Below are 57671 nucleotides of genomic sequence, written 5' to 3'. Positions count from 1 at the left end.
TGTTCGTCGCCGTCGGGACCGTTCTGAGCTCCAAGGACTTCATCGAGCAGCGAGGAAAGTCGCAATTCCCGGCGCAATGGGAGGACGTGCGCGCCCGGGTCCTCGCGGCGGTCGGCGAAGGCAACTTCGTCAATCATCGCGACCGGGCGAGCGACTACGTCCGCGAGTACATGCGCCATCTTCTGCCGCATTCGCCCTATGGCGAGCAGAACGCCAGCGCCCTGCAGAAATCAATCGTCAACGCGATGACGCTCGACCACAACCAGACCGCCACGCAGTTCGTGCGGAACTACATCCTCGAGGACAGTCCGATCGGCATCAAGGAGCTGCGCGAGTCGATCCAGACATACCGTAACATCAGCGAAACCATTCGAAAGATGCGCCTCAGGCTCGAAGCCCTGAGGGCGCTCCGGGGCGTCCTCGGCACCCTTGAAGAGGCGCTCGAGACCAAGTTCAGGGAGGAGTGGATCGCAAAACGCGCGACTTGGCTCGCGGCGCGCGCGACAAACCTGGACTTCAAGACCAAGCGGCGTAGCGAGATGGCGCGCCGGGACGCCGCAGCAAAAGAACTCGAATTCATCGACGACGACGTCAAGGCCGTCGACAACGAGATCGAACGGCTCACGGCCGCGATCGCCGAGCACGATGCCAAGACCGGCAGAAAGTCCCTGCAGCAGACCGCCGATGTGGCCGGGCAGGCGGCGCACCGCGCCTCGGCGGACTTCAAGGCTCGCATGGAGAACATCCGTCGCCTGGAGCCGCTAAGGGCGATGTGCGCGGACGGTTTCGAGGACTTCGTTCCTGCGCTTGAGCGTCTTGTGACGGCCACCGCCGGGGCGGACATCGAGGGCGTCTCCGACGAGGTCACCGCGGCCGAGAAGTCCTTCGCGGCAAGCGGCGCCAAATGGCTGCCGAAGATCGACGAAGCGCGTCAAACGATCATCGCGGAGCTTTCCGGGCTCCGAGGCCGCCGCGACGAGGTGCTCGAACGGATCCGACAGCACGCCGCCGGAGGGGCGCGCGCCTATCTCGGCGACGACACTGAACTTCTTTGCCGCAGGCTGCGGCAGAGGGGAATGGTGCCGCGCGTGCTCTGCGACATCATCGACGTCGCCGAACCCGAGTGGATAGGAGCCGCCGAGGCGCTCCTAGGCCGCGACCGGGAAGCCGTGTTCGTGGACAGAGCGGATATCAGCGCCGCCACGTCAATCTTCAAGGAAGGTCGCCGCGAGTTTCGCCATGCATCGCTAGTGAGCCTAAACAAGCTCGAGCAGTTCAGGGCCAAGCCGGAGCGCGGCACTTTTCCCTCCATCTTCCGGAGCCAGGATCCGGACGCGATGGCCTTCATCATGCGCCGCTACGGCAATGTCCGTCTCGCGGACACGCTCGACCAGTTCAACAGGCCCGGCCGGGCTATCATGAAGGACGGCCTCTACGACGACGGACTCGTCCGGAGCCATCGCTGGATCGAATCCTCGCAGCATAAGATCGGAAAGGCGGCCCAGGCGAACGCCCTGCGCTCCCTGCAGGATCAGGCCGAGGAACTGGGTCGGATTCTGACCGACAAGGGAAAGGAGGCCCATGCCGCGGAGCAGGCTTTTGCCGCTCTGAAGAACATCTGCGAGGAACGTAATGACCTCGCGGCTTGCGCGGCCGCTTTCGCGGCCGCGCAGACTGAGATCGCTGAAGCTCAGGCCAGGCTCGATGCTCTCGACGGCGCGGGGGACGGGGGGCTTCGCGACAAAAAGAGGGCGCAGCAGAAGCTGAAGGAGAAGAGGCTGGAGGAGAGAAAGACGCAGCAGAAGGCGTTTGGCGAGCACGACGGCGAGGTCAGGTCGGCGGAGAGGAGGCTCGGAGAGGGCGAGAACGTGCCCGGCTCCGAACTCAACCTCAGGGTCGCGCGGTCGATATACCGCAAGTTCTTCTCACTCTACTCCACCGCGAAAGGCAGGGCCGTCTACCGCGACCGCCTCGATGCCGCAGCCCAAAAGGGCTCCGCGGAGAAACACCGGGCCATCGCCGAGAAGGCCTTGAAGGATGCGGACGCGTCCGACAACGAGCGCGCCCGGATCGAGCGACGGGTCCGCGAGCTTCTTTACGATTACTTTGACCAGTTCGGGATGAGTTCGCAGGTCGGCGCGGAAAGCGAGCCGCTGCGGGAGGTGAAGCCGTGGATGGAGCAGCTCATCTCGGATATCGAATCCAACGAGCTGCGCCAGTACGAACGGCAGGCGCGGGAAGCGGCGGAGAAGGCGTCCACCCTGCTGCGCGGCGAGTTCATCAACGCGCTCACGGCCCGGATCGGAAAGATGGAGCGGGAGCTGCAATCGTTGAACCGTAGCCTCTACGCACATCCCTTCCATAACGAGCGATACTCATTCCACCGCACCCAGATGGTGGAATTCCAGCCCATCCTGAAGATCATCGAGATCGCCAAAACCTCTCCGGAGGCGCTCGATATGCTGTTCCGGGGCGACGTGCCCGATGACTTCCCGCACAAGGATACGATCGTCGCACTCGAGGCGCTGCTCGAGGACCCCGACAAGGATTTCACCCAGTTCGAGGACTACCGCAACTTCTACACCTTCGAGATCCACATGGAGGATGTGGCCACCGGCCGCTCGACCCGCTGGGAGCAGCGGCGCGGCACCGGGTCTGGCGCCGAACAGCAGGTGCCTATCTACGTTGCCATCGGCGCTTCGCTGGCCGCCGTCTACGGCAGCGCGGAGCGTCGTGCCGGCAAGCCCGCCGGTTTTGCCTTGGCCATGTTCGATGAGGCCTTCTCCAAGATGGACGGCAATAACCAGCGGCAGATGATGAGCTTTTACAAAAACCTCGGCCTGCAGTTCGTGATTGCCGCGCCGTTCGAGAAGCGCGTCGCCGTGCTCGAGCACATGGACACCATCGTGGAGGTGGACCGGATCGGCGAGCAGTCCAGGGCTACCGTGGTGGAACTCAAAGAGAAGGCCAAGCGCGAACTCATGGCCATCGATCCGGACCTGATGTCCGAAGATGAGCTCGCCACCCGTCTGGCCGCCGAGTAGCCATGGCTCGGCGTTTCACGGATGCGCTCGGCCTGCTGAACGACCTGCTCAACCGCTTCGAGGCGGGGGCCGCAAGCCCGATCGCCCACCCGGACTACCCCGCCTTCCCATCAGTCGTCGCGGCGGACGCCTTCCTGAAACAGATCAGGGAAGCCGAAAGTGCCGGCGCGGTCTCCATCCGCTGGGGGCGCGGCGCCAGCCGAGACCAAGTGGCGCACGTGCGGTTGGTCTCGGCGGAGATCTTATACCGATATCTCGGCCGCACCCCGGCCTCACGCATCGCGGAGCATGCCGCCGTCCGGCTTGTAGCCGGAGTGGCGCTGCACGAGTCCTTGAAGAACAGCGGCTCTCAAATCGCAGAGGTGTGGGCGCGGGGTAAGACGTGGCACGGATTCGGTTCGTCCGACGTCGACACGCTGCGCCACGCATTCGTTCTCGCCCAGGCGATCCTCGACAACAAGCATCTGGACGTCGACTACAAAACTTTCTCGCGACGTACGGTGGGGCACAGCAAGATACTCGAGCGCATCGAGGGGGCCGTGGTCCGGCTTTTGAGCGGCATGATGGACTTTCCGCCTGGCGCCCGCCCCCGCGAGGCACTGCGAGCGATCGGGCTGGAGCGCTTCGCGCCGCCCCTGCTGATCGCGGGCAAGATCGACCTCGACGGAGCCGATCTTTCCAGGATATCTCCGCATTATCTCGGAATCACTCCCAAGGAGGCTGATCGCGTCCGGTTCCGGGAGCGGCCAGCCTACGTTCTGACGATCGAAAACTTCGCAAGCTTCAATCGGCACATCGCCGAGGCGGACCCAGGTCGATTAGGAACGACCATGTATGTCGGCGGGTACCCCTCGCTTGCCACCCAGCAGGCGCTGCGGACAATCGCAGGATTGGTATCCGAACAGACGCCGATCTTTCATTGGTCGGACATCGATCCGGACGGCACCTGGATCTTCCACACCATCGAGCGCGCCGTCGATCGACCGATCCGTCCCCACCTCATGAGCGTCGAAGTTGCCGAGCGTTTGGGACAAGTGCCGTTCAAAAAATCGGCACCCGCTCGATGTCCAGCGGACTCCGGTATCGCAGCTCTGGCAGCGTACCTGGCGAAAGATGGAGCCAAGACGCTCGAGCAGGAAGAACTCGATCCAGTCCTGCCAGAGTTTCATTAGAAAGTGCGCGGATGCTCGTGGTTGCGACCTTGGCTGTCTCGCTCAAGACGCCGTTTGTTTCAAGCGCGACAACAACACCGCCTGCAACTACGTGCTGCGGGAAAACCGACATCGTTTCTTCATAAAAACGCTCAATCGGCATTGGCATGCCGGTTGCTTGAAGATGTGACGAAACCACCTGTGACTATGATGCTCCTTCAGCATCCGGTCGAAGTATTCAGATGAAACTTGCCCGCTTGATCGATGGCAGAGGTCCCCTGATGCGCTTTCCAAACCGTGCGCCTGCCTCGCGAACTCTGCGATCTCCAGGTCGCGCTCCGGTTTGCCGGGCAGAAGCCGATTGTCTTCTAAGGGGCTCGCAACGAATGGTGGTTCTCAACGAGAACGCCAGCGTAAAGGCGTCCTCTGGGCGGTCGTTGGACATCGCTTTAGCCCATGGCTCAGGGTGGGGCATCTGCGACATGCGGAGCCTGCATTCTTGAAGCTAGGTGCCGGCCTTGCATCGGTGCTTGCAGATGGTCAATGAGCTAATGCAGAACGATTCGGATCTTGAGAAAATACTCAGGCAACAGGACGAGCTCAAGGTCAAGCTGCTTCGCGCCCAATCGGTTGTCGCCGAATGTAAGGCAGGATTGGCGGATCTGGAGCGGAGGCTTGAGTCTCGAGCGGTCTCATCGTCCATCGATGAACGCCAGCGCAACTCTGCGGCAAACAATTCAATACGTAACGCACGACCGCCCAAATCGCGAAGCGTCGATGATCCTGTTGACCCGGATGCAGCCGTGGCGTTTCCGCCTCGATCATGGGACCGTTGAAAGCTGCCGCCGCGCACGTTGACGGCGACAGGTTTGGTCACGGACCTGGCGAAGATCTGCCGCAAGGCCGGGATCAGCCAGGCGACCTATTTCAACTGGAAGAAGCTGCGGACGCCCAGCAAAAAGTGGAGACTTGGCGCAGATAGTACAATGAAGAACGGCCCCATGGGGCAATCGGAAATCGACCACCGATTTTGCTGCACACCCACGTCGGCGCCACCAGCCCGCCAACGTGATCAGAGGCGCAAAACTCTAGTTCCGGGTGGTCCAAAGTTCGGTCTCGCTGCAAGAGGCGCAAAACTCTAGTTCTGAGTGGTCCAAACTTCGGTCTCGCTGCAAAAACCCCGAGACTCTAACTGCGGCTGGATGAAAAGCAATGGCAGGTCACTCCTTCGTCAAGCTAATCGCTGTCGCTCAGGGATGCTGCTCATGTACCCTTGAAGCACGACTCAACTTTCAGGAAAAGTGGGGACTACGCTAGGCCAATGCCACGGCTCTTCATGTATTCGCCACTATCGAAAACATGGACAACAAACGCTCTAAAACGCAGTGCTTGGACCATCTCGCGCCAGCTCTCGTGGGGTCATCGCATCCCGGCTTGGTTCGGTCCGCGCCAAGATGTCGAAGTCCAGGGGAACGTTATGGACCCTCTGGAACTGGTGGACGAGTTGGAGCCGACGCCTTGCGCTTCACGCTGACCGCCATGTCCGGAGCTGCACGCGATCTCAAGCTCTCGCGGCAGCGCAAACCGCGGAGATAAACTGCGATGAGTGCGGCGCAACTGCGCGCTGAGGCTTTCTATCGTTGCGGCTTCGTCTGTGGCCGACGTACCAATCTACGGCATCGCGGGTAATCTGCCGGGCAAGGTCACCGCTTGTTTGGCCAGAGGTTGAACCGTCGAGAAGGAGAAATAACACGGCATCGGCGCGCACTCCGACTCCCCCGCAATCCCGGTTATCGCGCGTCCTCTTTCCTTGCTCACTGCGCCAGTTGATCTCCATTCCCCTCTCACTCGCCAGCATCGCTCTGGCTTATGGCAACAAAGCGCTCTCGTACAATATCGACCCGGCCTTCAGGTCCCTTGATATTGCCGTCGAGGAAATGGTCAAAATCCTCATGACCTAAGAGCGCTTTGAACTTCTCTGCAATGTAGCAGCGAACATCATCGTCTGCGTTTTGGATTTCAACCGCCAACAAATACTAGCCGCTCGCGCAGTTCATCTCCCAAAGATTGCGCGACCGTTTGCAACATTTGAAGCAATCGGTCTTTAACGGTGGTCATTTTCTGAGAAGCCTTTCCGATAGACGCTCGGCCGCGAACCCAGCCTCCCTTTGATTTCCAAGCCTGACACCATCGATAGGGCCAGATATTCATACAGACGATCGTCTTTTTGAATGGCCTGGGGCACGCTTTTGTACAACGGTTCTACCGCCTGCCCCATGTCTTTGCCTTTTGCATACGGCCAGACATAAATGTACTCTCCTGCGCTGATAAGATTTTTAAGCGGGGCGGCGGCAAAGGCGGTGGGGATGCCCCGGGTCATCGCACCCGGTTTAGCCGGAAAAACGAACTTCAATCCGTGCACCACAAAATTATGAAGATTGCGGCGGTTAGGCTTTGCGTGGCCGGATTCCCGATCTTTGACCGCAAGTCCCGACGAAAGGCTCCGGTTGATCGAGGCATTGACCTCTGTCTTGCTGATACCAAGGGCTGATTCCAGGCTGCGTACGGAGTAAGGGTCATCGTGATACGCAGCCTCCCCAGGATGCGCATCGCCCTCATTTTTGGCCTGCTGAAGGCTCACGAGCTTCAGCAATACAACAAGGTCTTGACTTTTCGTACAAATTCGCTCCGTCCTTTGTCCTAGGACTAAGGACAATAGACCATATGGCGTGCCTTTCAGGGATACCTGCTTGGTGGCCGACGAGGGGAGGTCTGCCGCCGCTCCTGGTAGCATCTTCGATTTGCAGTCACTTCAAACTGTTGCTGCCTCAGGTCTGCCCTTGCCGGTCAGCCGAATTCATGCGCCCAACCGGCCCGCCAGCGTTTCTAACGAATCCATAACCGCTCCCTTGAGCGAGGCGGTGGCGCCCGTGTGGATTTCTAGCAATACATCGAGCGCGGTTTGCGTGCCGTGCGCGGCGATCCTAGAGACGGCTCCGGAGGCTCCGTTGTAGGAACATCGGGCGACCACTCTCTCGAGAAATGGAAGTGGCAGAAGATGCTGTCTTTCACGCAACTCGTCAGTGCATGCCCCGTGTGCTGCCGTGTCAGAATCTAGAAGATCAATATCGTTCGAACCAAGCACCTGCTTCAATCTTCGCTCGATCGCCGACAAGGCGGCCTCGGATCCGAATCGCGCAAATCCCTCGGCCAAGTTTAGCCCCTCGATCGGTTCATAGTCTTCCATGGCCGCCCAGTCCTGGTTCCCGGTGCGAATGCGATCCGGAGCCGGCTGTAGCCTCGTCAGCTTCTCGAAAGATTCTCCGAGTACGGACTAACCCACTGAAGTGATCCTGGACGGGAGACTGGCATGGACTCGCACAATTTCGAGATATCCAACACAGGACCCCCGCCATCGGTACAGCACGCCGTCAGACGATCAGCAGCCGAACCAGCCGGTAGAAGACGCCTTTGAGCAGCGATTGGATGCGGCGCGCGGGAACGGTTCCGCTGGCCTTGCCCGACGCCTCGGCCGCAAACCGCCGCCGAATGTGTCGCGCGGATTTTGATTACATTCACGAGATGATGAGCGGCGTCAGTGCTCGACAAAAACTGTCACGGCGACTGCTGAGAAGTATCTTCAAATGCTTTACAAGGTGGCGCGTTTCCCCGGCGAGCGCGACCAGTCGCTCGAAGCCAGTGATGACAATGCACGAAATCGGCTCTCTAACACCGTGTTCAAGGAGAACAAACACGTAGGTATGGCTTTGCGGGCGCTTCAAGAACAGCGAGGAGGTTCATCAGCAGTCAAGGTCAGGCGCGTGCGGGCTGCGGCTTCGGCGAGGTGTCGGGTGCACACCCGTGGCTCCCACTGAGGCGATCTGGCAGCGGCTAAGTGACGAGGCCCAATCGGAGCGCCGCGGATCGCCTTCGACAGCTCCTAGCGTCAGCGGCGGTGAACAGTCGATTTCCTTAACCCCGCGAGCGCTCGACCTCGATCTTGCCGCCGTGAAAGCCGATCGCCCCGCGTTCGTCCAACGACGTGTCGCTACAAATGTTGCGGTGCGCCCTCCTGGCTGAACGGCAGCTTCGGTGGTCAGGTGACCGTGGGCGCTCCTGTCACTTCTTGTAGTGCGGCTCTTCGATCAAACGTCGATCCGACGCAGCGTCCGGATTCACGCGCAGTTGTTGATGCCGAAAATCGGGGCCGGTTGGGCACTCTCTCAGTGTGAGAACGCTGAGAAGCTGTTTGGATTTTGGACTAACGCACAACGCTTCGTCTTGTTCGCGCATAGGCAAGGTGCTGCTGCGCAATCGTAAGGTTCAGGCCTCTGCTGCGTCTTATAAATGTCATCTTGCGCGGGCCAGTGACGCGCGCGACGGCTCGATCGAGCCAGCGCTCAATACCAGAAAAGGCACGCGCCAAACGTGGGCGTGACAAAGCACGAGCAGGTCAATGACAAAGCGTTTTCGCAGCTGGGCCCTATTATCCATACTCGCCTCCATGGTTGTCTGCCCCGCCGCAAAAGCGCAAGACCGCCGGACTATCGCCGAACCTGTTGCACCTCAGACGGTCTGCGATCGCCCTGTGCCTTCCGGCAAGAACGATACAGTTAGCCTACAGGACGCCATTCAACATTGCCCCGATGGCGCTGCAGTTTATCTTGGGCGCGGCGAGTTTCACTCAGGTCCACTCGAGATGAAATCGGGCGTGACCTTATGGGTCGGACGCGGTGCGACACTGATCGCCATCCCCGAACCTGCTGCTTACGACAAGGGCCTCGGACAATGTGGTCGCATTGCAGAAAAGGGCGACGGTTGCCGGCCATTCATCAGCTTTTCTAAAACGCGCGGCGGCGGCATCTACGGAGAGGGCATCATCGATGGTCAGGGCGGCGCAATGATCGGCGGCGGCGCGGAAACCTGGTGGCAGCTAGCCCGCCGCGCCCAAGCCCAGGGCGGCAATCAGAACGCCCCACGCTTGATCCAGGTCGATCATGCGCTGGACATCACGTTCTCTGGTGTCACCTTGCGCAACGCTGCCAATTTTCATGTCGCGATGAACCGGGTTGAAGGTGCCACGTTTTGGGGCCTCACGATCGATTCGCCGGCGGATGCCCGCAACACCGATGGCATCGATCTTGGCGCCAGTCAGGATGTGACCATCACCCACAGCGTGATCCGTACCGGTGACGACAACGTCGCAATCAAGGCCGGCGACAATGGCTCAAGCAGCCATATCTCGATCATTGATAATTATTTCGGCTGGGGGCATGGCATGTCGATCGGCAGCGAGGTGAATTCCGGGGCCAGAGACATATTGGTGCGTAATCTGACGCTGGATGGTACGACGTCGGGCCTGCGCATCAAGAGCGATGTTAGTCGAGGCGGTCTGGTCGAGGGCGTGACTTATGAGTACGTGTGCCTGCGGGGCAACCGGTGGCCGCTGGCCTTCGATACAAAATATGATCCGCGCGCTCAAGGCACGAGGATTCCGGTCTATCGGCAAATCGTTCTCCGTCATGTGCATGGCGACACTGGTGTGCTGCTGATGCGCGGCGTAGACGAGCGGCATGCCCTGGACGTGACACTCGAAGATGTCCGATTCGCCAATTCCGCGACTTGGCAACTTGAACATGCGAAGGTCACCGCAAATCACTCTGACGTATGGCCCCCGCTGCCCGGACGAGCTACACAACCGCTGCTGCGCGGATCGGAGGTATGTTCCAGGGCATTCCGCGACGGCAATCAGTAAGCACTACACCCGGCACCGAACTCAGATGGTGAGTTCCGCATCTGGGGCCAAGATTACTGTACGCGGTCGGCCTCATGTCCCGAGTTGGTTGCAATTTGGCGAGGGTTTTGCAAGGCCGAAAATGCCAAGGTGACGAGCAGGTTCTGATTTGGCGTTGACAATCTCGTGTCGATGCGCGGCGACTATCCCGCTGAGAAACGAAGTGTGAGATCACATGCGAATTTTCATTTCCGCCGCTGCACTTCTGGCGGGATGTTTCTGCATCTCGGCAGCGTACGCTCAGGCACTATCGGTGTCGCATGCCGGAACTGCAGACTATCACTCCTTGCAGCAAGCCATCGACGCGTTGCCGGCGGAAGGCGGAAATATCCGGATCGCGCCGGGCGTCTATCGCGAGAAGGTCAAAATCTCCAAATCCGGTATTCATATCGAAGGGACTGGCAGGAAGCCGGAGGATACGGTCATTGTGTATGGCGACGGCGCGATCAATGTAGGAGGAACCGCCCGTTCGGCGACGCTGGATGCCGCCGGCGATGACTTCCGGCTCGAGAATCTGACCATCCAGAACGACTACGCCCTCGATCCGGCCAATCCACCCTCGCAGGCGGTAGCGCTGTCCGTTACCGGAGATAGGGACGTCATTACGCGCGTCCGTCTGCTCGGCGCCCAGGACACGCTGTTTGCGGGCAAGGGACCAAACGGCAGAATGTCACGACAATACTTCTCGAACTGCTACATCGAAGGGCATGTCGATTTCATATTTGGCAACGCCAAGGCCTGGTTCCGGCAATGTGAGTTGCACGGCATCGCCAATCAAGCGGTCATCTACACCGCTCAGAGCAAGGCAGTGCCGGATGAGGACAGTGGCTATGTGTTTGATCATTGCAGGCTGAGTGCCGACCCTGCTGCGCGCTCTATCGCACTTGGCCGCCCCTGGCGCCCCTACGCCACCGTGGTCTTCCTGTCGGCGAAGATAGATGCCCCCGTCACCGCGGAAGGGTGGCGCGAATGGACGCCCGGCAAGACGAATACGTTGAGGACAAGCTATTATGCTGAATACAGATCCTTCGGCGTCGGGGCTAACCCCTCAGGCCGCGAGCCTCATTCCCATCAGCTGACAGAGGGCGAAGCTGCGAGATGGTCGCTGAGCGTGTTCTTCGGGGGTGTCACAGATTGGCTGCCAACGACTCAGGATGAAACAAAGAGCAACGTTCACGGTGAAGGGGTTCGACGGCGATCCTCGGGTGAATGACGGGAGGAGAGCCTGATTGTGATGGAGAGTCTTGTACAGCAACCCAACTGCCGCCGGAGTCACACCGACAGAAGGGGCAGGCGCGACGATCTCATCGGTTCGCGGTCCGCCCACAGCGCCCGCTCCAGCTCGCAGATCATCTTGTCCGTTTTCGGCGGATCAGTGTCGGCAAGCTCTACGGACCGTCACGTCGGCACCGTCGTCATCGCTTGGGAACGGCTGATTTTCTTGCTCAGCGCCTGCGCAGATCTCTGGAGAACGAAGTGGCTGATGCTTCGGGGCTATCTTCGTTCGGCCAGTGATGGTCAGGCCCCTCGTAGCTCAGCCAGCAGCGGTCTCCTCGATCAGCCGACACGCGGTGCAAGTACGGTGGAATCCGGCGTTCTTCCATGCCGGCTCCGAAGCCGTACAAACGCGCGTATCGGCTCTCCGATTTCGACAATTTGCCCGTATCCATGCGGCCCTCGATAGCAGCCGACGATCATCCGCCTCATCGCGAGATCGGCCATCGTCGCTTTCGGGAAACACCCGCTGGAACGAGTCGAGCAGCGCCGGTTTCTAGATCGGCGCCGCTCCGCTTGCTGCGCATCACGTGAAGGCTCTCGGGCACAAACCGGCGCACCAGAGGGAAACTGTAGCAGGAATTAACAGCTTCCTGCAGCAAAGCTGGCTTCACAGGGTGAGGCCGAGATCATTGAGCACCTTGTCTCTTAGAGCGCCCTTGATCTCACGGGCGATCTCTTTGCGAACTGCGGCACCCAACACTCGCTTGGCATCTTCGACGAGGCCAGCTTCAGCCCCGGTCAGGCCTTGATCGGCGAGCTGTTGCTCCATTCGGCTGTCGAACTCCTTTCCCATTGCACCAATGAGCTGGTCCTGCGTCTTGGCATGCTCTTCAGGTGCGATGCGGCGAATCACATCGTCCCAAGGCTGCCAATCCATTGCCAAATAGTCGGCAAATTCCGCCGCCTCCCTGTTCCGCACGGATGTCTCTGCGCTGTCAACGTCAGAGTCGGTAACGCCGGAAACTTCAAAGAAGCGCATGTCCGGCGCGACGTGTTGTAGTCCCAGCCGCTCGCGCAGTTTGTTCTGATAGGCAAGAAAGACTTCAACGGCGTCGATGTCTTCTACGTTGTCGACCGAGGCGAGCGAGTGAGCCTTATCGCGCGCGATCGCCTCGAGCGCGTCCATGCGGAACATGACGCGCCCCAATTCGACGAGATCGGCAAGCCGTGCCTTGTTGTCATAGAGGCCGTTCTCGACTTCCGCGATGAGGCGCGCGGTCTGCATTCCGTTCCAGGTTAATGTTCTGCGGTCCTCGCAGCTCTGGTTGGCATCCCATGCCAGTTGAAAGTACTGGGCACGCAATTGCGGGTTTTTTGCCGCCTGACGCAGATCATTGGCCACCGATTGCCGGAACCCTTCATTGCCAGAGCTGACGGACTCGAACAGCTTGGCGAGGAAAAGCCCGTATTCCCGAGCGCCCGGCTCTTCTGCAAAGTTCTGCCAAGCGGCAAGCACCTCCCGATCGACCTCCTGTGGATTGCCCTTCAGCCATTCTGCAACTGTTTCAGCGAGAGCGTCCGCCTGCTCATCGTCTGTCCCGGACGATTCACTTTCGTCGTCGTGCGAAAGGTGGACAGTCGGGCCGACATAATCCTCCGCGCTTAGGATTGTACTCAGGTTCGCCAGGACCTGCTCAGACAGCGGATTTTCAGTCAGAACTAGGGTGCCATCATCGCCCAAGGCCGTCAGCAGGTCCTCGGGCAGACTCGTCAAACGGTTTTGGCTTACGTCGAGAAACCGGAGCGAAGCTGGGAGAGCCGGCGGCAGATCCGTCAGTTGATTTTGGCTTACGTCGAGATATTCGAGCATAGCAGGGAGCGGCGCCGGTAGAGCCGGACGATCTTCCGGCAACCCTCTCTGAGCTGGAGGTCGCTGATAACAGGTTGACCAGTCTGCCGGCAAACCTTCCGGCCGGACTGCAGATCCTGAACGCAAACGACAACCGGCTAACCAGCTTACCGGACGCTCTCCCGAGCGGGCTCACCGCGCTTGCGGTCAGTGGCAATCAGCTGACCGACATCCCCGAGTCCCTCCCCTCGTGGCTCATTGAACTCAATGTCAGCGGCAATCAATTGACCAACCTCCCCGACCCTCTTCCGAGCACGCTCCAATCACTCAATGTCAGCGGTAACCGGCTGACCAACCTGCCTGAAGGTGTTCTAGAAGCTCGTGTACCGCATAATAGCCTCTACTACCCGCATCTGGAGAGCCTCGACTTCTGGGATAACCCGCTGCCGGACGATGTTCTCGCTCTGGCGGCTGAAGCGCCACCGCAGCTTGCGCAGCAATCCCTGCATGAGGCTGCCGCACACTGGCTCGCAGACGACCCGGCCGCGCTGGGCGAATGGCAGCACTTTGCGGATGAGCCCGGCGCCCAAGACTACGCACAGTTCCTGGAGAGGCTGCGAGCCACTGTGAACTACGGCAATGACGGGTTTCGGCAGGCAGTGGCTGATGATCTGCGGCAGGCGGCCGCCAATCCGACATTGCGCGAGCAGTGCTTTGCGCAGGCTTCCGAGGCCAACGCGAGCTGCGAGGATCGTGTCACCTTGCACTGGAATGGTATGCAGACCGCGCGCCTCAACGCTGACGTCGAGGACGGGGTATATGACGATCGGCTTGGCGATCTGATCCAGCGCGGCCGTGTCGCCTTCCGCTTGGAGGCGTTGGACGAGATCGCGCGCGACAGGGTCAACTCGCTCGCCAACGGCAACCCGAACGTAGACGACATCGAAGTCTACCTGGCCTATCAACATCGGCTGCGCGAGCCACTGGAGCTCAGTCATGTCGCCCCTGACATGCGCTTCCTGGCGGTCTCTCACGTAAGCGAGGATGATGCGACGGAGGCGCTCAACCTGGTCCGGGGGCGGGAAGCAAGCCAGTTCACCGACTACATGGCAAGCCGCTGGCAACCCTGGGAGACGGTGCTGAGGCGCATCGCTCCGGGCGAATATGAAGCGATGCGAGACCGGCTCGTCGAAGCCATGGGCGAGGAGTTTCAAACCCGCTTGGATCAGCGACTGGCCGAGCGTGGTCTTCTAGGCGATCCGGATGCCGAGCGGTTTCTCGGCGCCCAAGTCCGAAAGGAGATCGCTGGCGAGATCAAAGGCGAGGTCATGCACCGTGTGCTCGCAGAGCGCGGCCTGAAACTATGAGGCTCCCAAACCGCCGCAGAGATATTTATCATTGCTCTGCGGGCGATACGTAAAGATCGATCGTGAAGCCTCACCCATCGCTGCCAAGGTGCTTTTGCACCTTGGCAAGTGCGCTGCCGTCGATCAGGGCCTTTCGGTCTTGCCGAGCGACGAAAGTTCCCGCGCGCGAGGCGACGCGCATTTGCGTCGCGTCGAAAGCCGCTTCGGGACGAGAGCTCAGTCGGTCGAAAAGTTGTTCAGGAGACCAAGGCGCGCAGCGGTGAAATTATTGGTTGCGCAGGCGCTGGCTCAGCCAACCAACTCGGTTTGACGAGGTAGCTGACTGTTCGGCAGGTTTATTTGACTTCGGGGGCTTCCCGCGAGCTCCATCGTGGCAAGCAAGTTTTTCTAGTTCAAGCATGCACCGCGTTGGCAGCTTACGATGGCAAGCCGTCGTGCCGGTGAGGTCGTGCGCGCGCTCGAGCGCGGCGATCCCGAGACTGCACGAGAAACCTTTTGGTCCCTCAGTCAAAGACGAAGCCCGATTGAAGTGAGCGAATCCAAGTCTGCCGGATCTTCATTGCCAACTCGGCTTGCGAGGCCCGTAAGCAAGCTGCGTGCTGGATAAACTTTTAAACCTATCCGATCCCGAGAGGCGCTCACCGTTACTGCTGCGAACTCAGGACGGCCTGCACATCTTCCCGAAAAAGAATGTTTGGGTCGTTGACGCCTGAACGCGCTGGTGGCCACTGGGCGAGAATCTCGTCTTCAAGGGCGGAACGTCCCTTTCCAAGGCTTACGGCGCAGTTCGCCGGTTCCCGGACGACCTGGATCTCACATACGGCATTCGAGCAACAGCTCCGAACCTGGCGAAACACAATCGATGACAATTCGGTCCCTCAGAACTGCAGTGAACTCCAAGGCACGAGAACGCCTCCCGGTCTGCGTCGGGGAAAAGACGTTGTGCGTCATCAATGAACGCCTACAACAGGACAAGCTCACTATCAAAAATGATGCCAAGGACGACAAGATGCTCGTCACGTATGATCCATTGAGACTGGTAGCAGCTATGTGAGTCCCGCCGTGATGCTTGAATTCGGCGATCCACCGGCGACCAATTTCGTCGGCTCGAACACGAGACCGGCGAAGAGGTGCGGCAAAATTGGAACGACCCCGTCCGTCGTCAGGCGGGCGCCGATGCGACGCCGGTCTCGCGCGCAGCAATATCCTGATCTCGTCAGCTTTTTGAAAGGTTGCGGCTACAACAATCGAGAATCTGAACGAGCTGCTATCTCGCCGTAATCCAGGTCGTATGGATTGCTGCAGAGTCGATACAAACATGAGGAGAGCAGGATGGATCCGGTTGACCCATTCTTCGATTCAGGAGCCTGGATGCGGGAGTACGCCGCGCTGCAGGGGCGGGCGGGGCAGCGATCGGGCGAGTCAAGCGAGCAAGGCGACTTTGAGCAGCGGATGGAGGATTTGCATCTCGGTCCGTCTGATCAAAGCAAGTCACCTTCGCCTGATCGGCCTCCCGCAGGAGGTGGTCGAGCAGTCCGGCGGGACGATTTCGGCGGTTCGATGCGGGCGCCGCCGCACTCCGCTTTTAGGAAGGGTGCGCTCGGCGACACGCGCCGGAGCGTAGACATTCTCAGCTTTCAGCTTCCCGCTTCGACGCAAGTGCCGCAGTCTGGTTTGCGAGATGATCTGTTCAGCAGCGCACGCTACAGCTTTCCGGACCCAGAGTCTGCCGCGTCGGCCAAGAGCGGAAAAAGCCTCGGATTATGGTCACGCTTCAAGTCGGGAATCGGCAAGGCGCTTGGCCGGAGTGGCAGCGAAAAGTCGTCGCGCGAGGCGGGGCAATCTGACCTCTTTTCGACGAATTTACGAATTGATTATGCGAGGCAGCCGGGCCGGACGCGCGGGGTCTCTGCGGCCGATGAGGAGCTCATTAAAGATTTCCGAAACAAGGCGGCGGGTAAACTCACCGACGGCACGATCAAGAATGCAGCAACCGATTTGCGCCATTTGAGCGCGCGCTTGAGCACGGCCGGCAGGCCCTCAATTGCGGATCGAATTAGCCGCGAATTGGATAACGCGCAGCAGGACAATCCCGAGGTGGAAAACCACCAGCTGGAAGCTGAGCTCGATGAGGACGTCGACACCTATGCAAAGGACCGCGTCACGCGCATCAAGGCGGCCTTGAAGAAGCTCCGTGAGGTCGGTGCCGGAAACGCCCTGGCGCCTGATCTCCGCCGACTGGCTCCTCACGGAGCGGACGCAACCCTCATCGGCATGTGGGTGGCGGCGGAAAAGGCGACACACAGGATCGAGCCGGCGACAATCGACAGGCAAGCTCGCCGCATGTCTAAGCTGAGTGAGTGGCTGCAGACCCATGACAGGCCACCAATGGCCGGCCGACTTTCCGCCCCCGCGTTTGTCCGGGATCTCGAGGAGTACAGGCTCGAAACCAACGATAAGAAGATCAACGCTGATCTGGTCAAACTTGGCCGATACCAGCAGATCCTGGAGGCGAACAGGGCGCTTGGATTGAGGCCTCCTGAGGATCCGGGCCAGACTTCTCGGGAAGCTGCTCGACAGCCGCATGCAGTGCAGGATCCTCCCGCAACGCCAGGTAGCCCGAGCGCGGGAACCTGGGATTGGCGTCGCGAGCAGGTCCCCGGGCCCAACATATTGATGCCACCGCCGCCCAGCCATTGGCAGGCCGGTTCGTCGCAGCAGCTTCCCGCAACCCCGGCGACGCCGAGCGCCGGAGCCTGGAACTGGCTTGGCGAGCAGATCCACGGACCCAGCTCACCAGAGCCAGCGCCGCACTGGGCCGCGCATGCGCATCCGCCACTCGAGCTTCCTGCTACACCGGCCACCCTCGGCCAGGGAGCCTGGGCCTGGCTTGGGCAACAGATGCAAGACCCCGCATCGCCGTCGTCCGTGAGGCCTCGATCGTCAAACATCTACGGCGGTCTGGACTCCTTCGTTGATCTGGATCCACCCACACCTCACAACTTGCGCGACGATGCGCGCTCTGCGCCAGCATCTGAATTTGCAGACGCCTCGTCGTTCGCGGGACCGCCGGGGGCGGCTCCGGAGGTGCGGGATATTGGCGCGATCGTTGGCACCGGCTGGCGCCACGGCTCCCAGACGGCTTCAGACGTGTTGATCGATGTATTGGGCAATATCCATCTGCTGCCAAACCAGTTCGGGCCAAGTCAGTTTGTGATCAATGGGGAGCGCTATTCGGCGACGCTTGGACCGGGAGGCCGCAGGGATGTTCGCCTGATCCATCATCCCCGCGTGAGCCAGCCGGATGAACCTGGCCCGTCTCAGTCGCTCCATCGTCCCCGGCCGATCGTGTCAGCCGCGCAATCCGGTGAGGGGCCTGTTGATCTTGGGTATCTGATCCGCGGGGGATGGGAGCACCGAGAGCGATTCCTGCCGGATTACCTTATCCGCGTCCTTGAAGGCCAGGGCATCATGCCCGAAGTTGGGCGCCCGACTTATTTCGAGATCCGCGGAGTGCCTTACAAGGGCGAATTGGTGGAAAGCGAAGGCGGCCGCCAGCGCGTACGCATTTATCCTGAACGTGGCTGAAGAGGCAGCAGGGCTGCAATCGGACTTTCGGCGGGGCAGCTCGCGTAAGGCGTTCTATGTTGGCGAGGCTATTGGCAGGCGATGGATCGGTTGCAGGGGCACCGCCTGAACCGTCCCGCCGTCCTGCCTTCTCTTTGCAGAATCTGCCAAGCTCAACGGATTCTACGAATTTGGTGCATGCCCGGACCTGCTTTCTGCATCCCTGATCCTTTCACATAGTCCGCCAATTCTTGTCTTGAAAACCGCAGCTACTACGGATTGAACGCATTCGTGATCGACGGAGCACCGCGCCGCGTGCTGGCGATGGACAAGTGCCCAAATTCCTCGGCGGGCGCGGTAGTTCGCAACCTGCATAGCTTAAGCCTTCATGCGCAGTTCAGTTATTGCGCCGCTATGCAAAGTCTCCTCGCGCCGCAAACACCGGGTCCGCTCGGGAGCAGAGTGCAAGTGCCCGCTGGACCCGGGAAGCCGATGAAAGCGAGCTTGGTGCGACAAAAATCGATAAACCATCGTATAGCTCGTTTCCCCCTTCCTTTCGGTCTTTATCGCACAGTCAGCTATTGGAGCGTAGACCCTCGGTGACAATTGTCTCCGCTGTCATCGGATATCTCGATTTCCATGCAAAGAGACTACGCAACAGCGACGTGCCATTAACAATAGGTGCTGGCCAACCCCAGCATGTATTCGGCTGGTTGGATAAAGTGTGCCGAGATGTTGATAGATCATGTAACAGGAAAGATTGTGCCTGAGATAGCGCACGATCGCGATCTCGCTTTGGACTTCACCAAAGGAGTGCTCATCATTTTAGTGATCACCGGTCACCTGATCCAATATATCCTCTACCAAAATGAAGGATTTTGGGATTCGGCATGCTTCAAATGGATCTACATGTTCCACATGCCCCTCTTTATGGCGATAAGCGGTTATCTTTCTTGCCGAGCGCTACTGGCAAAGTCGTTCACGCAAGCTATCGGCAGTCGTGCGACGCAGCTCCTGGTGCCGATGCTGTTTTGGTGCTCTCTTCTGGAGTCATTAAAGTTTGCCGTGTTTCCCCGATCGGCGGGCGCACCAGACACCGTTTTGCAGTTCCTGAATGAGTTCGTCGGCACATACTGGTTCGTATGGGCCGCGTTCATTTGTTTCATCCTCACTAAAACTATTTCGATCTTCAATCGTTGGTTGCCCTGGGCCTTGTTCGTATCCGTCATTCTGGTCGTGCTTGCGCCTCTGACTTTTTCCATATTCCCTCTTATAAAGTATATGTACCCGTTTTTTTGCCTGGGATTCTTATTTGCGCAGTCGAGAGAACGGTGGACGAGCATAATGCGCTCTCACAGGGTGTTCTTGATTATGTCTGCCTCAATAGCGGCTATGATGTGCTTTCTGGCCTGGCGCACCGACACTTATGTCTACAACAATCTCGCTGTGGTCCAGGATTTGCAGTCGGCAAAAAATGTGCTTCTGATGTTTCTCGGCTCCGCAGCTGCCTCAGTGGTAATGATTGAGGTCCTGCTTCGATGCTGGAATATTGGTCGCTCAAATCGGGTGGTCCGCTTTATCGCCGAAAAACTGGGACCGAGCACGCTCGTGCTGTACTTGATTCAGGGTACCGTATTCCGTCTCATGGATTCCATACAGTATGGAGAACTTTGGGACCCCACAATGAGGTCTGCCGCGGCTGCATTTCTGGGGACAACGATTGTTGCCGTCGCGCTAGCGGTTCGCTGGACCGTGCGCGACATTCCTTATCTGTCCCAGCTCATGCTCGGAGTGCCACCCCGCTCAATTCGATAAGTAGCTGTAACCGAGATCTGATCAGGAGGCTCTCGCAAATCATCGTAGGTTGCGTGCCTTGCGAACCTGCTGTCTATGCAAGGCGAGACAATCTGGAAAATGTCCTCGAAAATTGGGTCGTTGCTCCACGTAGTTTGCTTCCCTCGAACGGTCTAGCGCAGATGCGGCCGGTCCCTTCAAGGGGATCGCGAAGGTCCGGTCCCATGCGTCACGATAACGTCGGAGCAGAACGGCGCTTGCGATGATCAGAAGAATATCAACGTAGATACCAACAGATTGAGCGCGTGTTCCGTTTGGGGCGTGTGTGTGATGCTTGTCGGGTAATGAATGTATGACAGTCCGACGCTTGCATATATCCCCGGAGCGAGATGCGCGATGTATGTTCCCGTGACTGCTGTGCTATCGCGGTGCGCAAGCTGGCCTTTAGCCAGAGCAGCATCCACTGCAAGCGTACTCCAGGCCGTGTTGGTCGCAACGAGGGCAATCAGATCACTGGGCCGGTTATCAAAAGGTCCCTTCGCATAAAGACGAAGCTCGTAATACCGGCTTATCCTGTTGCGCTCAGGTGGAGCTCCCATGATGGAAAAGCCGCCGTAGATGCCGCGAGACGGCGACCCAAGGGCGTCACTCTGCCAGAGCTGCCTGTCCGCAGCGATGTAGTGAAAATTATTTCCGCTCTTCCTTTGTTGCTTGGGATCCGCCAAATCCGTGTAGCGGCTAGTGTTGAAGCCAATGCCCGCCCGCAGCCACGTGTCGGGTAAGCCGGGAGCAGCCTTGCTCTTGTAGCCGGCTTCTTCGACGAAAAGGATGCCTGCATTGGCCGTGCTCCAGTTCAAGCCAGTGGGATTCTCCGTTATGTGGGCATAGGGACCATCGGGACTGATTGAGCGCTGGACGGAGACCTTGTTATACAAGCGATCGTCGACATTGCACTTCAAGTTGACCGCCGGCGTGGGCGCGGCATTGGTGCTCATCCCTGCCTGGAACAAGGCAGACATGTTCGATCCTGTAATCCCTCCGAACAATGTACCGGTGAATTCATTCTGGTTTCTGAGGTAGCCAATTTTGAGCTCTAGTGTCCTGTCGAAGAAAGTCTGGTAGTAGGCGAGCGTATTGAGTCCCACTCGATCTGGCCCTGGGCGATCCCACGTCCAGTATTGCTGCTCGGCTCCTACGACAATCTGTCCGTCGGCAATGCCGAACCGGCTCAGATCGTAGGTGACGATCATGAGGTTCGCCGACGCGAAAGTCGGATTCTGGCCCATATAGAGCTGGTTTGCGATAGTGCTTCTGGCTGCATGCGGTAGCTGGTTGCTTGCAAAGGAGTTATGTGTCCACCCGATATAGCCGATGCCGACGTCCGCCAGCGCAGATCTAACGCCCCCCTTGTCCTGATCAATCGTATCTGCAGGACCAGGGATGGGGAACCACAACCCTTTTTCACGCAGATTGTCGTACCTTTGGAAGGGATCGATCGTTTTTTGCGGTCTCGTCTGAGCAGCCCTGTCCGCATTGCCGCGCTTCTCCAAAGGCACTCCGGGACCTGCTGCTAGCGCCGGGGCAGGAGGGCGGATTGCCTGACGGACCAGGTCGATCGGGAGCTTTGCGGCCCGGTCGGAAGTCTTTCCTCTTTTGCGGGTCTCATCCACAGGGTGGTTACTAGGATCAAGTCCGCTGGCGGTTTGTGCCCGAACGGAATTGCCGACCAGACAAGCCGCTAGCGAAAGTGCGATAGCAAGCCCAGATTGCTTTCGCCTTGGTCTGAAATTGAAAGAAAGTGCTGACCTAGCCGAGTATGTTCGAGGCGAGGTCGTCGCAAGAAGGCAATCACGCATGGCGTAGTTCGGGTCCATGTCTGCCGGACATGAATAGATTGAACTGCGGCCTGATTGGCCCAGAGTGAGCTCCCGGCGGAGTGTGCCACGCGCCTGCTTCCACATCGTCATTGCGAGCGCAGCGAAGCAATCCAGAATCCCTCCGCGGCGGCAGTCTGGATCGCTTCGTCGCCAGCGCTCCTCAGCAAGCGGCATCGCCGGCGTCCTTTCGCGTCCGAGGGCGAGGGGGACGAGCCAGAACGCGATCTATCCGAACAGAGCCACTCAGGCTTCCTGAACCTCTCAGCTCGCGGCGCGATGATGATCTGGTCCGAAACTTTGCTTGTGCATGACGTCGGTGCGCCGAGAGCCAGCGGAGAGCGCTGGCTCGGCATATGCTGACGACGAGCGCGCGGGGCTTGCTGTCCTGGCCACCAGAATATTGCGAACGTCCACCTTGCTCACTGTGAGTCAGGCGGTGGCGCGCATCTGCATCGAAGGCGGCTTTCTGAGCCAAACGGCAGCTACCCGAAAGCAAGGCTCGCCGTGCAAGAGGCGTGGCTTCACGAAGCGCTTCATTGGTATCGTTGTCAGCGAAACACGAGACAATCGGCGGGCTTGAAGGCCGAAGAGCCTTTGAATTTGCGCGCGCGGCAACCACACCACAACATCCAACGTGATGGCCCAGGAGACCGGACGAATCAGCCATCGAGCAGCTCTGGCGGATATCGGCGAGCAGTTGCTGGTTGCCGTCAGCGCGGCAAAACTTATCTTGCATCCGAATCCTTGATGTGCGCGGCGTTCGTTGGTCACGCTTGGCACGTGCCCGTCATCTCGAACAACCTGCCGGAACTGGTAGTTGATCAGGTGCAATGGTTGCCAGTCCAATCGGCCATTGCGGCTCGGCCGATCAGCCGTTGCGCTTACGTGGCCCGTCCCAGATGAAGTTGCTGGTCAGGCAAGGCGTGAGGCGGGAGTCCATCGAACACACTGCCGGATCAGTGGACGGTTTGCATTCGTGCCGGGGCAAGAAAAGACGATCTGCAAGGTTCTTCTGAATGATGAGAAAATGCTGCGCCATCGCCGACGAAGACGAGAACCATTGCTCGCTGGTGGCGCTATCATGGAGAACGCGCGCAAATTGTCGCCTTGCGTTGCTCAAGAAGGAGCGTTTCATAGGAGCAGGCGCAGCCGATCGGGAAGCTCGCCAAGATTGATTATTGTCGACGCTGGCAGCTCCTGGAGCGCGGGAGCATCGCGGGCGATCGCGTCGACAAAATAAGCCTGCTGGAATGGGATCTTGAGCGAGAAACAATGGACTTGATTGAACATGCGGCCGCTTCAGACTTGCGCCCGCTCTTGCACGGGCCGTCAAGACGGATTCTCCCGGTCTTGGTGCTCCCGCTTGTCCTCGTCGGCTCGTGTGCTGCTGGCGCCTGGCTTTGGGCTAACCTTGAAGAGCCTGTCGAGACGCCGGAAAGCAGGGATGTCGCTTCAACAATGAGCCTGTCACTGGAGGACAGGGCATCCCTATTCGAGATAAATTGGGCACAGCAGAAAGCTGGCGATGAGATCGCAGAACTCAACCGCCAGATCGATGCCCAGCGGGATGTCCTCAAAGGGATCCTGGATCAGATCACCATGCTGACTTCGCGGATCGATGCGCTGCAGAGTTCAACACCTGTCCCTTCTGCTGCTTCCGAGCCTCCTTTGTCGCCACCCCGGGCTGTTTCGAGCGTCGCCAGGAAACGCTTCGGGCGGTCCAAACCACATGGACCTGTTTCCGTCGGAGGCGCGCCAGTGATTGCCGGACCGAAGACAGCCGAGCCTTGAGTCTGAGACGCTGCGGGCGTGGTCGAGTGTCCAACTGTGCTCGAGGAGGTGGACCATAGCTTCGCAAAGCTGCCTCCAGCCGTAAAATTCCCGAAGCCGGTGCGGACGCCGGCGTCTCCAACGGCACGTCGCGCTGAGGCAGTCACCATTATCAAGAGCACTCAAGGAGAGGTGGGGCAGAGCCCTTTCGGCATGATCGAGCCGTGGCCCTGAACGGCGGAATCCGCTGCGCTTCTCCTTCAAATCAGCTTCCTTTTAGTCAGCCCTCCCGGTTTGAGGCCATATCTGAAAGATTGTTGTCATGACACCGCCGCTGCATCCTCGAAATCTGGCCTGTCTGCCGGAGGTGCCTCTTCAGATCATTACGTCGAGAAAAGCTTAGATCTTTGGGATCTGCTCACATGCGCGGCTTAGTTAATAGGGGGTACGGTCGAGATAAGTGTCGAATGCGGCAGCAACAGCACGAATGACAAACCGGTGTTCCTGCTTGACCCGAATGAATCCCTCTTCAATGTCCACTATCCCGTCTTCGGCAAGCATTCCCAGCCGGTCGGCCGAATTGAGAAGAGGAATCGGATCAAATCCGTGAGCAGCACAGATCGCTGGTACGTCGGCCTGCAAATCGCACATCAGACGCTCGATAATTGCGGCGCGGAGCCGATCTTCGGGGGAGAGACAGTAGCCTTTTGAGGTTGCCAGACGACCAGCCTGAATGTGTTGGCCATAGGAAGCGGTTGCGCTCTCGTTCTGGACGTAACCGTCACGCAGACGGCCGATGGCTGACGGACCTAAGCCGATTACGGTTTTGCAGGTATCAGCTGAATAACCCAGGGAGTTGCGGCGCAGCTGACCGGCTTTCTGCGCCAGCGCCAGCTCGTCGTTGGGCAGGGCGAAATGGTCGAGCCCGATCAGGCGGTAGCCGGCCGAGACCAGCGTATCTGCAATAGCCGCGGCTTGCTCGGCGCGGGCGACATTATCCGGCAGCGCCGTCTCATCGATCTGGCGCTGACGTTTCATATAGGAGGGGACGTGAGCATAGCCGAAAACCGCAAGCCGGTCTGGCCGCATGGCCAGGGCCGTCCGCGCGGAGTCCACGCAGGACCGCACCGTCTGATGTGGCAGTCCGAAGAGAAGGTCGAAATTGATGCGCCTTATCCCATGCTGGCGAAGGCTTTCGACGACAGAAGCCGTCTGCACCTCACTCTGGACGCGGTTGACCGCCCTTTGAACCACGGGGTCGAAGCTTTGCACGCCTATGCTCGCGCGACTGATCCCCGCCGCTTCTAACGTTTCGGCCATCTCGGCCGTGAACGCACGCGGGTCGATTTCTATGGCGATGGTAGCTGATTTGCTGAACGCGAAGCAGCGACGCAGGAGTTCCATCAAGCCCAGGAGATCAGTCGGCGCAATGGTGGTCGGCGTCCCGCCGCCGAAATGCACGTCGCTCACCGGCAGAGCGGGCGGCGCTTGCTCTGCGACCAAGCGTATTTCATCCCGCACCGCCGCCAAATAATTGCGGATCGGACGCTCGCTGCGAGTGAGGCCTGTAGGGAAGCCGCAATACCAGCAGATCGAGCGACAGAACGGAACGTGGAGGTAGAGCGATACGGGTTCGTTCGGCGGCAGCCGCCTCAACCATGTCTCACAAATCTTGGGACCGACCATCGCGGAGAAATCCGGTACGGTTGGGTAGATGGTGTACCAAGGCAGGCGAGCATCGCAATACTTGTTTATGAGGGAGGTCTGCAAGGCTTAACTTTCCCATGCGCAAACAGCGTGAAACTGACCGGTGCCCTCTCTTGTGTCTTTGCGTTATGTCAAACGCGCCTAACTGTTCTTGAGATTGATCCCGCTCTCGATGTCGCTGCCAACCCACCTTAGGGCCGGCAGTGGGAGTGAGCGTCGCTCCTTGGCGATTATCTGGAGTCTTGTGGGTAGAATGAACGTGTCTTACGAGTACGGCCCAAGCGGCTAGACGTCCTCCGACTAGGCTGTGTGCAGTGTCAATCATTCATCCGAGGGCGCGTCGCTTCTGTACTCCCTGACATGCAGCCGTTTTGTGACGAAGACAGGGATCTAAAGGCATCATCAAGAGCGGGCAGGCTGTCCCGAGACGTTCAAACTGGCTTTTCGTGGAAAAATCGATGTGCATGCTCGCAGCATTCGACCGGTGCCTCCCGTCCAAGGCCGGCGTGTCACGGAAAATACGTTGCTTGCTGGATGAAGAGCGCCAAGTTCGCGATCGTACAATGTGACGCTGCGTGCGATTCAAGTCCTTTGGATCAGCTCACGAAAAACATTGTCGAAGTTCAAGTACAAAACGCAATGAGCCTCAATTCCGCCACGCTACTTGTCTCATTGCCGCGAGCATCATCACGGATGTACTGATGATGTTGGGGCGAGCCCGGCGCACTTTCACACCCGGCAAAGTGCGTCGGGTGCGCCTTGGTTCGGCGGCGTCTCGTTCCGGCTCCAATGCAGCTCGCCAACTCACAACAACTTGCAGGTCCTGCTTATAGCGAACGCGAGCCCGGCCAGAAACCTCACACGTGACACTATCTGCAATATTACTTCAGCGCTTGATGTCTTTTGTTTTTTGATATCGCCTTTGCGGCTAGCGGAACCGGCAGAGCGCGCACAATTGCAGTTGCCCCTCATTGGCCTCGCGATCAATCCGGTGCACCAGCAGCAGCTCTCACTGTTTCACATAGCCCGCCTGGTGAAGCGTCGATTATCCCGTCACAAGGAATCGTTCTCGCGCGGCGGCCTGGAGGCCATCTAGGCAGAAGCCAGCTCGGAGATCTTGCACGGGATCATTAGACGGCGGGATCGCACCCTGGCATTCCAGCCCATTCACACTGGATCGAGAAAGTTTGTGCTTCATAAGCCGATCGGGTCTGAAGCTCATCTTCCGCGAATGAGAGCTGATGACGACTCCCCGCAAGACGGTTGGCAGCAACAATCAAGCACAGCGACGGCTACGTACGTCAGTATATGATCTGTGGCGATCATCGCCTTCAGTTCGCTGTTGAAACGTTTGCGGCAAATGTCAATACTTCACGCCCCCAAACCGCCTGACTCTATCAGCAGCCTTTAGCGAGACCGCGTGAGAGGGTCTCGGCGTGTTTCAGATGGAGATGGGATCGAAGAACGACCGCGTCGACTCACCATTGCGGCAGCAAGCGCCATTCCTGTTGTAAAACGGCGTCGAACTCATCGGAGAACCGGTGAAGGATGACTCTCTCGGCGTGCTTGATTTCATAGGGGCGGCGCGATGGTGGCAGCTTCGTGGCGGAGGGGGCGCATTGCCGCGCCTCCGCATCCTTGCCCATTTCGAATTGACTGCAACTTTCTGGCGCTCAGCACATCTTCCCTGACAATCTCCATTAGCAGCGCGCTGCAAGGACGGACTTAACCCAACTTTCTCCGAACTTGGACTAAGATGGCTTGCAGACTTAGTCGATGCGCGAGCCGATAACGAGATTGGCGCACCTTTTCAGAATACTGATAAAGATCTCCTGGCCCCTACTCGTGCTGCGGCTCGCGCAAATGGCGCTGTCGCCTTTGCCTCCCAATGTCATGATTGCTTCAATGCACTTACCTTGCGACCAACCGGCCGCCTTTCAAGCCCTTGTCCCGGCGGTGATTTTCGCGAAATCAGCAGTTGGTATGACACTTGCTGGACTGGTGCGATCCGATCCGGGGTCCTCTCCCTTCTGGAGATGCGCATGCAAAGTGTCCTCTGCATCAAGCGGGTCTCGCGACTGCGAGTATCTCCCATTGCGTCTTTGACGTGGCCATTTTCTGCCCCTTCGACTCATTTGCGCCGGACCTGCCGGACGGACCCGCTGAGACGCCGGGAGATGATGCGAGGAGTATGGCTTCGGCTGTTCCGTGTTGCTCATCGATCGCGTCCCCGACGCCGTCATAGGGCGGAGCATCAGCCAACGGTTAGCGATGGCAATTCGCAAGATTGGGAAGAAAAATGACGCTCCTGTTGTCTTCGTCGGCAAGCAGAGAATCGATACCTACAACGCGCAAGTCGAGTCCGGCACCGCCAACCGCATGGGCGTGCTCTACCTTACCTGTATCGCGGAGTTTAGTGCCCAGCATGTCCTCGTGCTTGGCCTCGAGACAAAGCGAACCGTCTTTCGGACAGGACCATGGTTTCTCGCCATCCAATCTAAACAGAGCTGGGCCTGTGACCGCTCGTGCTGTTTGGTTCGTCTCGCCAGCTGAGTCGTCAGGGCCATCGGGCTTTCTATCACCGCCAGGCCATCAACACGGACGACCGCCCGGTGATCTCCGATTTCGCCAGTACGCTATCGGCGAGCTCGACCAATCACTTTGCCTGTGCAACGGCGCTTCGATTGCGCCGTGCCGTTCAGCCTCGGACCAGGGATGATGGCGGTATCTCGGCTGTTTGACGGGACGATCATGCCGGCGCAGCCAGCGGCAGGGCACGAATCCGGGAATGGCATCTGACGCAGGGTGTGGCGCTCAGACTTCACGAAGAACAAACCAAAGGGTTCAGGTCATGGATTTGAATTTGGCTCCGCCTGAAACAAGCGCAATCGAACACAATGACAGGGAGCTTGATCGAGGTTCTGAGGCGCCCATCACGGATCTCTTTAGCTTCACCGAATGCGCGAAACAGACGCATTCGCTCAGAGCGTTGTTCGAGCTTCTTGTAAGCTGTTCTACCAAGGAAGGGTTCAGTGAAGTCGCTTTCGGCGCTCTCAACTTCGTCGAGCCACTTCGGCTGGCGGAGTATCCACCTCCGGCTGTGGCTGTGAAGTGGCCGCCGGACTGGTGCGACCGATACTTCAAACACAAGTACCATACTATCGATCCGGTGATCCGGAGGACGCCGATGCAATCGCGGCCGTTTTTGTGGGACCAACTCGCCGACCGCTATCAACTTCAACCGGACGAGAGACGCGTATTGGACGAGGCGAGAGAGGCGGGCCTGAAGCATGGCATGAGCGTGCCATTGTTTGGCCCGTTGGGTCGGGTATCCGTGGTGTCGTTTGCATCTGCGTCCGACGATGCTGATCCTCAGGATCACATCGGTCATCTCAACGCGCTGGCGTCGCAGTTTCACACCGCCTATGGCGACATCGCTCGTCCCTGCGATAATGATTGCGAAAGAAAAATTGCACTATCGCAGCGGGAGATCAATTGCTTGCGGTGGGTGGGAGAGGGGAAATCGTCATGGGAAATTGGGAAGATCCTGAATATCAGCGAGAATACAGTCAATTTTCATATCAAAAATGCGATGCGAAAGCTGGGCGCGACCAGCCGGATTCAAGCGGTCCTTATGGCGGTTCGCCTCAATCTTCTTTGAATTCATCAGTCGAATGGAACGAGCACCAAGCGCCAATCTTGCTTCAGCTTCTGGCAGGTTAATCGATGCCCCGCGATAATGATTGCGAAAGAAACGTTGCACTATCGCAGCGGGAAATCAGTTGCTTGAGGTGGCTCGCAAGGGGGAAATTGTCTTGGGAAATGGGGAAGATCATGAACATCAGCGAGAATACAGTCAATTTTCATATCAAAAATGCGATGCGAAAGCTCGGTGCGACCAGCCGGATTCAGGCGGTCACTATAGCAATTCGCCTCAATCTTCTTCGAATTCATCAGTCGAACGGAACGAGCACCAAGTGCTAAATCTTGCTTCAGCTTCTGGCAGGTTAATCGATGCTTATGGAGCTCCGCAACCTCACGCGGCGAGAGGTTTCGGACTTGCCTCAAGGAGTGTTGTATTTGCGGCTTCGCCGAAAGTGCCATCAGATGTTGAATCGACGGACCTCGTCCGCCAGTGTTGAGGTCAGGCGGCGTCGTTCCATCCAGCCGGTGATCCCTGCTTAGACGAACTCGGACCTGGTGCTTCGGAAGGGGTAGGAGCGTGTGAAGAAAGAACCCCGACCGCGGTCGGGGCTCCCGATTCACGCAACCGCGTCGAGATCACTATTTGGCAAACCCAGGGCCGAACTTGTAATTGAGCCGTGCCGTGATGAGATCGACGTCCTGGTGGACGCGATCGGCCGCAACGGCCGCTGGGAAGCTTACGTTGCTGCGCTGCATGAACAAGTGGGTATACTCGACGCCAGCTGACCAGCTGGGCGCGAGGCTGACTTCGGCACCGGCGCCCAGCGCGCCACCCCAACGCACATCATTGTCTACAATCTCGGTGCCAGTAGCCACCGAGTTCAAGTGATAGGTGTTGCTGGTCACCGCAGCACCGCCCTTGGCGTACAGCAGCACGGCATTGAACGTGTAGCCAATATGGCCGGTGAGCAGACCGAACGCATCTGTCTTGGTGCCAATGGTGTTTGCTGGGAAGGCGGCGCTGACATTGGAGCCGCTGAAGTCGGCCCAATTGCCCTGGCCTTCGATCCCGTAGACCATGTTGAAGATGTGCCAACGATAACCAATCTGGCCGCCAACGGTACCGCCAGTCGAATTATGGCAACCCTCGGGAGTGACTCCATTGAAATCCCAGCAGTTGCGGCTCGTTCCCCAGCCGCCATTGACACCGATATAGTAGCCGGACCAATCGATAATCGGGGCTGCGACCCGGAGCGGTGGCGCCTTGACCTGGACGGGCTGCCCGGCGAGGTCCGTGCCGAATGCGGGAGCGGCCGCACTGAGTGCGCCGATGCTTGCGGTCAGAATCAGAAAATTCTTCATTCGAGTGTCGTTCCTTTCGGTGCCCCCAGCGCCGTGCGTTTAACAACATGATCGCGAATTGCTGTAACTGCCGCACAACATGTCCTCGAAAGAAAAGGGTCAAATCGCACGCCGCGTCAGATTGTGGCGCGCGCAACTTGCCATGCACTGCCTCGGCCGAAATGCTGCGGCCTGACAGTGGTCGCTTCGCGCAGATGCTTCTTTGAATACGAGCCGTTCGTGATGGCTTGTGATGGGACGCAATGCTGCGAGGTGTTTCGTTCCCTCTCGCTAACTAGCGACAAGGCCAGTCTGCGCCAACACGTCCCGTGCATGCTCGCTGTTCAGAGAGTTCGGCAAATGAAGACCGCTGATCGAAGACGTCTCGGGCGCGCAAAAGCTCATTCTTCCGGCAGGAGGGCCGTGCTGCCGCTTGCAGTCATGGGCGATGCGGCGATGATCGATCACAGGCCTGGATCGCTTTGGCTCCCGACCTATCATAAGTGCAGCACGATTTTCCTCTGCTAAGACCTCGATCGACGATGCCAAGAAGCCGATGCGGCTGTGCCTGACGAGGCTCTCGCTTGAAGTTGAGCAAGCTCGTGCCGAGCCAAGGTCAGGAGAGAAAACGCTAGGGCGTTTCCTGGCGCGAGCGAATATTAGCGCGGCTGTTCCGTCCCGTCGCCGACTTGCTCTGGGTTCCAGGTTACTGGTCTGGGGTCACTAGAAGAGCTGCATAGGCAACAGTCGTCGCGAACGTGCTCGTCTTCAGCGGGGCTGAACGTGAGTGGAGGAAGGTCAGCTCGAGCACGCTCTGCCCCGGTTGTTTTCCCGCCGCATAAGGTCCCCAAGAGCCTTAACGAAGGCGAACTTATATGGCAGTAGAGGTTCAAGCGCCTTATTGCTCCGTCGACGGCGCCAGTTCAGCCCGCAAGCTGCGTATCGCCTCGTTTGCCAGATTTAAAGTATTCCGTTCGCCTTTCCTTATCGAAGACTCAAGGAAAGTGCGCAACCGGCTGTGGAGGACCGTCTTGAGATTATGCGCCAGCAACGGATCCTTCTCAACAAAGCGCCAGGCCTTATCAAATGCGACGCTCACGATAGCATCTGTCATCTGCACTTGCTCCGGTAAGAACTGATCCATCTCAACACTCCACGACGTCCTGATACAAGGAGGTACTTTGGCAAAAACTAACCGAGAGCCTGTGGCTTGTCCCAGCAAGTAAGACATCAGAGCAGCAGGACGCTCGGACATCGAGCTGCTCTCGGTGCTTCAATGAATCTATAGATGTTTGTTGAAGTTCCGATGACCCCGCAGTCGTATTGCCAGGCGCAATTCGAATAATTCTGAAGCGGCTGAAACGAGCACGCGTCGCGCGACTTCGTTACCGCAGTGCTCTTGTTGCTCGGCATCGGTCAATAACTGCGGCTCTTCCTGCAATCGGAAAATCGGCGCCATGCCAATCACGACTAAAGCCACAATGAAAATGGATCGTTCCGCTCCATTCGCAGTCTCAAGCTAAGAAGCGTTTCTGGAAGCGTGTGGCGTTTTCCGAGCACTGCTTGTTTGCTTTCTGATACGTGTCCGGGGCCCGTCGTCCTTTGCTCCGCCCTGCGCGTGGTCTCCTGCTCTCGGTGCAGGCTCCAGCTTTCGAGCATGGTGGCGAACAGTTGCGATATGGAAAAGCCAGCGGAACCGGCGCGCTTACGGGACGGTGTGCGCATAGACGCCAAGTCGTCGATCCCCGGTACGTACGGCCGCAGCAGTCAGCCCAGGGACGTTCGATAAGCGCGCCATCAACCGCAGAAAAAGGCAAATGAAAAGTTCAGTCGGCTGCTGCTGAACGTGACAGTATTAGTTTCGCGATCTTCAGTTGATTGGCGGGAGTTCGAAGCACTGCCGGTAATGCTGCCACGGCCTGATCGAGAAGGCGTCCCAAAACCTGAAGGTCTTCTGGGTAGTAAACGCCACGGTCTCGCGACAGTCGCGTCGTTCGCTGGTCGCTGGCGCGGCCCCCGGTACTGGTATCGCCTAGCTGGCCGAGCTCCACTTCCGCCGTAATCATTTGGTTTGTGAGTGCGTTCAGCAGTCGGATCGCTTCGAGCTCGTTGCCTTCTTCGCCTATGAGGGCGGCCACGATGTCGAGTTGCAGGTCGATGCGTTCCTCAAGGTCCTCTGCGCGTGAATTGGAAGGGTCAAGTTCCACGGTGTTGCTCCAAAGTGGTTAAATGCAGGCAGCAGGCTGATTAACGGTTGTGGCAGACGGCGATAGAACAAATGGCTGCTGCACAAGGCAAGGTGCGCACGCACGGTCGCCGAAGGCAGGGGATGGCAGGCATGTGCCGCGAAACGACCGCAAAGGCGGAATCGACGGTATAGAGCGCTGCGAACTGCTTGTAGATGGCCCGTCATTTGATTGGATCGTCGAGCCGGTCCAGCGCGTTGGGCCGTGGCAGTGACTCCAGCTAGCGGGGACACCGCTGATGACGGCAAGTCGAGAAGCGAGGCCCGAACTGCTGCGGGATTGCTTGCCGCCTGACATAGCGATCTAGACGTAACCGGAGGCCTCGCCAGACGAGGGATAACCGCGTCGGGATATGGTCGAAGAGCGCCGGCGCATAGAATGAGATAGGGTGGCGTCAGTCTGTAAGCAGTGGATGTGGGGGCGGCCCGCCGACGAGTACTGTGCATGCGAGCGGAGTGAGAATCCGCGATCACACGACGTATGGGCGTGGGCAGCAAGATCGCCAGACTGGTCTCATCACGCCGATCGACATCAGTGCATCGTCCTGGCCGGAGGATATGTCGCTTGCACTTAGCCTGGTCAGATAGCTGATCGCACTGCTTTGCCTGAAGGCCGCGACAGCGGCGGATTGTCGACGCTGCCCGCCTGGTCAGGGCGGAAAGTCCCGCCCGCACCGGTGTAGAGGGCAGTTCGACTGCCCGAATTCTATGCAGCGCACGCATTTACTTTGGCCAAGCAGTGTGCGCGAGAGCCGATCTTCTTGGAGCGCCTTAGTAAGATTGCAAAGGGGGAGGCGACAGCGCGATACGTTGCGCGCCAGACGTTGCGATTGGCCATCCGACTGGATTTGCGCCGCACGCGTCTCGATTCCAAAGATTGATGGGTGTCGTTAGGGATGCAGCCACGAGAAGCTTGAATCGGCCTGCGATTATGCTGAAAGCAAGAGGGATCCATGGTCACACGACATTCGTGAAATGTGCTTTCCGGAAACCGGCGATCGACTTATGGGTATTTGGCTGAAATTGGTAAAATCGAAAGTGTTGATGGGACGCATCCAGTTCGTGGATCGCGTACACGAGTAATCTCATCGCGTACATCGAAAATGGGTTATTTAGTGTTTTCCCGCAGTCTTGGTTCAGTGAGTTTGAGGGCCTTTAGGCGAGCCTGCTGATTCGTTGATGACCGGCCATGATAGAGAAGACAAAAAATCGCAGCGAATACGGCTAGATTGGACTCCAGATGTCACGAGGGTTCCACAAAAACTCCACCGATGCGCGTAAGAAGAGAAGGCCGTGCAATCTCGACGGCGACTATCCACCAGCTCCGGCCTCCCGCAGATGCAGGATGACCCCGAGCAATCGCTGGCCTTCATTGAAAAGGCCCGCGAGATCGAAGCGGACGAAGAGCGTCCGCCTGCGGATGAGTTGATAAAGGCTCGCAAACACTCCCTAGCCAAAGCTCGCTCCCAAATAGAAGCGCCAGGCGGGTCAGATATCGCCGATTTTCTCCAGTATAACGTGTACCGGACTACCTCAACCATGAGCGCCTGTGGCTTCCCATCTGAGAAGTTGGCAGGCCAATCGAGCGTCAGGCTCCATCTGTTGTCTGCCGGTACTTGAGCGCCAATTACATGCGTGCCGCCGGTTGGCGCATATAAGTGACAGTCCCCTTTATGCGGCCGCCTGCTCGATGTAGGTACCACTATAGCGAAGGTTTCCAACATCGACCCCGACAATCTTGCCGTTGCCGACGTAGACGGCACCGCCGCCAGTTCGCCCATGCAGACAGTCCATTGCGTAAAGCGCGCTCACAACGAAGAATTCTCTTCGAAAGCAGAGTTTCATGTGCCGAAGTAAGAAGAAGCGCAGTCAGAAAAAGTGAATGCTTGATCGTTGCCATTGAGGCTGACGATCGCCTTCGCGCAAAGGGCAAACGACAACCAAAATCGCAACCAGATTCGAACAACCTCAGTGCGCCGGTCTCCTTTGCCAAGCATATGATTCCCCAATGTAGACATTAGCCACCAAAGCTATCGAGAATTTCAGCTTTGATTGCGGTTGCCGTGTACAGGGAGACCTCCAGCGGAAGGTTTCCAAATGCAAGCTGGCAAAGCAAGTAGTTGGCACCTGCCTCTTCCATCTGCTGAAGAAGAAGCTGCCGGACGGAAGCTGGCGTTCCAACGACACACAATTCGCTCTCAAGTGCTGCATCGAAGGTCAGCGGAAGGGCGGGCGGCGTCGGAATGGCGTTCAGGTCGTAAAGAAACTTGAAGCTCTCCAGCCATCGTCCATACGCAGTTTTGGCCGCCGCATGAGCGTCCTGGTCAGACTTAGCAATTACGACCATGCGGGCGAGGCCGAGAAATGGCTCGCGGCCATGTGCGGTTGTATTGTGGCCGCGTTGGGAGCGGTAGGCCTCCGTAACTTTCCGGACAACAGAGGCGGGGCCTATGCACGCCAGATTGGCGCCATTTGCAGCGGCCCACTGCGCCGACTCGGCCCGATTGCTGGCGATCCAGGTCGGCGGATATGGACGTTGATGAGTCCTCAAGGTTAAGGGTATTTCGCTCAGCTCAAAGTGGTGTCCCTGATAGGATAGCGTATGTCCCTTCAGTGCAATATTCAGGATTTCGCTGGCTTCAGTATAACGGCCTGGTGCGGTTTCTGCACTGATGCCGAAATAGCCCCATTCAATCGGCTGGGAGCCGCGGCCGATCCCGAGCTCGAGCCTGCCGCCGCTCAACTGGTCAAGCATGCAGATCTCTTCGAATGCGCGCAATGGGTGATAAAGGTTGAGCAACAGGACGAGCGGACCAAAGCGCAATTGCCGGGTGCGCTGCGCCAGGCTTGATAGAAACAGGTTCGGCGAGGGCCCTCTGCCATGAGGTGTGCAATGGTGTTCGGCCAGGTGATAAGCGTAGAAGCCCAGAGAATCACAGGTCTCCGCCAGCTTGAGACGATCTTCATATTGTCGTGCGGCATCTCGACCGTCGTCATCCAAATGGTCGAAAATGCCGCACCTTAGTCTTGAAGGAAGGCCACTCTTCACTCGATCAATCTCCGATTATGGGCCGGGACGGCGAGCCCTGGTTGCTTCATGCCGTCGCGCTCAAAGAGGTGTTGTTCCTCATTTGACGGCTTAGGGCGTTTCTCTTTGGGTGCGTGGATCTGAGGTTGCACGTGTGATTGGGTCACGAGAATGCGTAGATGGCGGTCCGGCAGTTACTTTGAAAAGAGGTGGCGAAGCGCCTCCTCACCGAGCATGTGCTCGACCAGAAGCACCGTTAGCTTCGCGTTCTCCTCTTCTTCGCCTGCCCCAACGCTTGGCCGCAGAAATGTCCATGCCACCTAACCTAGCACCATTGTAGATGGCCGCTTCAGAGGTCATGTGCCCGCGAGCCGGATCAGCGCGACAGGCTACTATTTGTCTATGGTCGGACGCAGCGTCTCGTTCAGGTCGACATCAGGTAGCTCTGCGAGGGCTGCAGCGAACGCGACGAACGCTACGAAAGCTGCAATAATAAGAGAGCTTGCGAGTATCGCTGCTCCAACGTCCTGAGGGCGTCTCATCATCCGTGTCACTTTGGGTTTGGGGAGGCGGCGTTGACGCCAATCAGTTCTGCTCGACAGTTTCAACACGGCCGTCGCGCCAGCGGTAAACCAGAAAACCAGGAACCGCATTATCTCCCTTTGTATCGAACCGCACTGGCCCAATCACGGTATCGATCGCCCGTGAACGAAGTGCGCTGGCGACGCGCGCAGCATTGAGCGAGCCGGTCCGGTTCACCGCCTCTGCCCATGCTTGCACGGCAGCATAGGCGTAAAGCGTGTAGCCTTCAGCGGACAGGTTGGAAGCTTTGAGTCCGGCTACCACGCCGGCCGCATTGGCATTCCTGGCGGGATCCGGCATGAAGGTAAACAACGTGCCATTTCCAGCGGTGCTGGTAATGGCCCAGAATTCAGAGGTCATCAACGGATCGTTCGCCATGACGACGAGGCCCGCTCCTGCCTCTGATGCCTGGCGTACAAACAAGCCGATTTCGGTATGATAGCCGCCGATATAGACGACGCGCACCCCATCCTTCTTCATTCTTGAGACCAGGGCCCTGTAATCCTTTTCGCCGGCTACGTAGCTTTGCCGAATGACTTGTTCACCGAACCTCTGAAGCTGTGCCTCAACCACGTCGGCAATACCCTTGCCTGCGGTGCTCTTGTCGTCGAGCACTGCGATCTTGGCGTTAGGGTAGTTCCTGTGAATGTACTCAGCGGCAGCGGTGCCCTGTTGGTCGTCGCGGCCGCAGATCCGAAAGACGGTCTGAAGGCCTCGTTCTGTTAGCTGAGGATTTGTCGAGCCAGGGGAGACCTGAACGATGCCTGCTTCGGCATAGATGTCGGAGGCCGGGATCGACGAAGAGGAACAAAAATGACCAATGACCAACCGTACCCGCTCTGTTGTGAGCTTATTCGCGACTGCGACGGCTTGCTTCGGGTCGCAGGCGTCGTCGGCGACACTCATAACCACCCTGGTATCGGGAAGTAGGCCCGAAGCGTTCAGCGCCTCGACCGCCGCAGCCGCACCATCGCGCATTTGCAAGCCGAACGCAGCGCTGCTTCCGCTCATTGGGCCAGCCACGGCAATCTTGACTTCGGAGCCGCGCGCAGCCGAGGCGAGGGCGCAGAAGAGAAGCGCTGCACTCGCAGCAGAAGCGTAATGCCCATTTAACATTGTAGAGCTCCCAATGCTCACCTAAAGTGAACCGCCAACAGCTGTGATCAGACGTGCCTGCAGGTCGAGGCCGCCAGCCAAGCGAAGCGTGCGTCAGGTCGGCCAGATTGCGACCACGTAAGAGCCTACAATTTGACGTTACGTGCGGTTCAAGCCCCGTTTGAAGGGAGTCTCGATCAAGGCGTCAGGGAGCCCCGGATCGGCGAGGCCATGACGATCTGTCCGCTCGAACCCGTAAAACTGTCGGCCAGCATCAGAGCCGCCGATCAGCCAAAGTACGGCTGATCCTCCAACCCGCCAAGGGCGAGATCGAGATATTGCATGAGGCAGGGATCCCAACCAGCCAGACTGCGGGGGGCGCTTAATCGTGCAAGTACCTTCAGGATCATCGAAACGCGTGAATCGGCGCCGGCGATTTCGCTGATCAGCAGGCGGGCTGCAACTGCGACAGCTTTTGCTCGATCGCCGCAAGGGGGCTCGCCCCGATCCATACAATCACGCAGGTCGTCGCGGATCTGCCGCCACCGCTCCTCGCGATCTGCAGCTAGCTTGCAGGTGCATCGGGATTTCTGACTACGCGTCTCGACCCGCGACATGGCATTCAAGGTAGCTGGCAGGTCATCCACACTTACCTGGATCTCACTGTCGATGGTCATGTTGCGCAGGCGATCTCGCAACAGAGTTGCCCGAGCTACCTGAAGTTCTATGCGCTCTAGATGCTTGCGCAGCAGGTCGGTGAGTGAGGTCGTGCCCTCCATAGCTTTGCGGATCTCGACAAGGGAGAAGCCAAGCTCACGTAGCGCCCGAATCTGGTGAACCCGTTGAACACTTTCGCGGTCGTACATCCGGTGGCCGCCGTCAGTACGCTCTGAGGCTGCTAGGAGTCCCGTATGTTCATAATGATGCAGCGTGCGTACCGTTACTCCGGTCGCCTCTGCAAGTTCGCCAATGCGCCATCGACGCCTTCGTGGTGTAGCTTTGCTCATGTTGTTCAATTTCAAAGCCTACAACCTTACGTCACGTGTGATTCAAGTTATTTCAAAGCTCTAGCTGGATCGTCTTCCATTCCAGCGCGAGAGTGGTGACTATCCTCAGAATGGCGGGGGATCAACCCTGAGGGGAAATGGCGGTCAACAAGCTCGTCAGGCATGCCAGTTGAGCATCGCCGGCCGCCGTACGCTCCAAGATGAGTTTGGCGATTGCTTTGCGATTTTCCGGATTTCGCATCGATGGGGGTAGCGCGGTGACCGCACTATCATAAAGGCTTCCCAGGACGGAAAGCTCTTCCGGATCGAACACGCCGCTGCATTGCTCCAACGTCAGCTCCTTGTTTGTCATTGCGTAATGGCAGCGCACGTCGTCAAGACGTTTGGCGGCGATAGGGCCAAAAGAAGTCAGACCCGCGGCACGGAGCGACGAAGATGCGATGTACTCCAGGCTGATGCGATAGGGCAACACGCGTGCGCGATGCTTGCTTCGACAGCGCAAGAGATCGTGGTCATGTGCATGATCGATGACCACCACGCTCACTGTGCGTGGTGGTACGACTCGGTAACCGCAAAGAACCGTCTCCGCTCGTCGGGAGCCACTACCGATTCGGAGAGTTGACGACGACAACCCGGCGCCGATTCTGCTGTATCGAGGCAGGTGCGCCCGACGGCCAGGTGCAACGTGCGTCCCTGTCTCCAAAAGCAGGCCAACGGTCCAGCCGCCGCTCGCACGTCGAGCCTAATGCCAACGTGCGAAAGACCTACACAACGTCGTCATCATAGCCGTCCCCTGCGACGATCTTTATAGAGCGACCACGAATTCGAGAGAGGCGAGCCTAAATTGTGCGTTGAGACATTCGTTGGGATGTGAGGTTCGCACGATCTTGAGATCGTCCTTACGACAACGGCGAGACGGGTCGTGCGAAATCTCCGGCAGTATCCGGTCGTTCCGAAGTGCAGATGATGGAGGGCTCTTGTCCAGTTGCCATGCGGGTAGCCTCCTGCAACAATATCTCTCGCATCCACTGGCTTTCCGGATCGCTATTGTGAAGCACGGGCCATTGGACCGCCTCAGTGAAGGCGGGGAATGGCTGCGGAAGCTCGGCAATCCGAAGGGGGATCGTTCTTTGGAAATGCTTTACAATCCCTAATGGCATCGTCCCTATGCGGTTCGTGCCTACCAGCAGGGGCGGGATCATGCTGAAGCTCTGCACGAGAATGTCGATCCGCCGATTGAGACAGAGATCGAGTAGAAAGGATTCCTCGACCAGCGTCTTGCGCGCACCTCCGAGCTTAACCGCAACATGGCCCATCGACATATACCGATCAAATGTAAGCCGCCGTAGTAGTTGGCTGTTCGTGCAGCAACCTACACAAACGAGTCTCTCCTCGAATAGGGCCGCCCTGGGGTGCACGCTGGACATGAATAATTCCGGCAAGATAACAAAATCGACTTCGCCGCGGCGGAGAAGCTCATCGTGCTCATCGGTGAGCGTCACGAGTTCGAAGCTGACGGCAGGCGCTTCTCGCGCGACGCGCTCCACGATATTTCGAAAGAATACGACTGTTATAAAATCAGAAAAGCCGATCCTGAATCGCCGGTTCGATCGAGCTGGGTCGAACGCGTCCCGCGCGATTATTGAGAGCTCAATGCGCGTTAGAGCTTCGCGCACAGGAGCTGCGAGTCCTTCCGCGCGTGAGGTGGGGACAAGTTCCCGCCCCCTCATCCCAAACAGCTCGTCATCGAAATAGGAGCGCAGGCGGGCAACGGCTGCGCTCATGGCCGGCTGACTAAGGTTAATCTTGCGTGCCGCCGCGCTGAGGTTGCGCTCAGTCATGAGAGCATCCAGCGCGACGAGAAGATTTAGATCTAGACCTTTGAAACGCATGTCTTCTTATCCGGCAGGAACGTAACTGCGGCGCATACAACGAGCGGTGACGGCTGCGTCTGGAGAGGTCCTATTGGCTCGCCCGAATGGACTTCGTTTCCATCCTGCGATCGCGAGAAGACGCTCGTAAAATGACCGCAACAATGGAGAGCAAGGCGGCCGGCCACCCAGCGGCGGCCAGAAACCGTCAGGAGTCCCGAAGCTGATCGGTCTCGCCGCTTCCAGCGAGCCACGCAACAGGACCCGATCAGTTGGTTAATGGCAGTTCAACCCAGTGTCCGGCCAGCGCCGTCAGTTCACCAAACCGCCCAGTCGACGGTCGCGTAGCGCAGCGTTAGCACGGCGGCCAACCTACAACCTGACGCGGGGTGCGATTCAAGCGATTTTATCGGGCAAGCCAAACATTGTCGCACTGGTGGAGGCGAGTTCTGACGCGATAGTGCCGGGCGTCGCCGGTTTGAGGTGCAAGCGCACCAAACCTCACCAGCGAGATCACCGCTCGGCACTCGGCAATTCTTCGCAACCGATCGCCATCTCTGGCCGCTTCGCGCCAGAAACGTTGAAGTGACGAAAGCGGCCGAGCATGTCCAAGGGTTCGGAGCGTATTTGGAACTTGCCGAGAGCGGCTTATGATTCTAGCAGCGCCTGCGAGTTGGAGTCTCCTGAGGCCCAGATGCCATGTTGGATGCTTCCTCCAGCAATATCCGCCGCATCCAAATGCTTGCCGGGTCGGTATTGTGGAACGCAGGCCACTGCACAGCCTCGGTGAATGTGGGCAGAGGGAGCGGTGGTTCGACGATCCGCAGTGGCATCCGCTGTTCGAAGTGTTTGGCGAGTCGTAAGGGCATTGTGCCGATACGGCGCGTATCTAACAATATGGGCGGAATCAGGCTAAAGCCCTGCACAACGATCTCAATGCGTCTCTTGACGCCGTGCTCGAGCAAGAACCATTCTTCGAGGTTTGGTCTGAGCGCCCGTCCGAATTTCGCCGTAACGTGGCCCATCGAAATGTATTTCTCGAACGTAAGTTGCCGCGATAGCTGCTTGTTCGTGCGGCATCCCACGCATACGAGGGTCTCGTCGAACAGCGTCGCCTTAGGATGCGCGCTCGACATGAACAGTTCCGGCAGAATGAGAAAGTCGACCTCGCCCCGGCGGAGCAGCTCATCGGGTTCATCGGAAAATGGCAGCAATTCGAAGCGCACCGCGGGAGCTTCCTGTGCAAGACGGTCCACAATCTTGCGCAAAAAGACGATCGTCATGAAATCGGAGAGAATGATCCTGAAGCGTCGGCTCGACTGAGTCGGGTCGAACGCGTCCCGTGATATGATCGAGAGTTGGATGTGCAGCAGCGCCTCGCGAACCGGGCCTGCAAGCGCCTCCGCGCCAGGTGTCGGGACGAGCTCTCGACCTCTCATGGTAAATAGTTCATCGCGGAAATAGGTACGCAGCCGAGCGATGGCAGCGCTCATAGCGGGCTGGCTCAGGTTAATTTTGCGCGCCGCCGCTGTGAGGTTGCGCTCCGTCATCAGAGCATCGAGCGCAACGAGAAGGTTTAGATCAAGTCCCTTGAACCGCATCTTGTAAGTCTATCCATCGTGTGGATGTGTTCCATCGGAACTATCGATTTTACCAAATAGCGGGATGTTGGATAGCAAACATCAGTTTGGAAAAAATAATCGAGTATATCACCATGGCTGCTGCTCGTTCACGCGGACTCAGAGAACAACTCCTGGACGTGCGAGCTGGCGCCGCATGTGTTTCGAGAGCGGCTATGGGCGCGCCGCGCGAGCCGCGTCGCTTCTTCTCTGTGCGAAGCTCGCTCGATCGAGACGTCAGGCGGACCTCGATAAACCTTGGTATGCGTGTTCCATCCCTTTCCATATTGCAGGTTTACCCGCGTACACTTGAGAGCGCGTTCAGCCGCATTCTAGTGTCGCGACATAACGGCAGGCGCAGATTGCGGATGCCAAGTAATTCAGGCGACTCTGCAAATGGCTCGCCTATCCACCGCATTCAGGGCGTGTCGAAGATGGATAAGAACCAGTGTGATTTGATGGCGTTCCGATGCGCCATCGATGAGGCCCCGCGCATCGAAGACCTGCCCTCCAAAGCGTCGACAGCGATGCTAGACGAGGCGGCAAAGCTTCGTGGTGCAGACAGGCTCTCGCCAGTCCAATCGCCTCGTCGGCATCTTTCGGCATATCTCGCGCAGGGCTTTGGCCGGATCACGAGCGCGAACCATGCGATATCTTCATCGCGAGCGAAGGCGCACGGCGCGGTGCAGGCGAGGAGTGCCGCGCTCCGACGGGTCATAGCAGCGCATTTCACTGTTGACCAGCGCTTCGGCGACTAGCGAGTTCAAGTGACCATCTCCGCTCTTCATTCCACTGGGGCACAAGGAAGCTCGCCATGAACATTGCCGTATCCCGGACTGCGGAAGCTCCTTCTACACGCACTCAAGTGCAGTGGAGCCGTCGCTGGGAAAACGAACTGCGGCTCACCGATCATGCCGAACTCGCCGAGTTCTTCCGCAAGAGCTACGGGCCGACCGGTGCGTTCAATGCGCAGCCATTTGAGGGCAACCGAAGTTGGGCCGGGGCAAGACCTGAGCTCCGCGTAATTGGTTACGACGCGCGCGGGATAGCTGCTCACCTCGGGCTACTACGCCGCTTCATCAAGATTGGTGGGGTCGATCTCCTCGTGGCCGAACTGGGATTGTATGCGGTGCGTCCGGATCTCGAAGGGCTGGGAATCAGCCACGCAATGCGCGTGATGTATCCCACACTGCAGGAGCTCGGGATTCCATTCGGCTTTGGCACGGTTCGGCCTGCGCTTGAGAAACACATGACCCGACTGCTCGGAAGGCAGGGGCTCGCCACCCTCATGTCCGGCATTCGCGTCCGCTCCACGCATCCGGATGTCTATCCCAATTTGTCGCCGACCCGCATCGAAGACGTGATCGTGGTGGTTTTCCCGGTTGGACGCTCGATAGGCGAGTGGCCGGCCGGGACGGTCATCGATCGGAATGGGCCTGAGTTGTGAAAGAACATCTCCCCCTATCTGCTGTCCGTTGCGACTATGCTGACGTGGCCGGAAGTCGCCCCGTCTATTTGACGTTCGATGACGGGCCAAATCCATTTTGCACGCCAGAGGTGCTCGAGGTGCTGGCGCAACATGGGATTCCGGCGACGTTCTTTGTGATCGGCACGTACGCGGCCGAACAACCTGAACTCATTCGACGAATGATCGCGGAAGGTCACGAGGTTGCGAACCACACGATGACCCATCCGGATCTTTCCAGATGCGGACCAGCGGAGGTACGCGATGAAGTTCTCACGGCGAGCGAGGCGATCCGTTCGGCGTGCCCGCAGGCCTCACCTAGGCACATGCGAGCACCTTACGGCATGTGGACGCACGAGGTGCTCGCTGTGTCAGCGAGCGCCGGTCTCACAGCTGTGCACTGGTCGGTCGATCCGAGAGATTGGTCCCGCCCCGGGGTCGATAGAATTGTGAATTCAGTACTCGCGAGCGTTCGCCCGGGTGCAATTGTGCTCCTGCACGACGGATATCCTCCTGATGAGGAGCGACCGTGCACTGATGCCACGCTGCGCGATCAGACCACGATGGCCCTGTCACATCTGATCCCGGCACTACAACGGCGCGGGTTTGTAATCCATCCACTCCCTCAACTTCACTGAGCAAAAACTGACACCCTATGGACCTGCTCGCTACAACCAGTGCTGTCGCTGTTTCGTCTTATGCGCTGCTCTCGACGATCTACAAGAGCGCGCAAGCGCTTTATGCTCAACCGGCGATTAACTCATCGCTGCAGGACAACCTGGGACGATCGGAGGTTGTCCTTCCTAGTGTAGACGTCATCGTGCCGTGCTTCAACGAGGATCCAATCACGCTCGCCGAATGTCTGGAGTCGCTTGCGAGTCAAGACTACACCGGAAAGCTACAGGTTTATGTGGTCGACGACGGATCTGCAAATCGCGACCTTGTCGCGCCTGTGCACAAAATCTATGCGAACGATCCGAGGTTCAGCATCATCTTGCTGGCAAACAACGTTGGAAAACGCAAGGCGCAGATCGCTGCGATACGCAGCTCATCCGGTGACCTGGTCCTCAACGTCGACTCGGATACGATACTTGCCGCTGACGTTGTCACGAAGCTGGTATTGAAGATGCATGACCCGCAAATCGGTGCGGCCATGGGTCAGTTGATAGCGAGCAATCGCAGCCAAACCTGGCTGACCAGGCTGATCGATATGGAATACTGGTTGGCATGCAACGAAGAGCGCGCGGCGCAGGCGCGTTTCGGTGCGGTCATGTGCTGCTGCGGCCCATGTGCCATGTATCGTCGCTCCGCGCTCGCCTTGCTTCTTGATCAATATGAAGCGCAATTCTTTCGAGGGAAGCCGAGCGATTTCGGCGAGGATCGCCATCTAACGATCCTCATGCTCAAGGCGGGCTTTCGAACCGAATACGTCTCGGACGCGATCGCAGCAACAGTCGTCCCGGACCGCATTGGGCCATATCTACGTCAGCAACTCCGCTGGGCCCGCAGTACCTTCCGGGACACGTTCCTCGCATTGCGCCTGCTGCCAGAGCTCGATGGCTATCTGACGCTAGACGTTATCGGGCAAAATCTCGGCCCGTTGCTTCTCGCCTTTTCATCACTCGCTGCGCTCGCGCAGCTCCTAATGGCAGGCTCTGTACCCTGGTGGACGGTATTGACGATTGCAGCAATGACAATGGTCCGGTGCAGTGTGGCAGCCATTCGTGCTCGCGAACTGCGGTTTCTCGGCTTCTCGCTCCACACACCGATCAATATCTTTCTCTTACTTCCTTTGAAGGCTTATGCGCTTTGTACATTGAGCAACAGCGATTGGCTCTCGCGCAAGGTCGCCAACGTGCCGGCCGATGGGGAAAAGCAATCTGTCATTCTGCACCCGAACGCTGGACGAAGTGCTGCAAGTAAATGGGGAATGTCTAGTATAAGTCGTAAGGCGAGGGTTTCCCAGAGCCCATCGAGCCTGACGGCAACAAAGAGTGTTTGCGGTAGCGATCGTTCGACTGCCTGCAAGTAGGTAATTGGCTCATGACCCTGGACGCAAACCATCAGCAATTAGCGCGAGAGCTGGCTGCCGACGATCCATGGCGTCTCGACAGTAGTGCCTTCGAGCAGGAGCGATACGCTCAAATGCTCCGGATGTCGGGTTGCAACGGAGATGTTTCGTGTGGCCTCGAAGTAGGATGTGCAGCCGGTGCATTCACGGACATGCTGGCTCCGCTATGCGAACGACTCACCGTGGTCGATGTCATGCCGCAGGCGATCGAGCGAGCGCGACTACGGACCAGGAAGTGGTCACATATCACGTGGGTGACCTGCGACATTCAGCGGTTCTCGACCACTGAACAGTTCGATTTGATCGTCGTGGCCGAGGTTCTTTACTACCTCAAGGACATTGTCGAGATGCAAGCGGCTATCCGCAACCTGGTGAGGATCCTAGCGCCAAATGGGGCTCTGATATTCGGGTCCGCACGTGATGCCACATGTCAACGGTGGGGGCTTGCTGCTGGTGCCGAAACGGTGATCGCCCTCTTCAACGAGAGCCTATCGGAGGTCGAACGTCTGCACTGCCACACCGAGTCAATCAACGAAGACTCCTTGATAGTCCGGTTCCGGAAGCCGGGTCACTCGTCAGAACAATCAAACGTCGGCCACTAGACCAGGGGATCGTATGCGCATCTGCGGCATCAAGTTAACCCATGACGGGGCAATTGCTGTCATCGAGGACGGGCGACTTGTCTTTTGCACCGAGCAAGAGAAGTGCGGCAACGGTCCACGCTACCAATCCGTCGAGAATCTCGATGCAGTCGTGCTCGCCTTGGCGGAGCATGGCCTGGATCCGCGGGATATCGATCAGTTCGTCATCGACGGCTGGGATGGGGAGATTGAGTCGCAGTTCCAGGTCCTAAGTGGAGCTGTGCCGATCGCGCTGAAGGGGGCGCCATATGTCGAGCGCCATGCTGAGGGCCTTCTTGATTCCGTCGACGGCTTTGGCGTGATCCTCGGAGACAAGGTGTTTCCATATAAGAGCTACCCGCACGTTACAGGCCACGTCGCGTCAGCATATAGCACCAGTCCCTTTGCAGGTGCGGGAAAACCCACGTTCTGTCTGGTATGGGACGGCTGCATCTTTCCACGTCTTTACTATGTGGAACCTCGGGGGGCACGGCTCATTGCATGCCTGTTTCCGATGATCGGACATGCCTATGCTGCCGCGGGCCTTCACTTCGGCCCATACAGGCAGCCGAACCGCTCCAGTTGGGATTTGGGCATCGCCGGCAAGCTGATGGCTTACATCGCGCTAGGCTCTGTCGACGAAAGCATCGTCGCAGTGTTTCAGGAGCTCTATGAAAAGCGCTTCGCCGCTGACACGGAGCAGGCACGTCGGTACCGCGCTGAGATCAACAATCCGGAAGCGTCTCTTGCAGCTCTGCACGACTTCTTCGAGGCAAGCGCTTTGCGCCTGACGGCCAAGCGAGCGGAGGACGTCCTTGCGTCGTTTCATGTGTTCGTGGAACGTCTTCTTGTCAAGGAAATGGCGATGGTTCTGCTGCAACACTCGTCGCTTCCGGGAGCGCGAAATCTATGTATCGCCGGCGGCTGCGGTCTCAATATCAAGTGGAACAGCGCGCTTCGTGCGACTGGATTGTTCGATGATGTTTGGGTGCCGCCGTTTCCGAATGACAGCGGCTCGGCGATCGGCGCTGCTTGCGGCGCGATGGCGGCGCAAAATGGCTTCGGGCCATTGGAATGGTCAGTCTACAGTGGTCCGGCCCTGCACGACAGCGAGCTTCCGCCGGATTGGGAGGCGGCGCCGTGCAGTCTGCGTGAACTTGCGGCGATTCTCGCGGACGACAAGCCGGTCATCTTCCTTTCCGGGCGCGCCGAACTTGGTCCGCGGGCGTTGGGCGGCAGAAGCATTCTTGCAGCCCCGACCTCCCCGGCAATGAAGGATCATCTCAACGACATCAAGCGTCGCGAGCAGTTCCGACCGGTGGCGCCGATCTGTCTGGAGGATCGGGCGCCGGAGATTTTCAGCCCAGGTACGCCAGATCCCTACATGCTGTTCGATCACCAGACCCGCGCGGAATGGCGCGACAGGGTCCCCGCTGTCGTCCATCTCGACGGTTCGGCGCGGCTGCAGACAATCTCCCGCAACTCTCCGCACAAAATCGCCGAGCTTCTCGTCGAATTTGAGAAGCTTACCGGCATTCCGCTGCTCTGCAATACCAGTGCTAACCTCCACGGGCGTGGATTCTTCCCGGATGCTGCCGCGGCCTGCCACTGGGGACGCGTTGAGCATGTGTGGTGCGACGGCCTGCTCTGGACCAAAACGGTGGTAGGGAAGCCATTGTCGGACGAACGACTTCTCTCAGCCTAAGAGTGATCATGTCCACCGTAGCAATCGACCTTGCCGGCGTGAGAAAATCATTTGGCGACAAGGTCATCGTCAATGAGCTGTCGTTCTCGGTCGCGCGCGGAGAATGCTTTGGCCTTCTCGGGCCGAATGGAGCCGGCAAGAGCACGATCGCGCGCATGCTGCTTGGCATGATCTCGCCGGACGGAGGAAAGATTACGGTGCTCAATGAGCCTGTGCCTGCACGCGCTCGTGTCGCACGTGTGCGTATCGGCGTGGTGCCGCAATTCGATAATCTTGAACTCGAGTTCACCGTACGAGAGAATTTGCTGGTGTTTGGCCGCTACTTCGGCATGAGCGCTCGCGAGATCGAGGCGATCGCCCCCTCGCTGCTCGAGTTCGCACGCCTCGAGAGAAAAGCGGACACGCGCGTTGCCGCGCTGTCCGGTGGCATGAAACGGCGGCTGACGCTGGCACGTGCGCTAATCAATGACCCGCATTTGCTCGTGATGGATGAGCCGACGACTGGTTTGGATCCGCACGCCCGCCACCTGATTTGGGAACGTCTGCGAGTTCTACTTGCGCGGGGCAAGACGATTCTCTTGACCACTCACTTCATGGAAGAGGCCGAGCGCTTGTGCGATCGGCTGTGTGTCCTCGAGGGTGGACGCAAGATCGCTGAAGGCAAGCCAGACGACCTGATCGACGAGCATATTGGCTGCAATGTGATCGAAATCTATGGGGGTGATCCACATCAGCTCCGCGAGCTGATCAGGCCGTATGCCCGGCGCGTTGAAGTGAGTGGAGAAACGCTCTTTTGTTATGCGCCATATCCGGAGCAGGTGCGCGTGCAACTGCATGGGCATGCGAGCCTTCGTATTCTGCAGCGCCCCCCGAATCTCGAAGACGTGTTTTTGCGGCTGACCGGGCGCGAGATGGAGAAGTGAGCGATGGGTGAAAGTTATGCGGCGGTGATGCCCGCTAACGCGTACAACTGGATCGCGGTATGGCGTCGGAACTTCCTCGCATGGAAGAAAGTCGCACTTGCATCGATTCTCGGCAACCTCGCAGATCCTCTAACCAATCTGTTTGGCCTCGGCTTTGGCCTTGGACTGATCCTGGGGCGCGTTGAGGGGACGTCGTACATCGCCTTCCTGGCGGCAGGCATGGTCGCGACCAGCGCCATGACGTCGGCGACCTTTGAAACCATGTATGCAGCCTTTGCACGCATGGACGCCAAGCGCACCTGGGAAGCAATTCTCTCTACTCAGCTAACGCTTGGCGATATCGTCCTAGGTGAACTGGTGTGGGCGGCCAGTAAGTCCGTTCTGGCCGGAACAGCGATCGCGATCGTCGCCGCCGCTCTCGGTTACGCATCATGGCTATCCATTCTCTATGCGATGCCAACAATCGCCCTTACTGGCCTTGTCTTCGCCAGCTTGGCGATGGTCGTCATATCCCTTGCGCCAAGTTACGATTACTTCGTGTTTTACCAGACACTTGTCCTCACTCCTATGGTGTTTCTGTGCGGCGTGGTCTTTCCGTCAAGCCAACTGCCCGACTCATTTCGGCACTTCGTCAGCTTATTGCCTCTCGCACATTCGGTCGACCTTATTCGCCCAGCGATGCTTGAGCGCGGTGCCGACAGTGCTGCCCTGCACGTAGGTGCGCTCTGCGTTTACGCGGTTTTGCCCTTTTTCGCGTCGACAGCACTATTTCGGCGCCGCCTGCTGCGTTGACGTGAGTTGAGCGAAACGGACAAAGTCAAATCGATGCAGTGTCACGATGCTTCTGCGGTAGCTCGGGGGTGACCTCGTCTATTAGAGCAGCTTCTGCAATGGCCTTAAGAGGCCGCAATCGAGCCGGTTCTACGGCCGCCTGTTCGGTCGATCGGTGTCGGGGGCTAGCAGCCTTGCTTCTGAGCGCCTGTCGCTAGGCGCCGAGATGGACCCAGCAAAGTTGTGTTGTGCTGTCTGGCACGCGCGCCCGGCGGGGCGCGACTGTACAGATTAGATCGGTGGGGCGGCAGTTAGCCTTCCTGTCATGTTCAAATGGAGAACGGGATGTTGTGCCTGGGAGTGAGTGGCGGTCTTGATAAAGTCTATGAGAGCTCTCCGGAGCTGCCGACTACATTTCTTCACGATGGCGCTGCGGTTCTTGTGCAGGATGGCCGCGTAATTGCTGCTGTCGAAGAGGAGCGCCTCAACCGCGTCAAGCACTCTAACAAGTTCCCGAGCAATTCGATCCGATACTGCCTTTCTACCGCAGGAGTCTCGCTCGGCGAGATCGACCGTATCGCGTTCTACGCGACTGAAGCCTACTGCAAAACCATGCTCGAGCGTCTTTCTGTTTCTCAGCCCGTTCCCTTGGACCCCAAACTGTTGCTGCGGCAGCTGCTGGCACGGGAGTTCGGCGCCGAGATCGATCCGTCTCGGCTTTCCTTCGTGAATCACCACGAGGCACATGCCGTGAGCGCGTTTTCCATGTCCGGGTTCGAGCAAAGTCTCGTTTTTACGATCGACGGCGGTGGCGATTTTCTCTCGGGCTTATTGGCGGCGGGGTCTGGCACTGAAATTGCGCAACTTGCAAGCTTCCCGGAACATAACTCCCTGGGACTGTTCTATCTCGAGACGATTCGATATCTCGGCTACGGGTTGTTCGATGAGTACAAAGTGATGGGACTTGCCCCATACGGTGATCCCACTCCCTATCGCGAACTCTTCGCGCAGTTCTACGAATTGTTGGACAACGGTGGCTATCGCGTTCACCTGGATCGAATCGGTCCGGCCCTGGTCCGCAACATCGATGTTCGGCGAAAAGGAATGCCATTCACCCAACAGCATCGAGATGTCAGCGCTTCGCTGCAGGAAGCGCTTGAGCGGATCGTGTTTCACATCCTGCGGCACCATCGTGAAGCGACGGGCATGAGACGCTTGTGCCTGGCTGGCGGGGTAGCCCATAATTGCACGCTGAACGGTAAGCTGCTTTATTCCGGGCTATTTGATGACATCTTTGTTCAACCCGCGGCGCACGACGCCGGTTGCGCGCTCGGCGCTGCATTGATGGTCTCAAACGAACTGGGGAGGCCAGCGCCGCGCGAGCGACTGCCGGACGTTTATTGGGGGCCTGATCTCGGGAGCGAGCAAGCCGTAGAGCATGAGCTCAACGCATGGTCAGGCCACCTCGACATTCAACGAAGTGATGACATAGCATCCAGTGCGGCAGACTGGATGGCAAATGGTGCTGTAATCGGCTGGGTGCAGGGCCGCTCTGAGTTCGGCCCACGTGCGCTTGGTAACCGCAGCATTCTTGCGGATCCGAGGCCTGCGGAAAACAAGGACCGCATCAACGCGATGGTCAAGAAGCGCGAGGGCTATCGCCCCTTTGCGCCATCTGTACTGGAAGAGGATGCGAGCGAGTTCTTTGAGCTGCCGGACGGCACGCGGCAGCTCCCCTTCATGAATTTCGTGGTTCGTGTGCGTGAAGCCAAGCGTAACGTGCTCGGTGCGGTTACCCACGTTGATGGGACCGCTCGGCTGCAGACAGTATCGCGAAGGACAAACCCCACCTATTGGGATGTAATTAGTGCGTTCAAGAAGCGAACGGGCATTCCGATACTTCTAAATACCTCGTTTAACAACAATGCCGAGCCGATCGTGCAGTCCGTGTCAGATGCGATCACCACATTCTTGACGACTGACCTGGACGGACTTGTTGTTGGCCCTTTCCTCGTCAGGAAGCGGCCAGCTTCACTGCAGGATTGGTGTGCACTGGGCGTGTCATTGCCGCCGTATGCATCCCTTCATCGTGTTCGATCCTACACAGCGCCAGATCGCCAGGAAACGGTGTGCGAGATCCGCACGGGACATTCCGCCCACCATAGTATGCGTATCTCACATGAGCTTTTCGAGATCTTGATGCGGATCGAGGGCGAGGCGTCGCTCAGCTGTCTTTTCGACGCAACCATGCTGGACCAGGCCAAGCGTGAAGATCTCGTGAAGGAATTGCGGCTCGTGTGGGAGGTGCGGGGCGTTCGCCTGCATCCTCCGCGCGCTCGAGGGCACAATAAAGTGCAAAACGAAACATAGCCCGAACTCATGAGCAATGGCCATGGCTATACCTGCATGTGAGGGGGCAAGGCTATCCAGCGCAGAGGGTGGCATCGGGCATCCGCCTGAAATCGGGTACGTCGACGCAACACCGCTGAAGAAAATACGCAAACTGTTGAAAGAACGCGGCTCACCAGGGATAGCGCTGCTATGAAGTTCTACCGACGCAGCTCGCCGGCACCGCGAAATCAGGCCATGGCCTCGGACGAGATGATACGTGAGATGTCTGCGATGACGTCTATTGTCCAACCAGGAGCCCGGGAAGAGGAAATGCAGATGCTTAGCGGTTCGAGGAATGACCGGTTCGTAGTTTCCCGGCGACGTACGGGGTTCGGCGATTGCCTGTGGTCACTGGCGGCAGCCTGGCGTTTTGCAAAGCAGACGGGACGGACGCTAGCCATTGATTGGCGGGGGTCTTGTTATCTCGATGAGCCATTCACCAATGCCTTTCCAGTCTTCTTCGAACCGGTTCAAGACATTGCTGGCGTGCGGGTGATTTGCGGTGACGAGATTAACCAGTGTTCATTTCCGGGACCATTCTTCCCGGCATGGTGGAACAAGCCATCCATCGATTGCGTCTATCGCCCGGACGAGCAGATTTTCCGGGAACGCGACGAACTCGATCAACTGTTCCAAAGTCAGAAAGATAGTGAGGCTAACACGGTTGTGTGTGACGCCTGCCTGATGTGGCGCTGTGATCAGGAGGCCGAACGAGAAATCTTTCGAAGCATCAAGCCACGACCTGAAATTCAGGCTCGGATTGATGCTATCTACCGCGAGAACTTTGAATCGTACAGCGTAATCGGCATCCATGTCCGGCATGGCAACGGCGAGGATATCATGGGGCATGCTCCCTACTGGGCTGACCCGGAGCGCGCCTTGCGACAGGTCTGTAACGCCATTGATAAGGCCATGGGGTTACCCCACGCAAAACCCGTGAGGGCTTTCCTGTGCACGGACAGCGCGCTCGTCCTTGAGAAGGTTTCGACTATATTCCCTGATGTTTTCACGATCCCAAAACGATTCCAGGCGCCTCAGGCTGGCCCATTGCACAACTCGGCGCTCGGAGCCGAGGGCGGCTTTTCCGCTCTCATCGAAATGTATCTCCTTGCGTGCTGCGACACCGTGATCCGTTTTCCCCCGACGAGCGCCTTCACGCGCTATGCGCGTCTCTTTGCCCCACGCGTTATAGAATTCGATTTGAATGATCCGAGCCGATTGATCTTGATTGAAGAAGAATCGAAAGATCTCGTAGCTTCATGAAAGTCGTAGCTCGATTGATCGATCTGATAGCCGCTCTTTGCATCCAGCAGTACTGGCAGTTCTTTTCGGGGCGGCAATTGTCTGTCCAAAGGGATGCGCTGCCGCGAACTTCCAGCGGAGAACAGAACGATGCGGCGGGCGAATGCCTTCCGCAGAAGCTCGACGTCGACAACAATGGCGGCAATGCGCTGCAGCCGCGTTAAACAAGTGGAACACGTCTTCGTCTTCCTCGGGCGGACCCGCAAGTCGAAGCTGATCGGCGGTCGATCGCGGATGAACATATCGAAAGGTTCGCCGTTCAGCCGGCGAGTTCCGTCGTGGCGGTCGGGCGCTCTCGAGATCCACTATTTTGGCGAAACAATCACGCCAGGTCGTGGTCTGGAATCAATCCGCCCGGCGATGTGCCGGTGCTGGACACAGCAGAACAAGGGCGCGATGAAGTCAGCATCAGCTGCCACAGAATCTAACGTACGAAGCTGGTGACGTCAGTTTTCGAGTTGACGCGGCTACTGGCCGTGGCCGCGATCCTGATCGATCGTTGCTTCGACGAGAGCACTGGCCTCCGCTGGCTCTTCCTCCTGTGCAGTCAGGAGATAACGTGCGTCTTGCCGCCGGGTCTTGGCGCAGGCGAGTGTGCTCGTGACGTTACGTAGCCGATGCACCATCGCTGTCACAAAGCAAACGCACCGTGTCTTGAATACGCCAAGCATTCCGCGTGCGCGACATTAGGACGCAAAACGGAAGCGGATTTACCTGCATCGCGGTGGCCCAAATCCTGCTACGCGTGCGGCGCGCAACAGGAGGGGAGGCGGGCGTGGATCTCGATCTGCCAAATGACGATCTGATCACAGGCTCGCTGCCCGAAACACATTTGGGTTGCCCCTTTCACGCCGATAAAGCCCGCGTTCATGGCGGAGAACAGAAGGCGATGCTGCTCACCGGAGCATCGCGCGGAATTGGTCATGCCACTGCCAAGCTGTTCTCGGAGGCGGGCTGGCGCATCATTTCTTGCGCGCGTCAACCGTTCGACGGCGAGCGATGTCCCTGGCACGCAGGGGACGAGGATCATGTCCAGATCGACCTCAGTAATCATCGAATGCTGCCGCGCGCGATCACTGAGGTCAAGAAGCGCTTGGCCGGTGCACCTTTGCACGCACTAGTGAACAATGCTGGTGTCTCGCCGAAAACGCCCGCTGGCGATCGGATGACGTCGTTGACGACGTCTACCGAGACCTGGATGAGGGTGTTCCATCTCAATTTGGTGGCCCCGATCCTGCTGGCGCAGGGTTTGTTTGACGAGCTAAGAGCCGCGTCAGGATCGATCGTGAACGTGACTTCGATCGCGGGCTCGCGGGTGCACCCGTTTGCCGGCAGTGCCTATGCGACGTCGAAAGCTGCGCTTGCGAGCCTCACACGCGAAATGGCGCACGATTATGCGCCGCATGGCATTCGTGTGAATGCAATTGCGCCCGGCGAAATCAGGACGGACATGTTATCGCCCGACACAGAAGCGCGTCTCGTGCCAAGCATCCCGCTGCGCAGAGTGGGAACCCCGGATGAAGTGGCCAAGGTCATCTTCTTCCTGTGCTCGGATGCGGCGAGCTATGTCACGGGGGCCGAGGTGCCGGTCAATGGTGGGCAACATCTGTGAATCGGCCGGCCTTGGCGACACAGCTAACTTGAGCTGCAGCAGCGGCGCTTATGGTCTCCGCTGACGATGCGCACGCAATCCGCAAAAATGAATGAAGGCACACTGTAAGTTTATCGTCGTGCCATGAAAAGGTGTCACGGTTCTATGTCATCTCGTCAACACTTGGCGTTAGATCGAGAGTGACATGCAAAACGAAGCTCGCCAACCAGGACAAGGTACCAGGGAGGACGATCAAGACAACGGAGGCCGCCTCATGCTGGATATCCCTTTCTCACACGAAAGATCTGCCTCGCAACCTGAGCCGGAGGGTAAGCCCCCGGGGGAGCCGTTGCGTGAGAGCGCGCTCACCGGCATCTTCGAAATATCGAAAATTCTTGCCGCTCCTTGTCGGCTCGAAGTCACGTTGGCCAACGTTGTTGGTCTTTTGCAATCGTTTGTGCAGATGCGACACGGCATCGTCTCACTGTTCGACGAGGACGGCATGCCGGATATTACGGTGGGCGCCGGCTGGAACGAAGGCAGCGACGAAAGTTACCGGATGCGACTGCCGCGGAACGCAATCGACCAGATCATCGCGACGGACAGGCCTCTTGTCGCCGAGAACGTGGCCGCCGAGCTGGTATTCAGCGCTGCCGACCGGGAAGTGCTCGGCGCCTCCGATAGTATGCCAGTGTCGTTCATCGGGGTTCCCATTCGCATTGACCGTAAGGTCGTGGGCACGCTGACGGTCGACCGCATCCGGGACGATAGGTCGAGTCTCCGGCTCGAGTACGATGCGCGACTGCTCGCCATGATCGCCAACCTGGTGGGTCAAACAGTGAAGTTACACCGCTTGTTCGCCTGCGATCGCGAACGACTGATGGCGGAGAAAGACCGGCTACAAAAGGAGGTATTAGAGCTCAGGCAACCCTCTCGGGAGCGCAAGAAGCTACACGCCCATGGGATCATTGGCGACAGTCCGGCGCTGCGCGGGCTGCTCGAGAAGATTGCCGTTGTAGCCAGATCGAACAGCACGGTTCTGCTGCGTGGTGAATCCGGCACCGGAAAGGAACTCGTAGCCAAGGCCATTCACGAATCATCGTCCCGCGCCAAGCGCCCGTTCGTTAAGCTGAATTGCGCGGCGCTTCCTGAGACCGTCCTGGAATCCGAATTATTTGGTCATGAGAAAGGCGCCTTTACCGGTGCGTTTAGCTCGCGCAAGGGACGCTTCGAACTTGCTGACAAGGGAACGCTTTTTCTTGACGAGATCGGCGAGATCTCAGCTCCGTTCCAGGCGAAGTTGCTGCGCGTTTTGCAAGAGCAGGAGTTCGAGCGCGTCGGGAGCAACCAGACTATTAAGGTCGATGTTCGAGTGATAGCTGCGACCAACAAGAACCTCGAAGAGGCTGTCGCAAAGAGCGAGTTCCGGGCGGACCTTTACTATCGCATCAGCGTAGTTCCCTTACTGTTGCCACCGCTACGCGAAAGACGCAGTGATATTCCTCCGCTTGCCAGGGAGTTCCTCAGAAATTTCAATAACGAGAATGGCCGTACTCTGACTTTGGAGCCGAGTGCGATCGATGTACTGATGAACTGCGGCTTTCCGGGAAATGTCCGCGAACTCGAAAACTGCATCGAGCGAACAGCGACGCTGTGCGCCGGATCATCGATCGTGAGAAGTGACTTTGCATGCTGCCACGGCCAGTGCCTTTCCGCGATGCTGTGGAAAAGCACGTCGGACGAGAGGAAAGAGCAGCCCGTACCCATGCCAGCGGTGCCGGCAAAGCCCATCATTCCGCTAGCTGAAGCGAGCCAGCCGGTCCAGTCTGTCGGCGACGAACTGGCCTCACTGGGGCCTCCCGGCACAGCTCTCGTTAGTGGCGCGAAGATGGCCGATCGCGAACGGGTCGTTGCGGCCATGGAAAAATCTGGCTGGGTGCAGGCAAAAGCAGCGCGCCTGCTCGGACTAACGCCGCGCCAGATTGGCTACGCGCTGAGGAAATATGGAATCGAGATAAAGCGGTTCTGAACGACGACATCGGCCGGAACTGCTACTCCCAAATAGCTATATGAGGACGATCTCCGATAGGCAATCTCATCGCAATCTGAACGGAATGGTCCGCCCTCGGCGGCAACTTGGCCCCGAGCGAAACCACCCGCCCGCTTGCGGGACTGCTGTCGAAAGGCGGGTTTACCTGGTTCGGTGAGAGATGGACTCGCGCGCCATGACATACCGAGCGTCACCTGTGGGCCATGCAATCGCGAATCGTCGGTTGCTCACCTCTAACAAGCTATGATGCCTATCCGCCGATCCCCGGAAAAGTGTGAAGCGTTTTCCGAAAAGATCATGCTCAAACAAAGATCTAAAGCGCGATGATGATTCATCTTAATCTCATCGCGCTTTAGTGAGCGGCAATGCTCAAAAAACGTCAATCGGTCCGCCGCCCGCTGGTGATTAGCGACGGTAATCTGTCAAAAGGCTGGCCTCACTCAGCTGGCGCGCCGTGCGGAACAGCGCTGTCGCAGCCCTGACTTATGTTGGCATTGTTCGTTGGGAAGAGCGAGCTAGAGGGGCGCATCACCCGATCTAAGCCTGTGTGATAGCAAGCCGATTCCAAAGGGGCGGGTGATGGTACAACACTTGCTCTGCTCTTCGCAGCTGTCGCAATTGTTGGAGCAACACCGTGCACAATGTCGTCTGCATCAAACAGGTTCCGGACTCGGCGCAGATCCGCGTGCACCCCGTGACCAACACAATCATGCGTCAGGGAGTGCCGACCATCATCAACCCATATGACCTCTTCGCGCTCGAGGCCGCGCTCGAGCTGCGCGATCGGTTCGGCGGCGAAATTACCGTGCTTACAATGGGACCGCCATCGGCGGAAGAGTCTTTGCGAAAGGCGCTGACTTATGGCGCCGATCGCGCCGTCCTACTCACCGATCGCTGCTTTGCGGGCTCCGACACCCTGGCAACAACGTATGCACTTGCAACAGCCATCCGAAAAATTGATAAGGAATATGGCCCGACAAAGCTCATCTTCACGGGAAAGCAGACCATCGACGGCGATACGGCGCAGGTTGGGCCCGGCATCGCAAAGCGGCTGGGCGTAATGCAGCTAACTTACGTTGCGAAGGTCAGATCCTTAGATCTCGCCAACCATACAATTGAAGCGGAACGACGCTCCGAAGGTGGTGTCCAGGTGCTGCACACGAGGCTGCCCTGTCTCATCACCATGCTGGAGGCAACGAATCAGATTCGGC

44 protein-coding genes and 2 pseudogenes (2 of these 46 running past the window's edge) are annotated in these 57671 nt (G+C 58.3%); 28 read left to right on the top strand and 18 right to left on the bottom strand.

Features of this window, described 5'->3' with window-relative positions:
- The 4 genes and pseudogenes from ACTEK7_RS12305 to ACTEK7_RS12290 form a co-directional block, all read left to right on the top strand.
- Positions 1 to 3044 carry the 3' portion of an SbcC/MukB-like Walker B domain-containing protein gene (locus ACTEK7_RS12305; RefSeq protein ID WP_225147990.1) on the top strand. 391 nt of this gene lie to the left of the window's left edge, so the window shows 3044 of its 3435 coding nt (coding positions 392–3435); its start codon lies beyond the left edge, outside the window; the stop codon is at positions 3042 to 3044.
- Positions 3045 to 3046: 2 nt separating this feature from the next.
- Entirely contained in the window at positions 3047 to 4216 is a 1170-nt protein-coding gene (locus tag ACTEK7_RS12300; protein ID WP_225129742.1) for a Wadjet anti-phage system protein JetD domain-containing protein, read from the top strand.
- Between the two features lie 922 nt (positions 4217 to 5138).
- Positions 5139 to 5267, top strand: a pseudogene (locus ACTEK7_RS12295) (integrase core domain-containing protein); the annotation flags it as partial.
- A gap of 249 nt (positions 5268 to 5516) precedes the next feature.
- Complete coding sequence (locus ACTEK7_RS12290) at positions 5517 to 5729, top strand: class I tRNA ligase family protein (protein WP_368736805.1); 213 nt, start codon at positions 5517 to 5519, stop codon at positions 5727 to 5729.
- A gap of 310 nt (positions 5730 to 6039) precedes the next feature.
- On the opposite strand, the gene ACTEK7_RS12285 is transcribed toward ACTEK7_RS12290, so the two are convergent.
- From ACTEK7_RS12285 to ACTEK7_RS12275, 3 genes are all read right to left on the bottom strand, one after another.
- Positions 6040 to 6225, bottom strand: coding sequence for a hypothetical protein (locus tag ACTEK7_RS12285; protein WP_225129740.1), 186 nt, complete (start codon positions 6223 to 6225; stop codon positions 6040 to 6042).
- A gap of 74 nt (positions 6226 to 6299) precedes the next feature.
- Positions 6300 to 6848: a hypothetical protein gene (locus ACTEK7_RS12280; protein ID WP_306469178.1), complete on the bottom strand. Its 549-nt coding sequence runs from the start codon at positions 6846 to 6848 to the stop codon at positions 6300 to 6302.
- Positions 6849 to 7052: 204 nt separating this feature from the next.
- Positions 7053 to 7442: a hypothetical protein gene (locus ACTEK7_RS12275; RefSeq protein WP_225129738.1), complete on the bottom strand. Its 390-nt coding sequence runs from the start codon at positions 7440 to 7442 to the stop codon at positions 7053 to 7055.
- Between the two features lie 1209 nt (positions 7443 to 8651).
- Here ACTEK7_RS12275 and ACTEK7_RS12270 point away from each other — a divergent pair.
- Both ACTEK7_RS12270 and ACTEK7_RS12265 read left to right on the top strand, forming a co-directional pair.
- Positions 8652 to 9950: a glycoside hydrolase family 28 protein gene (locus tag ACTEK7_RS12270; RefSeq protein WP_225129736.1), complete on the top strand. Its 1299-nt coding sequence runs from the start codon at positions 8652 to 8654 to the stop codon at positions 9948 to 9950.
- A 214-nt stretch (positions 9951 to 10164) separates the two neighbouring features.
- The gene (locus ACTEK7_RS12265) at positions 10165 to 11202 is read left to right on the top strand and encodes a pectinesterase family protein (RefSeq protein WP_225129734.1); all 1038 of its coding nucleotides are present in this window, start codon (positions 10165 to 10167) and stop codon (positions 11200 to 11202) included.
- A gap of 672 nt (positions 11203 to 11874) precedes the next feature.
- On the opposite strand, the gene ACTEK7_RS12260 is transcribed toward ACTEK7_RS12265, so the two are convergent.
- On the bottom strand, positions 11875 to 13077 hold the full coding sequence (locus ACTEK7_RS12260; RefSeq protein ID WP_225147989.1) for an NEL-type E3 ubiquitin ligase domain-containing protein: 1203 nt from the start codon (positions 13075 to 13077) through the stop codon (positions 11875 to 11877).
- A 23-nt stretch (positions 13078 to 13100) separates the two neighbouring features.
- Between ACTEK7_RS12260 and nopM the strand changes: the two are divergent.
- The 4 genes and pseudogenes from nopM to nolL form a co-directional block, all read left to right on the top strand.
- Positions 13101 to 14423: pseudogene (gene nopM, locus ACTEK7_RS12255) on the top strand (T3SS effector NEL-type E3 ubiquitin ligase NopM); the annotation flags it as partial.
- A 728-nt stretch (positions 14424 to 15151) separates the two neighbouring features.
- Complete coding sequence (locus ACTEK7_RS12250; RefSeq protein WP_225129825.1) at positions 15152 to 15289, top strand: nucleotidyl transferase AbiEii/AbiGii toxin family protein; 138 nt, start codon at positions 15152 to 15154, stop codon at positions 15287 to 15289.
- Between the two features lie 466 nt (positions 15290 to 15755).
- Positions 15756 to 18011 carry a hypothetical protein gene (locus tag ACTEK7_RS12245; protein ID WP_225147987.1) on the top strand — a complete coding sequence of 752 codons (2256 nt, stop codon included), beginning with the start codon at positions 15756 to 15758 and terminating at the stop codon, positions 18009 to 18011.
- 711 nt (positions 18012 to 18722) lie between these two features.
- Complete coding sequence (gene nolL / locus ACTEK7_RS12240) at positions 18723 to 19805, top strand: nodulation factor fucose acetyltransferase NolL (protein ID WP_225129823.1); 1083 nt, start codon at positions 18723 to 18725, stop codon at positions 19803 to 19805.
- A gap of 245 nt (positions 19806 to 20050) precedes the next feature.
- Here nolL and ACTEK7_RS12235 read toward each other — a convergent pair whose 3' ends face one another.
- The 3 genes from ACTEK7_RS12235 to ACTEK7_RS12225 all read right to left on the bottom strand — a co-directional run bounded on the left by ACTEK7_RS12235 (position 20051) and on the right by ACTEK7_RS12225 (position 22951).
- A complete protein-coding gene (locus tag ACTEK7_RS12235; RefSeq protein WP_225129821.1) occupies positions 20051 to 21340 on the bottom strand; it encodes a carbohydrate porin in 1290 nt (429 codons plus the stop codon).
- Positions 21341 to 22090: 750 nt separating this feature from the next.
- Positions 22091 to 22492, bottom strand: a complete 402-nt coding sequence (locus ACTEK7_RS12230; protein ID WP_225129724.1) for a hypothetical protein — start codon at positions 22490 to 22492, stop codon at positions 22091 to 22093.
- A 300-nt stretch (positions 22493 to 22792) separates the two neighbouring features.
- On the bottom strand, positions 22793 to 22951 hold the full coding sequence (locus tag ACTEK7_RS12225) for a hypothetical protein (protein WP_225129722.1): 159 nt from the start codon (positions 22949 to 22951) through the stop codon (positions 22793 to 22795).
- A 168-nt stretch (positions 22952 to 23119) separates the two neighbouring features.
- On the opposite strand from ACTEK7_RS12225, the gene ACTEK7_RS12220 reads away from it, so the two are divergent.
- On the top strand, positions 23120 to 23452 hold the full coding sequence (locus ACTEK7_RS12220; protein WP_225129721.1) for a hypothetical protein: 333 nt from the start codon (positions 23120 to 23122) through the stop codon (positions 23450 to 23452).
- A 414-nt stretch (positions 23453 to 23866) separates the two neighbouring features.
- Here ACTEK7_RS12220 and hemN read toward each other — a convergent pair whose 3' ends face one another.
- Both hemN and ACTEK7_RS12210 read right to left on the bottom strand, forming a co-directional pair.
- Entirely contained in the window at positions 23867 to 25201 is a 1335-nt protein-coding gene (gene hemN / locus ACTEK7_RS12215) for an oxygen-independent coproporphyrinogen III oxidase (protein WP_225129718.1), read from the bottom strand.
- Between the two features lie 1415 nt (positions 25202 to 26616).
- Positions 26617 to 26784 carry a hypothetical protein gene (locus ACTEK7_RS12210; protein WP_225129716.1) on the bottom strand — a complete coding sequence of 56 codons (168 nt, stop codon included), beginning with the start codon at positions 26782 to 26784 and terminating at the stop codon, positions 26617 to 26619.
- 562 nt (positions 26785 to 27346) lie between these two features.
- Between ACTEK7_RS12210 and ACTEK7_RS12205 the strand changes: the two genes are divergently transcribed.
- The 3 genes from ACTEK7_RS12205 (at position 27347) to ACTEK7_RS12195 (ending at position 29122) form a co-directional block, all read left to right on the top strand.
- Positions 27347 to 27691: an adenine nucleotide alpha hydrolase family protein gene (locus ACTEK7_RS12205; RefSeq protein ID WP_225129714.1), complete on the top strand. Its 345-nt coding sequence runs from the start codon at positions 27347 to 27349 to the stop codon at positions 27689 to 27691.
- A 298-nt stretch (positions 27692 to 27989) separates the two neighbouring features.
- Positions 27990 to 28799, top strand: coding sequence for a LuxR family transcriptional regulator (locus ACTEK7_RS12200; protein WP_225129713.1), 810 nt, complete (start codon positions 27990 to 27992; stop codon positions 28797 to 28799).
- Positions 28800 to 28864: 65 nt separating this feature from the next.
- Positions 28865 to 29122 (top strand): response regulator transcription factor, encoded by a 258-nt coding sequence (locus tag ACTEK7_RS12195; protein ID WP_225129711.1) that lies wholly within the window; start codon positions 28865 to 28867, stop codon positions 29120 to 29122.
- A 300-nt stretch (positions 29123 to 29422) separates the two neighbouring features.
- Here ACTEK7_RS12195 and ACTEK7_RS12190 read toward each other — a convergent pair whose 3' ends face one another.
- The 9 genes from ACTEK7_RS12190 to nodD1 form a co-directional block, all read right to left on the bottom strand.
- The gene (locus tag ACTEK7_RS12190) at positions 29423 to 30145 is read right to left on the bottom strand and encodes an outer membrane protein (protein WP_225129710.1); all 723 of its coding nucleotides are present in this window, start codon (positions 30143 to 30145) and stop codon (positions 29423 to 29425) included.
- An 877-nt stretch (positions 30146 to 31022) separates the two neighbouring features.
- The gene (locus ACTEK7_RS12185; RefSeq protein WP_225129708.1) at positions 31023 to 31268 is read right to left on the bottom strand and encodes a hypothetical protein; all 246 of its coding nucleotides are present in this window, start codon (positions 31266 to 31268) and stop codon (positions 31023 to 31025) included.
- A 682-nt stretch (positions 31269 to 31950) separates the two neighbouring features.
- Positions 31951 to 32331 (bottom strand): NolY, encoded by a 381-nt coding sequence (locus ACTEK7_RS12180; RefSeq protein WP_225129706.1) that lies wholly within the window; start codon positions 32329 to 32331, stop codon positions 31951 to 31953.
- A 2055-nt stretch (positions 32332 to 34386) separates the two neighbouring features.
- On the bottom strand, positions 34387 to 35418 hold the full coding sequence (locus ACTEK7_RS12175; RefSeq protein WP_225129702.1) for an LLM class flavin-dependent oxidoreductase: 1032 nt from the start codon (positions 35416 to 35418) through the stop codon (positions 34387 to 34389).
- Positions 35419 to 35982: 564 nt separating this feature from the next.
- Positions 35983 to 37095 (bottom strand): branched-chain amino acid ABC transporter substrate-binding protein, encoded by a 1113-nt coding sequence (locus tag ACTEK7_RS12170; RefSeq protein WP_225129700.1) that lies wholly within the window; start codon positions 37093 to 37095, stop codon positions 35983 to 35985.
- Positions 37096 to 37361: 266 nt separating this feature from the next.
- The gene (locus tag ACTEK7_RS12165; protein ID WP_225129819.1) at positions 37362 to 38081 is read right to left on the bottom strand and encodes a MerR family transcriptional regulator; all 720 of its coding nucleotides are present in this window, start codon (positions 38079 to 38081) and stop codon (positions 37362 to 37364) included.
- Between the two features lie 121 nt (positions 38082 to 38202).
- Positions 38203 to 38619: a hypothetical protein gene (locus ACTEK7_RS12160; protein ID WP_225129698.1), complete on the bottom strand. Its 417-nt coding sequence runs from the start codon at positions 38617 to 38619 to the stop codon at positions 38203 to 38205.
- 361 nt (positions 38620 to 38980) lie between these two features.
- On the bottom strand, positions 38981 to 39973 hold the full coding sequence (locus ACTEK7_RS12155; RefSeq protein ID WP_225129696.1) for a LysR family transcriptional regulator: 993 nt from the start codon (positions 39971 to 39973) through the stop codon (positions 38981 to 38983).
- Between the two features lie 635 nt (positions 39974 to 40608).
- Positions 40609 to 41553: a transcriptional regulator NodD1 gene (nodD1, locus tag ACTEK7_RS12150; protein ID WP_225129694.1), complete on the bottom strand. Its 945-nt coding sequence runs from the start codon at positions 41551 to 41553 to the stop codon at positions 40609 to 40611.
- A 452-nt stretch (positions 41554 to 42005) separates the two neighbouring features.
- On the opposite strand from nodD1, the gene ACTEK7_RS12145 reads away from it, so the two are divergent.
- The 14 genes from ACTEK7_RS12145 to ACTEK7_RS12080 all read left to right on the top strand — a co-directional run.
- Positions 42006 to 42329, top strand: a complete 324-nt coding sequence (locus tag ACTEK7_RS12145; protein WP_225129692.1) for a hypothetical protein — start codon at positions 42006 to 42008, stop codon at positions 42327 to 42329.
- A 56-nt stretch (positions 42330 to 42385) separates the two neighbouring features.
- Positions 42386 to 43018, top strand: a complete 633-nt coding sequence (locus ACTEK7_RS12140) for a NodA family N-acyltransferase (protein WP_225129690.1) — start codon at positions 42386 to 42388, stop codon at positions 43016 to 43018.
- Positions 43015 to 43674 (top strand): chitooligosaccharide deacetylase NodB, encoded by a 660-nt coding sequence (gene nodB, locus ACTEK7_RS12135; protein ID WP_463671673.1) that lies wholly within the window; start codon positions 43015 to 43017, stop codon positions 43672 to 43674. The genes ACTEK7_RS12140 and nodB overlap by 4 nt, the downstream gene beginning before the upstream one ends.
- Positions 43675 to 43691: 17 nt before the next feature.
- Positions 43692 to 45068 carry a chitooligosaccharide synthase NodC gene (gene nodC / locus ACTEK7_RS12130; protein WP_225129688.1) on the top strand — a complete coding sequence of 459 codons (1377 nt, stop codon included), beginning with the start codon at positions 43692 to 43694 and terminating at the stop codon, positions 45066 to 45068.
- Positions 45069 to 45079: 11 nt separating this feature from the next.
- Entirely contained in the window at positions 45080 to 45709 is a 630-nt protein-coding gene (nodS, locus tag ACTEK7_RS12125) for a nodulation methyltransferase NodS (protein WP_225129686.1), read from the top strand.
- A gap of 13 nt (positions 45710 to 45722) precedes the next feature.
- On the top strand, positions 45723 to 47432 hold the full coding sequence (nodU, locus tag ACTEK7_RS12120) for a nodulation protein NodU (RefSeq protein WP_225129684.1): 1710 nt from the start codon (positions 45723 to 45725) through the stop codon (positions 47430 to 47432).
- Positions 47433 to 47440: 8 nt separating this feature from the next.
- Entirely contained in the window at positions 47441 to 48355 is a 915-nt protein-coding gene (gene nodI / locus ACTEK7_RS12115; RefSeq protein WP_225129681.1) for a nodulation factor ABC transporter ATP-binding protein NodI, read from the top strand.
- 3 nt (positions 48356 to 48358) lie between these two features.
- The gene (locus ACTEK7_RS12110; protein WP_225147986.1) at positions 48359 to 49147 is read left to right on the top strand and encodes an ABC transporter permease; all 789 of its coding nucleotides are present in this window, start codon (positions 48359 to 48361) and stop codon (positions 49145 to 49147) included.
- Between the two features lie 324 nt (positions 49148 to 49471).
- A complete protein-coding gene (locus tag ACTEK7_RS12105) occupies positions 49472 to 51496 on the top strand; it encodes a carbamoyltransferase family protein (protein WP_225129677.1) in 2025 nt (674 codons plus the stop codon).
- Positions 51497 to 51667: 171 nt separating this feature from the next.
- Positions 51668 to 52780, top strand: coding sequence for a nodulation protein NodZ (locus ACTEK7_RS12100; protein WP_275945329.1), 1113 nt, complete (start codon positions 51668 to 51670; stop codon positions 52778 to 52780).
- Between the two features lie 14 nt (positions 52781 to 52794).
- Positions 52795 to 52983, top strand: coding sequence for a hypothetical protein (locus tag ACTEK7_RS12095; RefSeq protein ID WP_225129675.1), 189 nt, complete (start codon positions 52795 to 52797; stop codon positions 52981 to 52983).
- Positions 52984 to 53594: 611 nt separating this feature from the next.
- Complete coding sequence (locus tag ACTEK7_RS12090; RefSeq protein WP_225129673.1) at positions 53595 to 54431, top strand: SDR family NAD(P)-dependent oxidoreductase; 837 nt, start codon at positions 53595 to 53597, stop codon at positions 54429 to 54431.
- A gap of 253 nt (positions 54432 to 54684) precedes the next feature.
- Positions 54685 to 56439, top strand: a complete 1755-nt coding sequence (gene nifA, locus ACTEK7_RS12085) for a nif-specific transcriptional activator NifA (protein ID WP_463671672.1) — start codon at positions 54685 to 54687, stop codon at positions 56437 to 56439.
- A gap of 655 nt (positions 56440 to 57094) precedes the next feature.
- Positions 57095 to 57671, top strand: the 5' portion of a protein-coding gene (locus ACTEK7_RS12080; RefSeq protein WP_225129669.1) for an electron transfer flavoprotein subunit beta/FixA family protein. Its footprint extends 266 nt past the window's final position; the window shows 577 of its 843 coding nt (coding positions 1–577); it begins with the start codon at positions 57095 to 57097; its stop codon lies beyond the right edge, outside the window.

Source organism: Bradyrhizobium sp. JHI2711 (assembly GCF_056156565.1).
The sequence above is the reverse complement of the archived record's forward strand: the minus strand, read 5'-3'. Positions and strand labels throughout refer to the sequence as shown.

Excerpts from the sequence above, each read along its gene's own strand:
- ACTEK7_RS12105 (WP_225129677.1), top strand. The coding sequence starts at position 49,472 with ATGTTGTGCCTGGGAGTGAGTGGCGGTCTTGATAAAGTCTATGAGAGC.
- ACTEK7_RS12200 (WP_225129713.1), top strand. The coding sequence starts at position 27,990 with ATGGATTTGAATTTGGCTCCGCCTGAAACAAGCGCAATCGAACACAAT.
- ACTEK7_RS12110 (WP_225147986.1), top strand. The coding sequence starts at position 48,359 with ATGGGTGAAAGTTATGCGGCGGTGATGCCCGCTAACGCGTACAACTGG.
- nodU (WP_225129684.1), top strand. The coding sequence starts at position 45,723 with ATGCGCATCTGCGGCATCAAGTTAACCCATGACGGGGCAATTGCTGTC.
- ACTEK7_RS12155 (WP_225129696.1), bottom strand. The coding sequence starts at position 39,973 with ATGCGTTTCAAAGGTCTAGATCTAAATCTTCTCGTCGCGCTGGATGCT.
- nodS (WP_225129686.1), top strand. The coding sequence starts at position 45,080 with ATGACCCTGGACGCAAACCATCAGCAATTAGCGCGAGAGCTGGCTGCC.
- ACTEK7_RS12220 (WP_225129721.1), top strand. The coding sequence starts at position 23,120 with ATGAGCCTGTCACTGGAGGACAGGGCATCCCTATTCGAGATAAATTGG.
- nifA (WP_463671672.1), top strand. The coding sequence starts at position 54,685 with ATGCTGGATATCCCTTTCTCACACGAAAGATCTGCCTCGCAACCTGAG.
- ACTEK7_RS12225 (WP_225129722.1), bottom strand. The coding sequence starts at position 22,951 with ATGTTCAATCAAGTCCATTGTTTCTCGCTCAAGATCCCATTCCAGCAG.
- ACTEK7_RS12300 (WP_225129742.1), top strand. The coding sequence starts at position 3,047 with ATGGCTCGGCGTTTCACGGATGCGCTCGGCCTGCTGAACGACCTGCTC.
- ACTEK7_RS12170 (WP_225129700.1), bottom strand. The coding sequence starts at position 37,095 with ATGTTAAATGGGCATTACGCTTCTGCTGCGAGTGCAGCGCTTCTCTTC.
- nodC (WP_225129688.1), top strand. The coding sequence starts at position 43,692 with ATGGACCTGCTCGCTACAACCAGTGCTGTCGCTGTTTCGTCTTATGCG.
- ACTEK7_RS12140 (WP_225129690.1), top strand. The coding sequence starts at position 42,386 with ATGAACATTGCCGTATCCCGGACTGCGGAAGCTCCTTCTACACGCACT.
- ACTEK7_RS12100 (WP_275945329.1), top strand. The coding sequence starts at position 51,668 with ATGAAGTTCTACCGACGCAGCTCGCCGGCACCGCGAAATCAGGCCATG.
- nodD1 (WP_225129694.1), bottom strand. The coding sequence starts at position 41,553 with ATGCGGTTCAAGGGACTTGATCTAAACCTTCTCGTTGCGCTCGATGCT.
- ACTEK7_RS12185 (WP_225129708.1), bottom strand. The coding sequence starts at position 31,268 with ATGGATCAGTTCTTACCGGAGCAAGTGCAGATGACAGATGCTATCGTG.
- ACTEK7_RS12270 (WP_225129736.1), top strand. The coding sequence starts at position 8,652 with ATGACAAAGCGTTTTCGCAGCTGGGCCCTATTATCCATACTCGCCTCC.
- ACTEK7_RS12275 (WP_225129738.1), bottom strand. The coding sequence starts at position 7,442 with ATGGAAGACTATGAACCGATCGAGGGGCTAAACTTGGCCGAGGGATTT.
- nodI (WP_225129681.1), top strand. The coding sequence starts at position 47,441 with ATGTCCACCGTAGCAATCGACCTTGCCGGCGTGAGAAAATCATTTGGC.
- ACTEK7_RS12190 (WP_225129710.1), bottom strand. The coding sequence starts at position 30,145 with ATGAAGAATTTTCTGATTCTGACCGCAAGCATCGGCGCACTCAGTGCG.
- ACTEK7_RS12145 (WP_225129692.1), top strand. The coding sequence starts at position 42,006 with ATGGATAAGAACCAGTGTGATTTGATGGCGTTCCGATGCGCCATCGAT.
- ACTEK7_RS12260 (WP_225147989.1), bottom strand. The coding sequence starts at position 13,077 with ATGCTCGAATATCTCGACGTAAGCCAAAATCAACTGACGGATCTGCCG.
- ACTEK7_RS12245 (WP_225147987.1), top strand. The coding sequence starts at position 15,756 with ATGGATCCGGTTGACCCATTCTTCGATTCAGGAGCCTGGATGCGGGAG.
- ACTEK7_RS12195 (WP_225129711.1), top strand. The coding sequence starts at position 28,865 with ATGCCCCGCGATAATGATTGCGAAAGAAACGTTGCACTATCGCAGCGG.
- nolL (WP_225129823.1), top strand. The coding sequence starts at position 18,723 with ATGTTGATAGATCATGTAACAGGAAAGATTGTGCCTGAGATAGCGCAC.
- ACTEK7_RS12265 (WP_225129734.1), top strand. The coding sequence starts at position 10,165 with ATGCGAATTTTCATTTCCGCCGCTGCACTTCTGGCGGGATGTTTCTGC.
- ACTEK7_RS12210 (WP_225129716.1), bottom strand. The coding sequence starts at position 26,784 with ATGGGCAAGGATGCGGAGGCGCGGCAATGCGCCCCCTCCGCCACGAAG.
- ACTEK7_RS12165 (WP_225129819.1), bottom strand. The coding sequence starts at position 38,081 with ATGAGCAAAGCTACACCACGAAGGCGTCGATGGCGCATTGGCGAACTT.
- ACTEK7_RS12290 (WP_368736805.1), top strand. The coding sequence starts at position 5,517 with ATGCCACGGCTCTTCATGTATTCGCCACTATCGAAAACATGGACAACA.